The sequence below is a fragment of the Pseudomonas sp. B15(2017) genome (genome assembly GCF_002113215.1).
GTDB lineage: Bacteria > Pseudomonadota > Gammaproteobacteria > Pseudomonadales > Pseudomonadaceae > Aquipseudomonas.
Genome location: NZ_NEJZ01000011.1, coordinates 171,565 through 225,510, shown reverse-complemented (window position 1 = coordinate 225,510; position 53,946 = coordinate 171,565). Strand labels below are relative to the sequence as shown.

The window sequence follows — 53,946 nt, the reverse complement described above, 5'->3', positions numbered from 1 at the left end:
TGAACTCGAACGGCAACAGCCCATCGAGTACACCGTCAGTCAACGTCAGCAGTTCTTCCCCGGTGACCATCGACACCGGACAGCCGTTGGTGCAGGTCAGCGGCGCACAATCGGCGCTGTCACCGTTGGGATTTTTCGCCTGATCCGGCGTGTCGTCGTGCTGCTCGTCTTTTTTCAGGGAAGCATTACGCCGGGCATCCCAGCGCAATTGCATGCGACCCTTTTTCACCCCGGCGGCGATGCCCCTTGCGGCGACGGACTTGTAGTGGTTCACATAACCGATAAAGGTGCTGACGATGCCGAACATCGCCTTCACCAGTCGCGTCACCGCCGACAACAACTGAGCGCCACGCTCCGCCAGACGCAAGGTCAGATAAGCGATCCCTGCCCCGGCGCCAACGAAAGTCAGCACAACGCCGATCAATACATCGATCAGCAGCTGCACCACCACCATCGAGACTGCCTCGGCGGTTTTCCCGGCAATTTCAGTGCCGGGCAACATTTCCAGCCAGAGGCTCGCAGTACGCAGCAACAAACACAGCGCCGCCTCGTCACTGACCAGTAACTGAAGCTTCTCCATCATTTCAGGCGCTGTTTCTGCCAGCGCAATCAGCTGTGCGGCGCCACTGCCCAACCGCTCGGCAAACTTTCCGGGGTCCTTGAGAATTTCCGACAACAACCCGATGCTGTCCCACACCCCCTCGATCGCCGCCCAGCTCCCGGCGAGCATGCCGTTGCCCGCCGCCGTCACCACCGACTGCGACCACTGCGGCTTGAAGCCTTGCCACTCGCTGCGCAGCCAGCCATCCAGCTGCCGACTCAGGCCATCGTAGGACTCGAAAAGTGCATCAATCTGCTGCTCGCTGGCCTCGCTGTGCACCACCACCCGGTAGAACTTGCCTGCTTCACCGGTAAACACCCCCTTGCCTTGAGCATCGAGGGTGACGGAGTTGACCTCGCCACCGTCCATCGCCACCACATCGACTACGATGCCGCCCAATGGAATGTCGTATACCGACTCGAACTTGCTCTCGATCTCCATCGGCCCGGATTCCGGGCATTGCACGAGCGCAGAAGAGAAACGGTTGTCGTCAATCGCGACCGCCGTGCTGTGCTCGCCGAAACGGATGATCCGCTCCATCCCCATCAGAGACGGCAGATCGGCCGCATGACTGACACCATCTGCCGAGCGACTGAGCCAGTGCTTCAGTTGTTCGCGATAGAGATCGAGGGTGCGGGGAAAGCTGTCGAGTTCTTGCTCGATGCGGGTGACGGCATCCATCAGCGCAATCCCATGCGCATGGCGAAACGTAAAACCGGGTCGAACATATGCGTTCACTCGCGCAAAAATCAGGCGAGGGACTTTGCGGGGGATCAAACAGAAAAGAAGTCAGGCGAGTAGGCGGAGGATGTAGGAGAAGTCTGTAACTGATTTTTATCGCACGGCAGACGCAAAAACGGGGCGGGAGGTTTACCTCACGCCCCGTTCACGGAACAGATGATTTGCTTATTTAAAAGCGTCTCGGCCGGCCAGCTCTTTCAACTTGAGCTCGGCCAACGGATGCCCGGCCTTGGCGGCCATGGTCCACCAGCGAGCGGCTTCCGAAGGATCTGGCGCTTTGCTCGGCGTACCTGCAAGACTGATGACACCGACTTGATATGCCGCTTTGCCATCCCCGGCCAGCGCCGCCAGTCGCAACAAACGTACACCTTCCTGACGTGCGCCCAGGCCAACCCCGCGAAACGTCAGGATGTGCCCGTAAAAACTTTGCGCGCCGACATCGCCCAGATTGGCCATGCGCGCAAACTGACCTTCGAGCCAGCGCCAGCCGCGGGGCTGACGGACAAACCACGCCCAGTGAAACAGCCTGCGGGCGAGCCAGTAACTGGCCCGCGCCTTGAGTCGTAAAAACACTCAGGCCTCCGCCGATTCCGGGTACTCGTACTCAAAGACCCGCACCACTTCCGAAGCATGCCAGGAGGCGGCGGCAACACCGTCGGACGGCCCGGAAAAACGCCCCAGGCGCTCGACACATTCAAAGAAACCGGTGCGTGGCAGGCGACTGGCACCCTGGCTGATCACCAGCGAGCTGCGCAACGGCTGTTCGGCTTTCGCGTCCAGTGCCGCGAGATGCTCCAGTGCAGCGGTCAATGTCTGCATGGCCGGCGTGGGCAGTTGCAGGCGTTCGAGCAAGGCTCGATAAGTCAAAAGATGGCGCTGCCTGCGCGCCTGATCCAGTTCCCCCAGCAATCCGTCCCAATGTTGACGACTGATGCGTACGCTCACGATTGTTCCCTCCACCCTGGCACCGTCAACTCCCAGGCCAGGCTGCGGCGAATCGCGGCGTCGGGCAGACGCTCGCCACTTTCAATCATGGCCAGGTAAGACGGGCTGATGCCTACCGTGCGGGCCAGCGCCTCGATGGCGATGCCCTTCCCTTCGCGCAAACTGCGTAACTGATCCAGACCTGGAAGAATCGGGTCCGGGGTTGCCGCAAGCGGCGCTGGAGCCGGTTGCGACGGTGCTTCGTTAATGCCTGCTGCTTTCAGTAGAGCCTGATACTGAGCCCATGGCAGAACCGCATATTCGGGTTCGCCATCGCGTGCAATTATCTGAATATCCATGACTACCCCGTAGGACAACAACACTTAGCGAGTCGGCACTTTTCCCTAGAAGTGTAATCCTAACAGCGGCCAAGGTCGTGGGGGGTATCTATCTGAATAAGAGGCTGTCGCAATTCAGGACTTTTTCGGGCCCTGAAGCTGAAGTTGCTCGGGGGTATCGGGCAGGCGCTCGACCACTCTGAGCTTTTCCGGCGTCTGGCGCTGACGCCACAGGCGGAAAGCATTCAGTTCATCGTCGAGGGTTTTCATCAGCCAGGCGAGGACGGCGATGTCATCAAGCATGCCGAACATGGGAATGAAATCGGGAATTGCATCGACCGGACTGAGGAAATACATCAGACCGGCAACCACCGAAACGATCGCCTTGGCGCTGATTGCGCGGTACTCGCCGCGCCAATAGGCCAGGCACAGTGCCTGCAACAGACGCAAATCGTCCTTCAGCTTGCCGAGGCGATTGCCTTGGGCGGCGCCTTTGCTGGCCACGGCAAACAACAGGGTCGGCAAGCGGCCTCGCGCCAGCAATCGTCCGGCCAGAGGAAGGAATCGGGCGAAATTCCACGGCGCTCTCATTTATTTCTCCCGTTGAAATGTTATCCACACAAATTGTGGATAACCTTGTGAACAGAGCTGCATTTAAGCGCTGAGAGCCCCGTTTCATAAGGGCTGCGCTCAGATCGGGCGTTTTTTACTCACATAAAAAATCCCAATATTTCATTGACTTGGCGGCTTCAGACGTCTAGCGCGGCAACCTTAAAGTCTAGGACTGCCAGGACCGGCATCGGTTCGGTCTGTTTACGCTGACCATCGTCCAGATGCAACAACGCCCCGCATAAGCGAGGCGTTGTTGTTGAAACCGGCGCAGATTACTTGGCGGCGTCTTCTTTGGCTGGATCCTTGATACCCAGCAGTTCCAGGTCGAAAACCAGAACCGAGTTGGCCGGGATTGCCGGGCTTGGCGATTGTGCGCCGTAAGCCAGATCGCTAGGGATGTACAGCTTGTACTTCTCGCCAACGTGCATCAGTTGCAGGCCTTCGACCCAACCCGGGATCACACCGCTGACCGGCAGATCGATCGGGCTGCCGCGTTCGACGGAGCTGTCGAAAACGGTGCCGTTGGTCAGCTTGCCGGTGTAGTGAACGGTCACGACATCGGTAGGCTTAGGCTGTGGGCCGTCGGCCTTCTTGACCACTTCGTACTGCAGACCGGAAGCGGTGGTGGTCACGCCGGCTTTCTTGCCGTTTTCTTCGAGGAATTTCTTGCCGGCGGCTGCCGACTCTTCGCTCATCTTGGCCATACGCTCTTCGGCACGCTTTTGCAGCGCGGCGAAGGCTTCGACCAGTTCTTCATCTTTCAGCTTCTGTTCTTTCTTGCCGACGGCATCTTCGATGCCCTGGGCTACCGCTTTGGAGTCCAGATCATCCATGCCTTCCTGAGCAAGGCTCTTGCCCATGTTCAGGCCGATACCGTAGGAAGCTTTTTGCGCCGGGGTTTTCAGCTCTACGCTGGTCTGCGAATCACAACCCGCGAGTACCAGGCTAACCAAGGCAACCGCCGCCGCCAACCGATGCTGTTTCATGCTATTTCCTTGTTCATGCGCCTAAAGGGCAATCGAGTAAAGCCGCGAGCTTATCAGGCCGCCACGACCAATGGCTACCGGCATGAGAGCAGGAATCTTCCGATAAGTTCAGGGATTAAAAAGCATTTGGCGAAAGGCACGATGAAGCTTCTGTCATCTTTTACCGACAGCGATTGATGCCGCTTCCCACAACACTTGGCGTAATGGCCACTTGCCGCACACGGCCTCGCTCAGGCATAACAGCGCAACAACTCGACAAGGATGTTCATCTTGCGCCTTTTATACCGTGTGCTGACGCTGATCGTGGTGCTGCTGGGACTGATCCTGGCGGTAGTTCTTTACTATGTCGCCAATCCGAGATTGCCCTTCCCCGCGCCTGCAAAACAAGTGCATTACCTGAACCAATGGACTGAGCAAGAGCGCCAGACCTACTACTTCACCCCGCAGGGGACGCAGGTCAAAGGCCTTCGTTACGAATGGTTTCAGGCGCTGGAGCTACCATTCTCGCAGCAACGCTTTGCCTCCCCGGAATACCTTGCACGCTTTGGTTTTCTGATCGATCCGCAGCAGAAAGCCACGCCCGAAAACCCGGGCAATCTGCCGGTAGGTTTCGCCCGGCATCAAAATCCCGGCAGCGCCGAGCAATATCTCGACATCACTTGCGCGGCCTGCCACACCGGCGAGCTGCATTTCAATGGCCAGGCGATACGCATCGACGGGGGCACGGCCCAACACGTGTTGCCTTCCAGTGTTCCTACATTGCGCGGCGGAAGTTTCGGACAGGCATTGGTTGCCAGTCTCACCTCGACTTACTACAACCCGTGGAAATTCGAGCGCTTCGCCCGCAATGTGCTGGGCAACGACTACGACGCACGCAATGAACAACTGCGCAAAGACTTCAAAAGCTCACTGAACACCTTCATCAAAGTGGCGTGGAACGACACCCACCGCGGCCTCTACCCCACCGAAGAAGGCCCGGGCCGCACCGATGCCTTCGGCCGTATCGCCAACGCGACCTTCGGCGATGCGATCTCCCCGAGCAATTACCGCGTGGCCAACGCTCCCGTGGATTACCCGCAGCTGTGGGACATGTGGACCTTCGACTGGGTGCAGTGGAACGGTTCGGCGCAGCAGCCGATGGCACGCAATATCGGCGAGGCACTGGGTGTCGGCGCCACTCTGAATTTCTTCGACGCCAACGGCCAACCGCTGCAGGGCGATGAGCGCTATGCCTCCAGCGTACGTGTGCGTGATCTGCACAAAATCGAAGAAACCCTGCAAAAACTGCAACCGCCGGCATGGCCTGAAGAGGTACTGGGCGTCGTCGACAAACCCTTGGCAGCCAAGGGGCGAACCCTGTTCGCCGAGAATTGCGCCGGATGCCACGTCCCGCGCCAGACCCGGGAAGGCGAGCGCTGGGTACAACACCTGCACATGCTTGCGGTGGATGTCATCGGCACCGACCCGAATGCCGCCAACAACATTGCCAATCACCGCTTCGACCTGACCGCCCTGCAATGGAACCCGGCAGAGCTTGAACAAATGGACGTGAAGTTGCACCCCACCCCCAAGGAACCGCTGGACCTCAGCCAGCTATCAGTGGCCAAGGGACTGGCTTATGTGACCGCCTTCGTGGAAAACCGTGCGTACCGTGAAGCGGGCGTTACCGCTGCCGAGAAGCCACAACTCGATGGCTTCGGCCTGCCGATCGGCGTTCGCGAAAAAGTCGCCTACAAGGCCCGTCCGCTTGCCGGTGTATGGGCCACGGCCCCGTTCCTGCACAACGGCTCGGTCCCGAGCCTTTATCAGTTGCTGTCGCCTCAGGACGAGCGCGCCACGACCTTCTATAAAGGCACGCTTGAATACGATCCACGCCATCTTGGGTACCGCACCGAGGCTTTCACCAACGGTTTCCTGTTCGACACCCGCATCACCGGCAACCACAACAGTGGCCATGAATTCCGCGCCGGCGAACGCGGCAACGGGGTGATCGGCCGACTGTTGCAGCCAGAAGAACGTTGGGCGCTGCTCGAATACCTGAAAGTGCTGGGCGGCCCGCTGGAGGCACAACTGCCATGATCTTCAATTCCTTTAAAAGACCTTCGATGCTGGCGCGTTTCTGGCTCTGGCTGGGACGGTTACTGGGCAAAACCCTGTTGTTCCTGCTGGTGATCGGCCTGATCGGCTGGGCCCTGACCACCGCGTGGTTTGCCTGGCAGCACCGGGGTCCGGTATCGGCGCTGGAGCAGATTCCGGACGGTGAAGCCGCCATGACCCAGGACGTGATCCAGACTGCCGTGCGCATCGTCGATCAGCACCGCGAAAGCACCCGCTACCTGCGCGATGCCCATGCCAAGGCCCATGGCTGCGTGAAAGCCGATGTGCAGGTGTTGCCGGATCTGGCTCAGGAATTGCGCCAGGGCGTATTCAGCGAACCAGGCAAGCTGTGGAAAGCAACGATGCGCCTGTCCAACGGCAACGCCTATCCGCAATTCGACAGCATCCGCGATGCCCGGGGCATGGCGATCAAATTGCTCGATGTGCCGGGCAAATCCTTGCTGGCTGATCGTCAGGAGTTGCACGAACAGGATTTCGTGATGTTCAGTCACCCGAACTTCTTTGTCAGCAATGTCGCCGAGTATCGTCAGAATGTGGCGGCGCAGGCTGACGGCAAGAGGGTCATGGCGTTTTTTCCGGGGTGGGATCCGCGTAGTTGGCAAATCCGGCATCTGTTCATTGCACTGGCAACCTTATCGCCACCGCCGGAAAGCCCGACCCGCACGACATATTTCTCGGTATCGCCCTACAAGTTCGGCGAGGCCAATGCCAAGTTCCGGGTGATGCCGGATCCGGAGCGCTGCCCCGCTTATACCTTGCCGAAACAGAACCAGGATCTGCCGAACTTCCTGCGCAGCGCATTGAACCAGCAACTGTCCACCGACCGGATGCCGGCGTGCTTTGTGTTGCAGATCCAGCGGCAGGACGCGAACAAGTTCATGCCGATCGAAGACACCAGCATCGAATGGCGCGAGCAGGACAGTCCATTCCAGACTGTGGCCAGGATCACTCTGCCCCCGCAGGACTTCGACACCCCGGCGCTGAACCTGCAATGCGACAACCTGTCGTTCAATCCCTGGTTCGGCATCGAAGCCCATCGCCCGATTGGCGGAATCAACCGGCTGCGCAAAGCGGTGTATGAAGCGGTCAGCGATTACCGCCACAGCCGTAACTCGGCGCAATAGCAGCGCCAGAAACGAAAAAAGCGACCGTCAACGGTCGCTTTCTCATGGCCAGACTCAGCGAAAGCCAAATCCCAGGCAGCAAAAAGCCCGCAAAAGGCGGGCTTTCTGAGGTGATCTGGCGTTCAGTGTTCCAGATTACCGAATATGGCGCAGCGGACGGGACTCGAACCCGCGACCCCCGGCGTGACAGGCCGGTATTCTAACCGACTGAACTACCGCTGCGCGAAACGCTTGAAACGAATGGTGGGTGATGACGGGATCGAACCGCCGACATTCTGCTTGTAAGGCAGACGCTCTCCCAGCTGAGCTAATCACCCTTCGCTTCGTTACGGGGCGCATTATGCCACAGATTTTCGTAACGTGTTGATTTAATTGAATTTTTTTTCAAATAAATCCGAAAACCGGTGAAACGATACATCCCGCAGGTACAACTCGAGGCAGAAAAAAACCCGCCTCGGCGGGTTTTTCCGTGGTGACCTGGCGTTCAGTGTTCCAGGTTACCGAATATGGCGCAGCGGACGGGACTCGAACCCGCGACCCCCGGCGTGACAGGCCGGTATTCTAACCGACTGAACTACCGCTGCGCTAAACACTTGAAACGAATGGTGGGTGATGACGGGATCGAACCGCCGACATTCTGCTTGTAAGGCAGACGCTCTCCCAGCTGAGCTAATCACCCTTCGCTTCGGTGTGGCGCGCATTCTACGGAGCGTCCCAACCTCTGGCAAGCACTTTTTTAATTAATTTTCTTAGCCCTTCCAAAGGCTTAGAGAAGGGTTGGCCTATGACCCGGCGAAGACAATAATGCCCCCCTTTGTATAAAGGAGAGACTCACCCCATGTGGTTCAAGAACCTGCTTATCTATCGCCTGACCCAAGACCTGCCTGTCGATGCCGAGGCGCTGGAAACTGCACTGGCCACCAAACTGGCGCGTCCATGTGCAAGCCAGGAGTTGACCACCTACGGTTTCGTGGCGCCGTTCGGCAAGGGCGAAGATGCGCCACTGGTGCACGTCAGCGGTGACTTCCTGCTGATCTGCGCCCGTAAAGAAGAACGCATCCTGCCGGGCAGCGTCGTGCGCGATGCGGTCAAGGAAAAGGTCGAAGAGATCGAAGCCGAGCAGATGCGCAAGGTCTATAAGAAGGAACGCGATCAAATCAAGGATGAAATCATCCAGGCCTTCCTGCCGCGCGCCTTTATCCGCCGCTCGTCGACTTTCGCCGCCATCGCGCCGAAACAGGGTCTGATCCTGGTCAACTCGGCCAGCCCGAAACGCGCCGAAGACCTGCTCTCCACGCTGCGTGAAGTGATCGGCACCCTGCCGGTTCGCCCACTGACCGTGAAAACCGCGCCGACCGCCGTGATGACTGAATGGGTCACCACCCAGCAAGCCGCTCCGGACTTCTTCGTACTGGACGAGTGCGAACTGCGCGACACCCACGAAGACGGCGGCATCGTGCGTTGCAAGCGTCAGGATCTGACCAGCGAAGAAATCCAGCTGCACCTGAGCACCGGCAAGGTTGTGACTCAACTGTCGCTGGCCTGGCAGGACAAACTGTCGTTCATGCTCGACGACAAGATGACCGTCAAGCGCCTGAAATTCGAAGATCTGTTGCAGGATCAGGCAGAACAGGACGGCGGCGACGAAGCCCTCGGCCAACTGGACGCCAGCTTCACCCTGATGATGCTGACGTTCGGCGACTTCCTGCCGGCGCTGGTTGAAGCACTGGGCGGTGAAGAGACTCCGCAGGGGATCTGAGTCTCTGCGCAGTCTTTGGGTTATCTTCAAACGCCACCGCTTCGGTGGCGTTTTCACATAATAAGGAACAGACCATGCGCGCACTGGCTGCACTGAGTCGTTTTGTCGGCAACACCTTCGCTTACTGGGTTCTGATTTTCGCGGTGCTCGCGTTCCTGCAACCCGCCTGGTTCCTCGGCCTCAAAGGCGCGATCGTACCGCTGCTCGGGCTGGTGATGTTCGGCATGGGCCTGACCCTCAAACTCGACGACTTCGCCGCCGTCGCCCGCCATCCGTGGCGTGTGGCCCTAGGCGTGGTCGCGCATTTCGTGATCATGCCGGGGATGGCGTGGTTGCTGTGCCAGATCTTTCATCTGCCGCCGGAAATCGCCGTCGGGGTTATTCTGGTCGGCTGCTGCCCGAGCGGCACCTCATCGAACGTCATGACCTGGCTGGCCCGTGGCGACCTGGCGCTGTCGGTGGCCATCGCCGCCGTCACCACCCTCCTCGCCCCGCTGCTGACACCGGCGCTGATCTGGCTGCTGGCCTCGGCCTGGTTGCCGGTTTCGTTCATGGAATTGTTCTGGTCGATCCTGCAAGTTGTGCTGCTGCCGATCGTCCTCGGCGTGGTGGCGCAACGTGTGCTGGGGGACAAGGTGCGCCACGCGGTGGAAGTATTGCCGCTGGTATCGGTGATCAGCATCGTGATCATCGTCGCCGCCGTGGTGGCCGCCAGTCAGGCGAAAATCGCCGAATCCGGCCTGCTGATCATGGCCGTGGTGATGTTGCACAACAGCTTCGGTTATCTGCTGGGTTATTTCACCGGGCGCCTGTTCGGCCTGCCGCTGCCGCAGCGCAAATCCCTGGCGCTGGAAGTCGGCATGCAGAACTCGGGATTGGGTGCGGCACTGGCCAGTGCGCACTTCTCGCCGCTGGCGGCGGTGCCGAGCGCGTTATTCAGTGTGTGGCACAACATTTCCGGGGCGCTGCTGTCGACGTACTTCCGACGGATGAGCGAAAAACAAGACCGTGAAACGCTGGCGCAACAGGCGGCCGACTGATCCCGGATCAAGGCGCGGCGCACAATTTTCGGTAGTATGTGCGCCACGTGGGGACGACCCTGCGGCTCAATCGAGTTTTCAATCTGGGGACGGCCCCGTCAATCGATGGAGGTCTTTCATGTCCTGGATCATTCTGTTTTTCGCCGGCCTGTTCGAAGTCGGCTGGGCCGTCGGCCTGAAATACACCGATGGGTTCACCCGTCCGCTTCCCACCGTTCTCACCGTTGCCGCCATGGCAGTCAGTTTGGGCTTGCTGGGGCTGGCGATGAAGGAACTACCGCTGGGCACGGCTTACGCGATCTGGACTGGCGTCGGTGCCGTGGGCACGGTGATTGCCGGGATCATTTTGTTTGGCGAATCGATGGCATTGATTCGCCTGGCCAGTGTGGCGTTGATCGTCACCGGGCTGATCGGGCTCAAGGTCAGCGCCTGAGCCGTTGCCGCCACCCGTCAGGGATGGCGGCTTTCCAGACGCCTACCTGACAGTCCCGCGCAATTCCCCGACCATCGCCTGAAGCTCCGCTGGTTGCGCCGCGTCAACGGCGACCGGCTTACCCGCCACCAGCGTCACCCGCGACCACAAGCGCCGGAACACCCCTTTGTTCGGATCGCGACTGAAAAAACTCCCCCATAACCCCTGCAACGCCAGCGGAATCACCGGCACCGGTGTCTCTTCGAGAATCCGCGTCAGCCCGCCCTTGAACTCGTTGATCTCACCATCGGCGGTCAACTTGCCCTCCGGGAAGATGCAAACCAGCTCACCTTCCTTCAGATACCGGGCAATCCGGGTGAAGGCCTTTTCGTAGATCTGGATGTCTTCCTGGCGTCCGGCGATGGGAATCGTCCCCGCTGTGCGAAAGATAAAGTTCAGCACCGGCAGGTTGTAGATCTTGTAGTACATGACAAAGCGAATCGGCCGACGTACCGCACCACCAATCAGCAAGGCATCGACGAACGAAACGTGGTTGCACACCAGCAACGCCGCGCCCTCATCGGGAATCGCCTCAAGGTTGCGATGCTCGACGCGGTACATGGAATGGCTGAGCAGCCAGATCATGAAACGCATGCTGAACTCGGGAACGATCTTGAAGATGTAGGCGTTGACGCCGATGTTCAGGAGCGACACCACCAGGAACAGCTGCGGGATCGATAGCTTGACCACGCTCAACAACACGATGGTGACAATCGCCGAAATCACCATGAACAGCGCGTTGAGAATGTTGTTGGCGGCAATCACCCGCGCCCGCTCGTTCTCGGCGGTGCGCGACTGGATCAGCGCGTACAGCGGCACGATGTAGAACCCACCGAAGATCCCGAGGCCCAGCACATCGAGCAACACCGCCCAGGCATGGCCGAAACTCAGCACTTCGATCCAGCTATGGCCGACGGCGCTTTCCGGAATTCCACCGGAATGCCACCACAGCAACAGACCGAAAACAGTCAGGCCGAACGAGCCAAAAGGCACCAGGCCGATCTCGACCTTGCGCCCTGAAAGCTTCTCGCACAGCATCGAACCCAGTGCGATGCCGACCGAGAAGACAGTCAGAATCAGGGTGACTACGGTTTCGTCGCCGTGCATCCATTCCTTGGCGTAAGCCGGAATCTGCGTCAGATAAATCGCCCCGACAAACCAGAACCACGAGTTGCCGACAATCGAGCGCGAAACTGCTGGTGTCTGCCCCAGCCCCAGTTTCAAGGTTGCCCATGATTGACTGAAGATGTTCCAGTTCAGGCGCATCTGCGGCGAGGCCGCCGCGGCGCGGGGAATGCTGCGACTGGCCAGGTAACCCAACACGGCGATGCCGACAATCGCGGCGGACACCACTGGCGCGTAATTGGCCGATGACATCATCACCCCGGCGCCGATGGTCCCGGCCAGGATCGCCAGGAATGTACCCATCTCCACCAGCCCGTTGCCACCGACCAGTTCGTCCTCGCGCAACGCCTGCGGCAGGATCGAATATTTCACCGGCCCGAACAGTGCCGAGTGCGTGCCCATGGCAAACAGCGCCACCAGCATCAATGACAGGTGATCGAACAGGAAGCCGACAGATCCCACGGCCATGATGACGATTTCAGCCAGTTTGATCAGACGGATCAACGCGTCCTTGGCGAATTTTTCCCCGAACTGCCCGGCCAGCGCCGAAAACAGGAAGAACGGCAGAATAAACAGCAGTGCACACAGGTTGACCCAGATCGAGCGGTCACCTTCGATGGTCAGCCGATAGAGAATGGCGAGGATCAACGACTGCTTGAACACGTTGTCGTTGAACGCGCCCAGCGACTGGGTGATGAAGAACGGCAGGAAGCGCCGGGTACGCAGCAGGTTGAACTGTGAGGGGTGACTCATCTTCCGTGTGTCCCTGATGTTGGGTAACGAGTGGCCTGGATACGCTTATTGGAATGTCAATCCGCGATCCAGGCCACACCTTACCTAAACTTTTCAGGTTATTTCTTCAAACCTGCAATGCACGGAGAAACAAACAGCTCGCCGCGCCATGCGCCTTGCAGCGTGCGTTTACCTACAATCAGCCACATCGCCGCCAGCAACGTCACCAGTACACAACCGGCCACGCTGAAGAACGTCAGGTGCAACGTGCTGCCCAGCTTCAGAGTCGCCAGCGAATACACGCCCAACGGGAAGGTAAAGCCCCACCAGCCGAGATTGAACGGGATGCCATCACGCAGGTAACGCACGGTGATCAGCAGCGCCATCAACATCCACCAGAGACCAAACCCCCAGAGCGTGATCCCCGCTATCAGGCCCAGGCCCGAGGCGATTTCGCCGATGCCTGGCAGACCGTTGGCCGCGAAGATCGCTGGCGCATCGCCGCCCAGCAGCAACATGCCCAGCGCCCCGGTGCCGATCGGCCCCAGCGCCAGCCAGCTCGAAGCCGCCATGTTTTCGTGGGGCAATTTGTGCAAGGCCATACGCAGCAACAGGATGGTCAGGATGCTGAACGCCACCGGCAGAGAAAACGCCCAGAGCACGTAGCTGGTCGTCAGCACTACCAGTTGCGAGTGCGCGTCGGCCAAGTGCGGCGCGAGCAGTCCGCCACTGGCTGCCGCCACTTCCGCCGCCACCACCGGCAGCAACCAGACGGCAGTCATCTGATCGATGCTGTGCGCCTGACGGGTGAACATCATGTAAGGGATCAGCACGCCGCAGGCCAGCGACATCGCCACGTCCAGCCACCACAACACTTCGGCCAGTTGAATGACTCCTTCTCCCCAGCGTGGCAGACCGAACAGCAGAAAGCCGTTGATGATCGTCGCCAGGCCCATGGGAATGGTGCCGAAGAACATCGAAACCGTGGAGTGGCCGAAGATCCGCTGCGCTTCGTCAAAGAACAGAATCCAGCGGGCGGCGTAGGCAGCAGTAAACAGCACGAACAACAGAATGTTGAACAGCCACAGCCCTTCGGCCACGGCGTGCAATCCGGGAACGGACACCGGCAATTGCGCCAGCGCCAACGCCAGCACGCCGGTGCCCATGGTGGCGGCGAACCAGTTCGGGGTGAATTGGCGGATCACTTCGCGCGGGTGCTGAAGCTGGCTGAATGGCTTGATGCCGGGTTTGGCGCTGTTGGGGCAAATCATCATGAACTCCTGTCCTCAGGTGAGGTTGAGCTCATGGTAGAACCGAATCGAATATCTATATAACGGGTAATATCTCTAACTGTTATCTATTTAGTAGATATGCAGTCAGACACTGCCTTCGGTTTCAATGACAAGAATTCGCGCCGCGCCCTGAGGATGAGCGACATGTTCAGTGCCGATGGACGCATAGAAGATGTCGCCAACCTCCAGCAATGCCTGCTTCTCCTCGCCTTCTTCGCGATAGTGCATGAGCACCTGACCGTCGAGCACCACGAACACTTCTTCGCCGTCATTGACGTGCCATTTGTAGGGCTGATCGGTCCAGTGCAGACGCGTGGTGATGCCATTCATGTTGGCGATGTCGAGCGCGCCCCAGGCGCGCTCGGCGGTAAAGGTCTTGCTGCGAATAATCTTCATGCGTCGATCCGTGAAAAAGTTATGGCTGGCCAAGGCTAACCGAATCCGCAGGCTTATGGCGCGCTGCAGGTCTTCGCCGCTTGCGCCCGAAAACTCATCAGCAGCGCTCCGACCGCCAGCACGATCAATACCGCGCCATACACATCGGTGGTGGCCAGCAGGCCCACGCTATGGGTGAAGTGCCCGGCCAGCAAAGCCGGCAGGCAGAACGCCAGGTAACTCAGCACATAGAATGCCGACATCAACCCGGCGCGCTCATGCGGCAATGCCAGCGGCACCAGACTGCGCACCGCTCCCAGAAAACCGGAGCCAAACCCACAACCGGCCACCAGCGTACCGAAGAAGAACAGCGACAGACTGGCGCTGTGCACGCCCAGCAGAACCAACACGAGCCCGGCTGGCAGCAGGCTCGCGCCGAGTTGCAGCGCCCGGGAAGCAGGACGATTGCGCAACGTGAAAATCATCAACGCACCGGTGACGGTCAGTGCCGCCACAGTCGCGCCGCCGATCAGGTTGGAGGTGGAGCCAGTGGCCGTGCGCACCAGCGATGGGGCCAGCGAGGCATAGAAACCACCAAGCGCCCAAGTCGCGGTGTTCAGCGGCAAGACTCGCCACAGCGTCGAACGTGCCTGAACCGGCACATGCAGGGTTGGCCGCAACGAGGCCCATGCCCCGGCTTGCGGCGAGACGCTTTCCGGCAAGCGCCAGACATAAATCCCCTGCAACACAAACAGCGCGAGCAGCAACCAATAGGTCAACTGCAACGGCGCCGGAGCGAACTCGGCCAACAAGCCGCAGCCCATGCCGCCCAACGCCATGCCCAGCAACGGAGCGACACTGTTAATCAGCGGGCCCTGCTGACGGTCGGTGTCCAGCAGCGTCGCGCTCAACACCGCGGTGGCCATGCCGGTGGCGAAGCCTTGCAGCACTCGCGCGCCGATCAGCCAGCCCACGCTGTCGGCGTAGATAAACAGCAGCATCGCCAGCGAATTGAGCGTCACGGCGGTGAAGATCACTGGTTTGCGTCCCAGGTGATCCGACAGCGACCCGACTGTCAGCAACGCGGCCAGCAGACTCAGCGCGTAGACGCCGAAAATCAGGGTCAGCACCGCTGCCGAAAAATGCAGCCGATCCTGATACAGGTGATACAACGGCGTCGGCGCAGTGGAAGCGGCGAGAAAACTCAGTAAGGTGATCGCCAGAAACCACAGGCTGGATCGGTTGGAAGCAAGGCTGGTCATGGGCACACTCCGCAAAAGCTAATTTTTTGCTTTTGCGGAGTGTGCTCTCGGCTTGCGCTTAAAGCAAATTCTTTGTGTTAAGGTCTGGCGCATGGCTATTAAAGAAGGTTTACGCCCCGGCGGTCGCAGTGCCCGGGTGCAAGAGTCGATTCACTCGGCAGTCCGCGCGCTTCTGCAAGAACAGGAGCGCTCAACGGTGACCGTCCCGCAAATCGCGGCGCGTGCAGGCGTGACGCCGTCGACGATTTATCGACGCTGGGGAGATCTGGCGGCCTTGCTCGCGGACGTCGCCCTCGCCCGCATGCGCCCCGACAGCGAGCCGGCAGAAACCGGCAGCCTGCGCAGCGATATCCGCGCATGGGCCGAACAATATCTCGACGAAATGAGTTCTGAACCCGGGCGCAACATGATGCGCGATGTGCAGGCAAGCGCGACGCCGGGGTATTGCGTGACGATCATCGGTGCGCAATTGCAGACCATCATCGAGCGCCACCCAGAGGAAACGGCGCCGAGCGTGGATCGGCTGATCAATCTGGTGGTGTCCCCGGTGGTGTTCCGCATTCTGTTTTCGGCGGCGCCGCTGGAAGTCGATGAACTGCACCGTTTGATCGACCTCGCGCTCAAACCGGATTGACCACAGAACCGCCCGGTTCCGTGACTGCGACACCCCGCCGCGCCACGACCTTGGTCGACACTGACTAACTGTCGCGCCCGTGCGAGACTGTCTGACCGGGCGCAAGTCCGGTCGTTTTCTGTCGGGAGTGTTCCATGTCGTTGTCCACCGGGCTGATCGCCGCCGTCGCCCTGGCCTATATGGCCATCATGTTCGCCATCGCCTTCTACGGCGACCGTCGCAGCACACCGCTGCCGCCACGGGTGCGTGCCTGGGTGTACAGCCTGTCGCTGGCCGTCTACTGCACCAGCTGGACGTTTTTCGGCGCGGTCGGTCAGGCCGCCGAACAACTGTGGTCGTTCCTGCCGATCTACCTCGGGCCGATCCTGCTATTGCTGGGCGCGCCGTGGGTGCTGCAGAAAATGGTGATGATCAGCAAACAGGAGAACATTACCTCCATCGCCGACTTCATCGCCGCCCGCTACGGTAAATCCCAATCGCTGGCGGTGGTGGTCGCGTTGATCTGTCTGGTCGGCGTTCTGCCCTATATCGCCTTGCAACTCAAAGGCATCGTCCTCGGCGTGAACCTGCTGATCGGTGCCGGTGCCGACGCCATGGGCACCCGCGCCCAGGACACGGCCCTGATCGTGTCGCTGGTGCTGGCCCTGTTCACCATTGTTTTCGGTACGCGCAACCTCGATGCCACCGAGCACCACCGCGGCATGGTGCTGGCGATTGCCTTTGAGTCGCTGGTCAAGCTGTTTGCCTTCCTCGCCGTCGGCGCCTTCGTCACCTATGGGCTGTATGACGGCTTCGACGATTTGTTCAATCAGGCAATGCTCGCACCGCGCCTCGAGGAATACTGGAAGGAAACCATCAACTGGCCATCGATGGTGGTGCAGACCGGCGTGGCGATGATGGCAATCATCTGCCTGCCCCGGCAGTTCCACGTGACAGTGGTCGAGAACATCGACCCGCAGGATCTGCGCCTGGCCAAATGGGTGTTCCCGACCTACCTCGCCCTGGCAGCGCTGTTTGTAGTCCCGATCGCCCTGGCCGGTCAGATGATGCTGCCCAGCTCGGTCATCCCCGACTCTTTCGTGATCAGCCTACCGTTGGCCCAGGCCCACCCGGCGCTGGCGATGCTGGCGTTTATCGGCGGTGCATCGGCGGCCACCGGCATGGTGATCGTGGCGAGTGTGGCGCTGTCGACCATGGTCTCCAACGACATGCTGTTGCCGTGGCTGCTGCGCCGCAACAATGCCGAGCGCCCGTTCGAAGTGTTCCGCCAGTGGATGCTCTCGGTGCGCCGGGTCAGCATTGTGGTGATTTTGTTGCTGGCCTACGTCAGCTACCGTTTGCTCGGCTCGACCGCGAGCCTGGCGACCATCGGCCAGATTGCCTTCGCCGCTGTGACCCAACTGGCCCCGGCGATGCTCGGCGCGCTGTACTGGAAACAGGCCAACCGTCGCGGCGTGTTCGCCGGCCTGGCCGCCGGCACGTTCCTGTGGTTCTACACCCTGATCCTGCCGATCGCTGCCCGCAGCCTCGGCTGGTCGCTGGACAGTTTTCCCGGCCTCGCCTGGCTGCACGGCAACCCGCTGAACCTGCCGATCACCCCGCTGACCCAAGGTGTGGTGCTGTCGCTGGCGGGCAACTTCACGTTGTTCGCCTGGGTCTCGGTGCTGTCCCGTACACGGGTCTCGGAGCACTGGCAGGCCGGACGTTTTATCGGCCAGGAAATCAGCGCCCGGCCGAGCGCACGCTCGATGCTGGCGGTGCAGATCGACGACTTGCTGCAACTGGCCGCGCGTTTTGTCGGTGAAGAACGCGCGCGGCAGAGTTTCATCCGCTTCGCCTACCGCCAGGGCAAAGGCTTCAACCCGAATCAGAATGCCGACGGCGAATGGATCGCCCACACCGAGCGCTTGCTGGCAGGTGTCCTCGGTGCCTCTTCGACGCGTGCTGTAGTAAAAGCCGCCATCGAAGGTCGGGAAATGCAGCTGGAGGACGTGGTCCGGATCGCCGACGAAGCGTCGGAAGTGCTGCAGTTCAACCGCGCACTGTTGCAAGGCGCCATCGAGAACATTACCCAGGGCATCAGCGTGGTCGACCAGTCGCTGAAACTGGTGGCCTGGAACCGTCGCTATCTGGAGCTGTTCAACTATCCGGACGGCTTGATCAGCGTTGGCCGCCCGATTGCCGACATCATTCGCCACAACGCCGAACGCGGTTTGTGCGGCCCCGGCGAAGCGGAAGTTCACGTTGCCCGGCGCCTGCACTGGATGCGTCAGGGCCGTGCCCACACCTCCGAGCGACTGTTCCCCAACGGCCGGGTGATCGAGCTGATCGGCAACCCGATGCCCGGCGGCGGTTTCGTCATGAGCTTCACCGACATCACCGCGTTCCGCGAAGCCGAGCAGGCGCTGACCGAGGCCAACGAAGGCCTGGAGCAACGGGTCAGCGAACGGACGCAAGAACTGTCGCAACTCAACGTCGCGCTGACCGAGGCCAAAGGCAATGCCGAGGCGGCCAACCAGTCCAAGACCCGCTTCCTCGCCGCCGTCAGTCACGACCTGATGCAGCCGTTGAACGCCGCGCGGCTGTTCTCCGCCGCCCTCTCCCATCAGAACGACGGCTTGAGCGGCGAGGCGCAGAAACTGGTGCAGCATCTGGACAGTTCGCTGCGTTCGGCCGAAGACCTGATCAGCGACCTGCTGGACATCTCGCGCCTGGAAAACGGCAAGATCAACCCGGATCGCAAGCCGTTCGCGATCAATGAGCTGTTCGATACCCTCGGCGCGGAGTTCAAGGCACTGGCCCAGGAACAGGGCCTGAGTTTCCGGGTACGAGGCAGTCAGTTGCGCATCGACAGTGACATCAAGTTGCTGCGGCGCATTCTGCAGAACTTCCTCACCAATGCGTTCCGCTACGCAAAAGGCCCGGTGCTGCTGGGCGTGCGTCGGCGACAAGGCGAAATCTGTCTGGAAGTGTGGGATCGCGGGCCGGGGATTCCGGAGGACAAACAGCAAGTGATCTTCGAGGAATTCAAACGCCTCGACAGCCACCAGACCCGCGCCGAAAAAGGTCTGGGTCTGGGCCTGGCGATCGCCGACGGCCTGTGCCGAGTGCTCGGTCATACATTGCGCGTACGTTCATGGCCGGGGCGTGGCAGCGTGTTCAGTGTCCGCGTGCCGTTGGCCAAAGCGCAGACCGTGCAGCCGCCAGCGGCGGTGGAAATCAATGGCAAACTGCACAGCGGCGCGCAGGTGCTGTGCATCGACAACGAAGACAGCATTCTGATCGGCATGAACAGCCTGCTCACACGCTGGGGCTGTCAGGTCTGGACCGCGCGCAACCGCGAAGAATGCGCGGCACTGCTCGACGACGGCGTGCGGCCACAATTGGCGCTGGTGGACTATCACCTGGATCACGGCGAAACCGGCACTGATCTGATGGCCTGGTTGCGCACAAGACTGGGCGAGCCAGTGCCGGGAGTGGTGATCAGCGCCGACGGGCATCCGGAAACCGTGGCGCAGGTTCATGCAGCGGGGCTGGATTATCTGGCCAAACCGGTGAAACCGGCGGCGTTGCGGGCGTTGTTGAGTCGCTATTTGCCGCTCTAGAAGAGCAGCTTATTCAGGCAGTTCGACCAACCCGTCGGCATCGGTCATTGCGCGTTCCAGCAAATCGGCCGGCAGGCTCTTGCTGGCCCGCGCACCGAGCAACTTGAGCTGTTCGCTGCGGCTGACCAGGTTGCCCCGTCCTTCCGTCAGCTTGTTGCGCGCCGCGCTGTAGGCTTTGTCCAGTTGCTGCAAGCGATTGCCGACTTCGTCCAGATCCTGAATGAACAACACGAACTTGTCATACAGCCAACCGGCGCGCTCGGCGATTTCCCGGGCGTTCTGGCTCTGGCGCTCTTGCTTCCACAGACTGTCGATGACCCGCAGCGTCGCCAGCAATGTGGTCGGGCTGACAATCACGATGTTGCGATCGAAAGCTTCCTGGAACAGCGCCGGTTCGGCTTGCAACGCGGCGGAAAACGCCGCTTCGATGGGCACGAACAGCAAGACGAAATCGAGGCTGTGCAAGCCTTCCAGACGTTTGTAATCCTTGCCGGCCAGGCCTTTCACGTGGCTGCGCAAGGACAGCACGTGCTGCTTCATGGCGATCTGGCCGAGGGCATCGTCGTCGGCGGCGACGTATTGCTGATAGGCGGTGAGGCTGACCTTGGAGTCGACCACCACCTGCTTGTCGCCCGGCAGGTAAATGATCACGTCCGGCTGGAAACGCTCGCCGTCCGGCCCCTTGAGATTGACCTGAGTCTGGTACTCGCGGCCCTTCTCCAGCCCGGCATGCTCAAGCACGCGCTCAAGAATCAGCTCGCCCCAGTTGCCCTGGGTTTTCTGGCCCTTCAGGGCGCGGGTCAGATTGGTCGCTTCGTCGCTCAGACGCAGGTTCAGTTGCTGCAAGCGCTCCAGCTCCTTGGCCAGCGAGAAACGCTCGCGGGCTTCGGCCTGATAGCTTTCCTCGACGCGTTTTTCAAACGACTGGATGCGTTCCTTCAACGGGTCGAGCAATTGACCGAGGCGTTGCTGGCTGGTTTCGGCGAAGCGTTGCTCGCGCTCATCGAAGATCTTGCCGGCCAGTTCGGCGAACTGGGCGCGCAGCTCGTCGCGGGAACCTTGCAGGTCATCCAGGCGTTGTTGATGGCTTTCCTGTTGCTCGCGCAATTCGGCATTCAGCGAAGCCGCCTGGGCGTCCAGGCGCCGCAATTCGGCTTCCTTGTTGGCGCGTTCAATGTTCCAGGCATGGGCGGCGTCACGGGCGTCATCGCGCTCGATCTGCAACAGCTCGACTTCCCGGCGCACGGCCGCGAGATCCGCTTGTCTGGAGGCGTTGGCCTGGCCGAGGTCGGCGACTTCATCGCGGCAGGCTTCTAATTGAGCAGTGAGACCGTCCTGGGCCATCTGCGCCATGGCCAGCCGCTCCTCGAGCAACGCGACTTCAGACCGGCTCTGACTGGCCCGACGTTGCAGTTGCCACGCCAGTGCCAGCAGCGGCACCGCCGCGCCTGCCAGTCCCAGCAGGATGCTGGTCAAGTCAATCGCCATAGTGATTCTCGCCAATCCGATAAAGCCTGAAGGTTAACCAAGGCGCCAGGTCTTGGACAGCTCAGTCTTCGATCAGGCCGAGTTCCTGTTGCGCACGTCGGTCACCCGCGCGGGCGGCCTGACGCAGCAGGTCCTGGCCGATGCGGCGATCCCGGGCATTGCCGCACTCGCGGCACATCAACTGGCCGAGACGACTTTGCGCCGCGACCACCCCTTCCCGGGCCGGTTGCTTGAGCAGGCGGCCGGCGAGGTGCTTGGCATTCTGGCTGTCGCCCAAACGCGGGCTGTCCAGCAGCCATTCGGCCACGCGTACGGAAAATCGCTTGGGAGCGGTAACACGAGGGGGTTGGGAGGTAACAGATTCTGGAGCTGAACGAAACTTCATAAAGCACTGTGGGACAGATCGGAAGGCGCGCCACTCTACTCTTTTTTTCGCACAGGTAAAGTCGAAAAAAACCCGGCACGCCCGTGCTAGAGCAAGCGCTCGGGACAATCCACAGAAGCTGTGGATAACTCAGTGGACAACCGCCTTCCAGTCGCCGCAAAGCCTTGTGGAACGGGGCTCGCAGTCAAACTGACGATTTTTTCACCAGTTAAAAAAAGCGATGTTTTTCATTGACTTAAACTTTCGATGCAGGCAGCCATCGGGGTCAGGATCGTTATGACAGCGCCGTTACCGTCTGCGCAACTAATGTGCACAAGTAACTGTTACGCGGTTATATCGATGCGCCTTTTCGGGTCGTTTTGGCATTCAGGCTGGGGACAAGCCCCTGCGCCGAGCTTCAGCGCCGGTCACGTCGTGGCGACCGACGGTCATTGAGTGAGCCAGATCGGGGCAGGTTACGGGCCTGGCAATGTCTCCTGATTTATTTTTGATCAGCGGGTTTGCCTTTCGGGGATCGTTCCGTTAGTATCCGCGGCGTTAGTACCAAGCTGAAAGTCAATTCCGGTCGAACACACCCCACGGTCAGCCTTCTTTCACAGAAGCCTCCACCGACAAAAGCGGGATCGACCCCTCGATGGTTTCCAGGTAAATCTTCCGACAACACAGCCTTTGAATCGAATGCAAAGGGTGTTGCGAAGACCCCTTACTCTGACCGAACCAACCTGCAAATTGATCAGGATCTTCACCCCGGGCCCAGAACCTCTGCCCTCGATGTGTTGCCTGTCCTCCTAAGTACCTACCTGCCAGCCCAAGCGCGCCCACTTTTATAGCGCTCGAACTGGCTGCCTTGTTCCAGTCGGGTTCTTCGTTCGACCAATGGTGGTTGACGTTACTGGAACGTTTTAACGTTGCACGGTTCTTATCCGTGTCATTTGTAGGAACACCTAATAACTATGTCGACTCAAATCCAGACTCAGGATGCCATTCGCACCCTAACCAACGCTTTTGCTCCAATGAACTGCCTGATCATGGCCGCTCGCAAAGGCTGCTTCAGCTTCACCGTGGTCAATGAACACGGGATCGCCCGCCACAGCGAGCGTCTGTATCCCGATCAATACTCCAGCGCCGAACCGCTGCAGGCCGTAATTGATCGCACCCGTCAGGCATTGATCGCCTGAGAGGCCGAAATGGCTGCAAAAGCAAAAGCCCCGCTTAAAACGCGGGGCTTTTTATTGCCCGATGTTTCGCTTTTGCGACTTTCCGCTTAAGCACCAACTGATATAACGGTTATAACGCCCCGCCGGAAATATTTTAAAAACAGGCCTTTACGTCGCGAATATGACACTACACTTCAACTCAAGCGGCGTGATCCGCTTCCGGCGGGCCTGATTCGATCCACAGCTGCCAAGCTCCCCTTCAGGTCTCGCCGCCCAATAACAAGATCCGAGGGTTTTATGGGTATCGCTGCCAGCGAACTGTGCCGCCATGTGATCCGTCCCACGCTGATTTATCTGGGACGTCACTGCGCCACCGCCGAATCCCTGTTGCTGGGCATCGCCGCCAGCCAGTCCGCCCTCGGTTCGGCCCTGCATGACCGCCGTGGCCACGGCCTTTACCGGATTGCCGAACACCGTCACCAGGCGCTCTGGGATCATTACCTGGCACTGGATCCCGAACGCGCCAGCCTGGTTCGTGGCCTCGCAAGCCAGCATGCCTTCCTCAGCGGCCCGCACCTCGAACTGACCGTCAACCTGCGTTACGCCACGGCCATTGCCTGGCTGCTGGTCGAAGAACAAAACCCCGTCCTCCCCGAGTCGGATGATCTGCTGGGCATGGCGCGCATCTGGCGTCAGACCTTCCAGCCTCAAGGTCGTCTGCGCGATTTCACCTGCGCCTGGCAAACCTGTGTTTCACCGCTGAATCAGGTCGCTTGCTGATCCGCCGGTTTCGCAACATCGTCCAACGAGTAGCGAATCTGGTCGGATTGTCCTACAAAACCGCTCTAACTCAAGGCATACGGCCTATAGCGCTAGGACGAAAATGTTGGTAATTTTCGCCCCGGTGATCACCAGGAGTTCTAATAATGAAAAAAGTCATGCTCAAAACCACCCTTAGCCTTGCCGTAACCGTGGCATCCACCCAGATCTTCGCAGCTGGCTTTGCCATCAACGAACACAGCATCAGCGGGATGGGGACTGGGTACGCCGGGCGATCTTCTTCTGCCGACGACGCAAGCACTGTTTATGGCAACCCTGCCGGCATGTCGCGCATCACGCGCGAACAAGTCACTGGCGGTGTTGCATTCCTCGACGCAAAAACCGATATCAATGACGCCAGCTCCAGCCCGAACGGCGGCAGCAACAAAGGCGACATGGTGCCCTTCACCTCCGTACCTATGGGCTACTACGTCAAGCCGATCGACGAGCATTGGGCATTCGGCCTGGGTGTGTACGTACCCTTCGGCCTGATCACCGACTATGAAAACGGCTTTGCCGGCCGCTACTTCGGCAGCAAGTCCGAAGTCAAGGTCATTACCTTCCAGCCGACTGTCAGCTACAAATTCAACGACGTGGTGTCGATCGGTTTCGGTCCGACCATCAACCGCATCGACGGCTCGCTGGAATCCAACCTGTCGATCACTCAGGCTGCGCCGGACGGCAAGGTCAAGATCAAGGGTGACGACACCGCACTGGGCTACAACATCGGCGTTCTGGTACAGGCTACCGACACCACTCGCCTGGGTCTGACCTACCACTCGAAAGTCGACTACAAGCTCGAAGGCAACACCAAGGTCAACTACGGTGTGCTGGGCGCGGTCGGCCTGGGTGCGAACCAGAAATACGACGCTTCGCTGAAGATCACCACGCCTGAATCCGTGGACTTCTCGGTCACGCAGGCGATCAACGACCGCTGGAACGTCTACGCCGGTACCACCTGGACCCGCTGGAGCCAGCTGGAAAAGATCACCGTCAAGAACTCCGGTGTACAGCCTCTGCTGGCTGGCCAGTTCGGCGAGATCACCGAAGAGCAGAACTGGCATGACACCTGGGCTTACGCCATCGGTACGTCCTACCAGCTGAACAAGGAATGGGTACTGCGTACCGGTCTGACGTTCGACCAGGCCCCGACCAACAACGTCGACCGTTCGCCACGCATCCCGACCGGCGACCGGACCATCTTCAGCATCGGTGCCGGCTGGAGCCCGACCGAAGACCTGACCATCGACGTTGCCTACTCGTACCTGAAGGAAGAGAAGGTCAACATCCGCAACGAAAACGATCGTGGCCAGAGCTACAACTCGCAGTACGAAAACTCGGCAAACGGCTTCGGTGTCGGCGCAACCTACCGCTTCTGATGCTGTACGGCGAAGCTGATCTCTTTAGCGTTTGAGGCCTCGCCCACTAAAAAGCCCCGCTCTCTTCACAGAGGCGGGGCTTTTTAGTGGGCGTCGATCAGGGTTTCAGCGGCTTGGAGGCAATGGCTTTTTCAATGGCTGCCAGAAATTCCGGATCATCCGGCTTGGTCAGGCTGGAGAAGTTGGCAATGACCTTGCCCTGACGGTCGATGACGTATTTGTAGAAATTCCACTTCGGCGCGCTGCTCTGTCTGGCCAGCACCTGGAACAGGTGGGTGGCATCGTCGCCCCGCACCTTCTGTGGCTCGGTCATGGTGAACGTCACGCCGTAGTTGGCGTAACAGACCTTGGCGGTCTCGGCGCTGTCCTTGGATTCCTGCTTGAAGTCATTGGAAGGCACGCCGAGCATTTCCAGGCCCTGGGCCTTGTAGCGCTGATTGAGCGCTTCGAGCCCCTCGAACTGCGGCGCGAAACCACAGAAGCTGGCCGTGTTGATCACCACCAGCGGTTTGTCGGCGTAACGCTGACACAGGTCGATGGATTCCTTGGCCCGCAACTTGGGCAACGAACCTTGCAACAGATCCGGACAATCCGCGGCCTGGGCCAGTCCGGTCAACGCCATCAGCAAAGCGGGAACAGCACACCAGCGCTTGAGCATGTCGGGCATCCTTGAGCAATCGTCAGACCTCGACGTTACTCGCCCTCCCGCCGGTCTAGCAAGCACCCATGCCCAACTGCATCAGCGCCAGCCCGCCCCGATGCCAGCCCCACCACACCAGCGCCAGCAACGCGGCACCGAGTGCGGTGATGACGATCTGCGGCCAATAACGGTTCATGCAGCGCTCGCACGCGTTTGCAGGCGCTCGACCGGGCGCTCGCGCACCGGCCAGTTCAGCGCCGCCGCCAGCAGGCTCAAGAGAATCGCCACTTGCCAGATCAAGTCATAACTCCCGGTCCGGTCGTACACCACCCCGCCCAGCCAGCCGCCAAGGAACGAACCCAATTGATGGAACAGGAACACGATACCGCCGAGCATGGACAGATTCCGCACACCAAACAAGGTCGCCACCGTACCGTTGGTCAACGGCACCGTCGACAGCCACAGGAAGCCCATGGCCATGCCGAACAGATAGGCCGAGGTCGTCGTCACCGGCAGCCACAGGAACAGCACGATCACCACGGCGCGCAACAGATAAAGTCCGGTCAGCAGACGCGGCTTGGACATGCGCCCGCCGAGCCAACCGGCGGTGTAAGTGCCGAAGATATTGAACAGACCGATCAACGCCAGCACCGTGGTGCCGACACTTGCAGGCAGATGCTGATCGACCAGATACGCCGGCAGGTGGACGCCGATGAACACCACCTGAAACCCGCAGACGAAAAAGCCGAACGCCAGCAGCCAGAAACCGGAATGCGAGCAAGCCTCACGCAGGGCTTCGGACAGGGTTTGTTCATGGCCCAGCACCGGCAGCGGTTTGTCCTTGAGCATGCTCACCAGCGGCACGATCAGCGCCACCAGCAGGCCCAGCACCAGCAATGCCGCCGACCAGCCGAGCCAGCCGATCAGCCCGAGGGTGCCGGGCAGCATGGCGAACTGGCCGAAAGAACCGGCAGCACTGGCGATGCCCATGCCCATGCTGCGTTTTTCCGGCGGCACAGCACGGCCGACCACGCCGAGGATCACCGAGAACGAGGTGCCGGAGAGCCCGATGCCGATCAGCAGACCGGCACTCAGAGACAGGCCCAGCGCGGTTTCCGACAGGCCCATGAACACCAGGCCCAAGGCGTACAGCACACCACCGATCAATACCACTTTTGCCGCGCCGAAGCGGTCGGCCAGTGCGCCGGTAAACGGCTGCGCCAGACCCCAGATCAGGTTCTGCAAGGCGATGGCGAACGCGAACACTTCACGGCCCCAGCCGAACTGCGCGCTCATCGGCGACAGAAACAGCCCGAAACCGTGCCGCACGCCCAATGACAACGCCAGAATCATCGCACTCCCCAGCAACACCCAACCGCACGTACGCCACATCGAACTCATTGTTATTCTCCAGTCGCGGGTATATACCCGCTTAGATTCGGAAAAAACCGGCCCTCAGGCCAGTTCATCCAACAGCCGCAGCAAGGTTTCACGCTTCTCGGCACCCAGTCGGTCGATCAACCGCTGCTGCGCCGCTTCCCAGGCCGGCAAAGCCGCTGCCAGTCGTTGCGCACCGGTTTCGGTGAGCCGGACGATGCGGTTGCGCATGTCTTCGCCCTCGGCCAGCGCCACCAGCCCTTCGCCTTCCAGCACCCGCAGATTGCGCCCGAGGGTGCTGCGATCCAGCCCCATCGCTTCGGCCAGTTCGGAAATACTCGGTTGATCCAGGCGCTGCAGATTGCACAGCAAAGAATACTGGGCAACGTTGATCCCGAAGCCGTCGAGAGCGCCGTCGTAATGCCTGCTGACGCCACGGGCGGCGCGTCGCAGGTTGGTGCACAAACACTGAGAAGGAAGCATGATGCGTGTATATACCCGCAAGTCTGTTAAATCAAGTTACAGATCAAAACAAAGCCAGCCCGACCAGCACCGACATCTCCAATAATTCCAGCAACGCACCCGCCGTATCGCCCGTGGTTCCGCCCAGTCGCCGCACCATCAGATGCCTTAGCCAGATGAACACGACGACCGCCAGCAACAACGCCACGACCGCGTTAAGCCCGGCGATCACCACACATGCCGCTGCACTCAGCGCCAGCACCTGCCAACCCGTCTTGCGCGGCAGATGATCGGCCAGCGCCTGCCCCAATCCACCGGCCCGCACATAGGCAGTGGTGAGGAACAGCCCGAGCAGCACCGCACGCCCGATCATCGGGACGAAGATCAACGTCATACCCTGCTTCTGCTCGATCAAGGCCAGCAACGCGGCGAACTTGAGCAGCAACACCAGCACCAGCGTCACTACGGCGATCGGCCCGCTGCGCGGATCCTTCATGATCGTCAGCGTGCGCTCGCGATCACCGAAACCACCGAGCCACGCATCGGCGCTGTCCGCCAGGCCATCAAGGTGCAACGCGCCGCTGAGCAGCACCCACACCGTCAGCAACAGCGCCGCGTGCAGCAGCAACGGCGCGCCCGCCAGCGCAAGGTTGAGCGCCCAGAGAATCACACCGAACAACAACCCCACCAGCGGATAAAACAGTAGCGAGCGGCCGAGCTGTTCAGGGGTCGGCATGCCCGGCAGACGAATCGGCAGGCTGCTGAGAAATTGCAGGGCGATCCACAGAGGCAGCATGTCAGCACACCTCCTTGAGCGAACCATCAGCCGAGACGATCAGCGAAAACAGTGCGCCATGAGCGACTTCGACATTGAGCAGTTGTTCACGGGGCAAACCACGGGCCCGCGCCAGCAGCAGACGGATGACGCCGCCATGACTGACCAGCAACACCCGCTCGCCGGCGTGTGCCGCGTGCAGTCGCATCACCGCCGCCAGCACCCGCGCAGAGAAATCGCTGACCGGCTCACCCTGCGGCGGGGTAAACCCGTAGGGATCCGCCCAGAACAGACCCAGCGCCTCGGCATCGGTTTCCATCAACGCCGCCGCACTCTGCCCTTCCCAGGCACCGAAATGCAGCTCCTGCAGATTTTTGTCCAGAGATACCGGCAGATCCCGCTGCGCGCTCAATTCCTCAGCGAATCGCGCGCAACGCTGCAACGGCGAGCTGACCAGCCGATCCCACGGCCCTTTTCCGATCACCGCTTCGCGCATTTGCGCCCAGCCTTTTTCGGTCAGCGCATCGTCAAGACTGCCGCGCAGGCCGCCGCCGAGCTCGGTTTCACCGTGGCGCAGGAGGTCCAGACGCAAAGTCATGCCGGGCGATCCGCCACCGCCGCTTCGGCGAAGGTCGCCATCTGGCCGTGCAGGTCGCAGGCCAGGCGCAACAACGGCACCGCCAGCGCCGCACCACTGCCCTCCCCCAGACGCAGAGCCAGTTCGAGCAGCGGTTCAGCGCCAAGGGTTTCCAGCACATGGCGATGGCCCGGCTCCGCACCACGATGACCGAACAGCAACCATTCACGGCAGGCCGGATTCAGGCGTACCGCCACCAACGCGGCGACCGTGCAGATGAAACCGTCCACCAGCACCGCCACACCTTCCTGAGCACACGCCAGATACGCGCCAACCAACGCTGCAATCTCGAAGCCGCCGAGATTGAACAGGGTCTGCAACGCATCACCGCGCCGTGCCGCATGCAGCGCCAGCGCCCGCTCGATCACCTGCGCCTTATGGCTGACGCCTTCGGCATTCAGCCCGGTGCCGGGGCCGGTCAGGTGCGCCACCGGGCAATCCAGCAAAGCACAAGCCAGCGCACTGGCGGCGGTAGTGTTGCCAATGCCCATTTCACCGCCGATGAACAATTGCGCGCCCGCCGCCTTCGCGCGCAGCACGCTGTCGCGGCCGCCCTGCAAGGCGAGTTCGCCCTGGGCCCGAGTCATCGCTGCGCCCTTGGCGAAATTCGCCGTGCCCGGACCGATGTTCAGGTGACGCACACCTGGCAGGTTCAACGACGGGGTCACGGTGCCCAGATCCACCACTTCCAGCTGCGCGCCGAGTTGCCGCGCCAGCACGCTGATCGCCGCGCCGCCGCTGACGAAGTTCAGCAGCATCTGCCCGGTGACTTCCTGCGGAAACGCAGAAACGCCTTCGGCGACAACGCCGTGGTCGCCGGCAAAAATCGTGATCCAGACCTGATCGAGGTTCGGCTTGATCCGGCCCTGCAATCCGGCCAGTTGCACCGCCACCGATTCGAGCTGCCCGAGGGAACCGGCGGGTTTGGTCAATTGCTGCTGACGCGCCGCCGCGCTTTCAACGGCTTGCACATCCACCGGTTTGCACGGATTCAGCCACCAGGCTTGGGTCATAACGCAGGTCCTTTCAAAGTCAGGGGCAGGCCGGCGACCGTCAGGACGACTCGCTGACAACGCTCGGCCAGAGCTTGATGCAGCCAACCGGCTTCATCGACGTAGCGGCGAGTCAATTCGCCCAGCGGCACGACACCCATTCCGGTCTCGTTGCTGACAAAAATGATTTCACCCGGCAGCGACGCCAGGCATTCAAGCAGCGCTTCGCGTTCGGCGGCGAGGCGTTCGACGTCTTCGAGCATCAGCAGATTGGTCAGCCACAGGGTCAGGCAATCCACCAGCAGGCAACGGTCGGGGCTGGCGGTTTCGCGCAGCACCCGAGCCAGCTCCAGCGGCTCTTCGATCAACGCCCACTCGGCTGGACGCCGCGCGCGATGATGGGCGACGCGTTCATTCATCTCGCCATCCAGCGGCTGGCTGGTGGCGATGTAAGTGACGGCCAGCGCGCTCTCAGTGGCGAGTTTTTCGGCCAGGCGACTTTTGCCGGAGCGGGCGCCGCCGAGGATCAGTTGGAGCATGGATAAATCCTATAAATATCAGTGCTACAGCTACCGTCTTCGCGAGCAAGCTCGCTCCCACAATGGAACGCATTTCAATGTGGGAGCGAGCTCGCTCGCGAAGGGGCCGGCATGGGCAAATCACATTCCACAGAGTTGACGCAACAAATCAGTGTCCAGATGTTTTTCCACCAGATCCGCCAGCCGCTCGATATCGCGTTCGCGCAGGCCGTGATAATCCACCTCCTGCACATCGTTCAGTCCGGCCCAGCGCAACAGGGCCGCACTGGCCGCCGGCGATTCGAACAGGCCGTGCAGGTAAGTGCCGAAAATCTGCCCGTCGAGACTTTGCGCGCCGTCGCAGCGACCGTCGTCCAGACGCACAGACGCATTTTCCAGCGCCGCTCCCGTCGTCACGCCCGCATGAATTTCATAGCCACTGACCTCGGCATCTTCCAGCGCCAGACGCCCGCGCACATTGCGCAACTGTTTTTCGGCTTCGAGCTGCGTTTCAAACGCCAGCAACCCCAGACCGGCGCTGGAACCCGGCGCGCCTTCCAGGCCCAACGGATCGTGCACCTGCTCGCCGAGCATTTGCAGACCGCCGCAAATCCCCAGCAACTTGCCGCCATAGCGCAGATGCCGGCTGATGGCGGTCTCCCAGCCATTGGCGCGCAGATAGGCCAAATCGCTGCGTACGCTTTTCGAGCCCGGCAGAATGATCAGGTCGGCCGGCGGAATCGCCTGCCCCGGGCCGATGAATTGCAGATCCACCTGAGGATGCAGACGCAGCGGATCGAAATCGGTGTGGTTGCTGATGCGCGGCAGCACCGGCACCACCACTTTCAGGACTTGCTCGACCTTGTCAGTCTGACGCTGATCAATGCCGTCCTCGGCCTCCAGATGCAGATCCATCACATACGGCAGTACGCCCACCACCGGTTTTCCGGTGCGCTGCTCCAGCCAGTCGAGGCCCGGTTGCAGCAAGGCGATGTCGCCGCGAAAACGGTTGATGATGAAGCCCTTGACTCGCGCCTGCTCGCTCGGCGACAGCAGTTCCAGCGTGCCCACCAGATGGGCAAACACGCCGCCACGATTAATGTCGGCGATCAACAGCACCGGGCAGTCCACCGCTTCGGCGAAGCCCATGTTGGCGATGTCGCCGGCGCGCAGATTGATCTCTGCCGGCGAGCCTGCGCCTTCGACCATCACCAGCGGATACGCGGTGCTCAAGCGCTCATGGGAAGCGAGCACGGCCTGCATGGCGATGGCTTTGTAGTCGTGATAGGCGACGGCGTTCATGCTGGTGACCGCACGGCCGTGGATGATGACCTGGGCACCAGTGTCGCTGTTGGGCTTGAGCAGCACCGGGTTCATGTCGGTGTGCGGTTCGAGAAACGCCGCCTGGGCCTGCACCGCTTGCGCGCGGCCGATCTCGCCGCCGTCGGCAGTCACCGCGCTGTTGAGCGCCATGTTCTGCGGTTTGAACGGCACCACGGCAACGCCCTGACGGGTCGCCCAGCGGCACAGTGCCGTCACCAGCGTGCTTTTACCGGCATCGGAGGTGGTGCCCTGCACCATCAATGTGGTCATGCGGTTTTTTCCTTGGAACAATGCTTGGCGAATGCTTGCAGGGCTTGCTCAAGGCGCGCCTCGTCCGCGGCATCGGCGGGCAACCCGAATCGCAGGCTGCTGTTGTGCGCGAACAGGCGCAGAAGAATGCCGCGTCGAGCCATGAATTCATGCAGCGCGGCGGCCTGTTCGGTGATCAACCACTGAAACAGCGCGCAGCCGCCTTGCGGTTTGAAGCCATAACGTTCGAGCAGCGCAGCCAGCCGCTCGCTGGCCTCGTCGCTGCGAATCCGCTGACGCGTGTGGCCTTCGGTGTCGCGCAGACAGGCCTGCCCCAGCACACGAGTCGGCCCGCTGACTGCCCAGGGCCCGACCTGTTCGGCCAGCAACCGGAGCAACTTGCGCTCGGCCAGCACGAACCCCAGCCGCACACCGGCCAGACCAAAAAACTTGCCGAACGAGCGCAGCACGATCAACCCCACTTGATGCGCATGGGGGGCGAGACTCAACTGCGGTGTGTTGTCCATGAACGCTTCGTCGACCACCAGCCAGCCACCGCGCTGGGCCAGCCGCGCATGCCAGTCGAGCAAACGCGCCGGGGTCAGATTCAGGCCTGTCGGATTGTTCGGATTGACGACTACCAGGACGTCGAGACTGTCGAGAAAGAAATCGACTTCCTGCTCCAGCACCTCACGCACGATGTAGCCACTGCGCCGCCAGGCTTCGGCATGCTCGGCATAACATGGCGACAGCACGCCGACCTTGCCGGCCCGGCGCAATCGCGGCAACAACTGAATGGCCATCTGTGAACCGGCCACCGGTAGCAAACTGTTGGCCCCATAGTAATCGCAGGCAGCCTGCTCCAGACCGTCATCGTTCTCCGGCAAACGTGCCCAGGCTCGCAGCGGAATCTCCGGGACCGGAAACGGCCACGGCGCCAGGCCTGTGGACAGGTCGAGCCAGTCTTCTTCCGCGATACCGTATTCGAGCGCCGCCCTGCGCAACCGGCCACCGTGCTCAAGCATAGAATTCAGCCCCCACGCAGAGAATCAGCAGCCATAACCATACCCCGCGCCGGACCAATTGCCAGCCGCGATCAATGGAATCGGCATCCGCCGGCGCGCCCTCGCCCAGTTGCGGACGCTCGTGCAGCTCGCCGTGGTAGATCGCCGGGCCACCCAGTTCGACGCCCAAGGCACCTGCGCCGGCAGCCATCACCGGGCCGGCGTTCGGGCTGTCCCATTTCGGCGCCTGAGTGCGCCAGCATTTCAACGCGAGTCGGGTATTGCCCAGCAGCGCGTAGGTCAACGCCACCAGCCGCGCAGGAATGTAGTTGAGGATGTCGTCGATTTTTGCCGCCGCCCAGCCGAATCGCTCGAAGCGCTCGTTGCGATAGCCCCACATCGCATCAAGCGTATTGCTCAGACGATAAAGCACCACGCCCGGCGCACCGGCCACGACAAACCAGAACAGCGCGGCGAACACCGCATCGCTACCGTTTTCCAGTACCGATTCGGTGGCGGCTCGGGCGACGGCGGTGCTGTCCAGCTCATCGGTCTGTCGACTGACCAGATAACCCACACGCTTGCGCGCCTCCTCCAGATCATCGCTGCGCAGGGCCTTGGCGACCGGCTCGACGTGCTCACCCAGGCTGCGCATGCCGAGGGCGCAATACAGCGCAAGAATCTCGACGATCCAGCCCACATACGGCGCCCAGGACAACGCGGTGGCCAGCAGGGTCAGCGGCAACACCGCGATCACCCACGCGGTGACGCCATGGCTGCGCCAACCACGACCGGCGCTGTTGAAACGTTGCTCGATGCGCCCGGCGAAATTGCCGAACGCCACCAGCGGATGCCAGCGCTTCGGCTCACCCAGCAGCGCATCCAGCGCAACTGCGGCGACACTCAACAACGCCACACTCATTGACTCACTCCCCAGAAATTTTCATACAGCAACTCATTGAGCGGACGCTCCTGCGCCCAACCTTCGAGTACCAGCATCGGCGCCGGATAGAATTCCTTGACCGGCCCCAGGCAAAGCACCGCCAGCGGCTTGGCCCCGGCCGGCAGTTTCAGCAGATCGGCCAGTGCCTGCGGCTCGAACAGCGACACCCAGCCCATGCCCAGGCCTTCGGCACGTGCGGCCAGCCACAGGTTCTGGATCGCGCAGGACAGCGACGCCATGTCCATTTCCGGCAGCGTACGGCGGCCAAAAATGTGTCGTTCGCGATCGTCCATCAACGCAGCCACCAGCACTTCGGCGCAGTCGCTGATGCCTTCGACCTTGAGCTTCATGAACTCGTCGCTGCGCTCGCCGAGGGCTTCGGCGGTGCGCACGCGTTCTTCTTCAACAAGGTTCTGGATCTGGCCACGCAAGGCGCGGTCGCTGATGCGGATGAAGCGCCACGGCTGCATCAGGCCGACGCTCGGTGCCTGATGTGCCGCCTCAAGCAATCGGCGCAACAGTTCCGGCTCGACCGTGCCACCGCTGAAGTGGCGCATGTCGCGGCGTTCGGCGATGGCGCGGTAGACCGCTTGGCGCTCGGCGTCAGTGAAGGCGTTGTCGGTCATGGCCCCATCGCTGGCAAGCCAGCTCCCACAACGGATTGCGTTTCTTCAGACATCACACCGCCCACTGTGGGAGCTGGCTTGCCAGCGATGGGAGCCTTATGGTCCGGCGCAAATAATATTGCGATAGCTGCAGGATTGGACGGGAAATAGAAATGCACGTACGAGGCGGTCATCCGCCCTTGCCTGTACACCGCTTCGGCGCCGCGCCCGCCATTGGGGCTGTGGCCACGGGCGATTGGCGTCAGTTCGGTGGTGGTCAGGGAATGGTGATAGGTGTGGCCGCGCAACTGGCCTTCCGGCAAGTCGACTTCTTGCAGCGCCAGCGCGGCGAGGCGCTTTTGCATCACGGCGTCGCCACTCAACAGGCCGACCAGATCAGCGCGGGTGCCTTCGACATCAGTCAGCGAGTCGAGCAGGTACAGCATGCCGCCACATTCGGCGAGCAGCGGTTTGCCGGCCGCATGGTGCGCGCGGATCGCTTTGAGCATGTCGGCGTTCTGCGACAAGGCAACGTGGTGCAATTCCGGATAGCCGCCGGGCAGGTACAAGCTGTCGGCGTCGGGTAATTGCCTGTCGCGGATCGGCGAGAAGAAACTCAATTCGGCGCCCATCGCCCGAAGCAAGTCGAGACTGGCGCCGTAGGTAAAGGCGAAAGCTTCGTCGCGGGCGACAGCGATTCGCACGCCTTCGAGCAGCCTTTCAGTCTTGCCGATTTCAGGCGCGGCGAATTCCACGGCCGGTGGCAGCGCTACCTCGCAAGTGCCGGCCAGCGCTTCGGCGGCAGCGTCGAGGCGCACGTCCAGGTCATTGAGTTCGCTGGCCTGCACCAGACCGAGATGGCGGCTCGGCAGTTCGATCCCGGTTTCCCGGGACAACGCGCCGTACCAGCGCAGGCCTTCGGTGAGGCTGCCTTCGAGCAACTGCGCATGACGCACGGTGCCGACACGGTTGGCCAGCACGCCGGCGAACGGCAAGTCCGGCTGATAGCGCGCCAGCCCCAGGGCCAATGCGCCGAAGGTCTGGGCCATCGCGGTGCCGTCGATCACGCCGAGTACCGGCACGCCGAAATGCCGGGCCAGATCGGCGCTCGACGGCGTGCCGTCGAACAAGCCCATCACGCCCTCAATCAGAATCAGATCGGCTTCGGCGGCGGCTTCCCACAACAGGCGTCGACTTTCCTGCTCGCCGACCATCCACATGTCCAGTTGATAGACCGGCGCACCGCTGGCGCGCTCGAGGATCATCGGGTCGAGAAAGTCCGGGCCGCATTTGAACACGCGAACCTTGCGCCCCTGATTGCGATGCAAACGGGCCAGCGCGGCGGTGACGGTGGTCTTGCCCTGACCGGAAGCCGGCGCGGCGATCAGGACCGCCGGGCAGTGACGTGGTTGATTCAAAGTTCGACGCCTTTCTGCGCTTTGATGCCGGCCTGGAAGGCGTGCTTGATCATGCCCATTTCGGTGACAGTGTCGCCCATCTCGAGCATTTCCGGTTTGGCGGCGCGACCGGTGACGATCACATGCTGCATCGGCGGACGGGCCTGCAGATCGCTGAGCACCTGATCCAGATCGAGGTAACCGTGCTTGAGGGCGATGTTCAGTTCATCGAGCACCACCAGACCGATCGACGGATCACGCAGCAGCTCGCGGGAGACTGCCCAGGCCGCTTCGGCGGCGGCGATGTCACGCTGACGGTCCTGGGTTTCCCAGGTGAAGCCCTCGCCCATTACATGGAAGCGCACTTGCTCGGGGAAACGACGAAAGAAAAGCTCTTCGCCAGTACTGTTGCGGCCCTTGATGAACTGCACCACACCACACTGCATGCCGTGGCCCATGGCGCGGGCGAGCATGCCGAACGCCGAGCTGCTTTTGCCTTTGCCATTGCCGGTCAGCACCAGCACCAGGCCGCATTCGTCCGGCGAATTGGCGATGCGCTCGTCGATCACGGCTTTTTTGCGCTGCATGCGCGCCAGGTGGCGCTCGTCGCGTTCGGGGGAATCAGTCATGGGGGAGCTCTCCGTTGAGGCTGGATAACGGCGGGCAGGCACAAGAATAGACGGCAACAAGCCTGGCATCGCCCACCGTGATGCCGCTGGATGGATCAGGCCGGTCTCCGGGCTCATGAGCGGCTTGCGCCTGGCTGCGCGCCTTCCCGCTTTTACGCAGTGGCATCAGACGCAGCTTTTACTCATTTACCGTTGCGGGGGCAGCGCCGGGATCGTGAGGGTTCATCACTTGGAGACCCGCCTCACCGGCTTCCCTGTTTCACTCTGTCGACATGCGCCACAGAGCACCTGAAACAAGCCGCGAAGGTTAGAGGGTTGGGGGTGGAGCGTCAATTGAAGAGGGTCTCGTGCGGCGAATAACTGCCGCTGATCAATTAACTGACGCCAATCTTGTGCCACACTGTCAGCAGTGATATCAAAGAGCCATGCTTTTTGACTGCAGAGAGCACATCACAATAACAAGGGAGAGCACCATGCAAGGCATGATCATCAGCAATCCGCGGCTGGAATTCCTGCGCCCGGTGCTGGAACGCTGGTTTGACTGTATCGACCGCTACAACGCCGTGCGCGGCGACAATGACACTCCTTATTGGCACGACGAAAAAGCCAACCTCGGCCTGCTGTCCGCCGCTGCCTGGATGGCCGAATTGGTGACCTTGAGCGACACCGCCACCCGCAAACAAAACGAAGAAGGCGAGCGCAATGCCCGCGCCGACCTGTTCATTGCTGGCGCCGAAGATCGCGCCTTCATCCAGGCCACCCAACGCTGGCCGCGCGTCACCAACCTGAATCTGACGCAGGCTTTGGTGGATATCACCAGCGACGCCAGGTGCATCAGCTACGCCAGCGACCTGAAACTCGGCTGCCTGTTCGTCGCCCCGCAAAAAGCCCAGCACAGCGCCAGCCCGGAAGAGTTGCAGGACATGGTCGACGACCTGCAAAAGGAACACACCTGCGCCGTCGCCTGGTACTTTCCCTACGCCTACCGCAAATTGCGCAGCGAAGCCGGCAACTATCACCCCGGCATTGCCGTGCTTTTCAAGGAAGCCCGCGGCTAAGGGTTGAACCATCGGGCTTGTGCGCTTCTCTATGACTAAGAATGCATTCATAGGGAAGATCAGCAATGCGCAAGCCCCAGCTCGTTTTCGTCATCGTGCTCGCCGGAGGGCTCGCCGCCTGTGGTGAATCCTCCAGCCTGCAAGTCTCCGACGGCACTGGCCCGTCACCGAAACTGCCCGAACCGAACAAGACCCTGATTCCGACGGTGAACATCGCCCCGGCCATCGGCTGGCCGGCCGGCGCGAAACCGACGGCAGCGGCAGGTACTCAGGTGGCAGCCTTCGCCGAAAATCTCGATCATCCGCGTTGGCTGTATGTACTGCCCAATGGCGATGTGCTGGTGGCGGAAACCAACGCTCCGCCGAAACCGGACGACAGCAAGGGCATTCGCGGCTGGGTGATGAAAAAAGTCATGGGCCGCGCGGGTGCCGGCGTCCCCAGCCCGAACCGCATCACCCTGCTGCGCGATGCCGATCATGATGGCGTGGCCGAGACCCGCACGGTGTTCCTGCAGAACCTCAACTCGCCGTTCGGCATGACTCTGGTCGGCAACGATCTGTACGTGGCCGACACCGATCGCCTGTTGCGCTTCAACTACGAGCCCGGCGCGACCGAAATCAAGAGCCAGCCGATCAAGGTCGTGGACTTGCCGGGCGGCACACTCAACCACCACTGGACCAAGAACGTCATCGCCAGCAAGGATGGCAGCAAGCTGTACGTCACCGTCGGCTCGAACAGCAACGTCGGTGAAAACGGCCTCGATCAGGAAGAAGGTCGTGCGGCGATCTGGGAAGTGGACCGCGCCACTGGCAATCACCGGATCTTTGCCTCGGGCATCCGTAATCCCAACGGCCTGGCCTGGGAGCCACAAACCGGCGCGCTGTGGACAGCCGTCAACGAGCGCGACGAAATCGGCAGCGATCTGGTGCCGGACTACATCACTTCGGTCAAGGACGGTGGTTTCTATGGGTGGCCGTTCAGCTACTACGGCCAGCACATCGACGTGCGCGTGGAACCACAGCGGCCGGACATGGTGGCCAAGGCCATCGCCCCCGACTACGCCGTCGGCCCGCACACCGCGTCACTGGGCCTGACCTTCGCCGAAGGCAATCGCCTGCCGGCGCAGTTCAAGGAAGGCGCATTCATCGGCCAGCACGGCTCGTGGAACCGCAAACCGCACAGTGGCTACAAGGTGATCTTCGTACCGTTCGCCGCTGGCAAGCCGAGCGGCACGCCAGTGGATGTGCTGACCGGTTTCCTGGACAAGGACGAGAACGCTTTGGGTCGCCCGGTCGGCGTGGTGATCGACCAGCAAGGTGGATTGCTGGTCGCCGATGACGTGGGGAACAAGGTGTGGCGGGTGTCAGCGACCCGCTAACGTATTGCAGGCATTAAAAAACCCGTGGGAGTCGTTCGACTCCCACGGGTTTTTATGTATCTGGGCTACGGGTTATGTGCCAGGTGCTCCGGCTGCAGAACGCGCTTGGCGCTCAGATAGGCTTTCTGCCAATACGCTTTCGACAGGCTGTCCAGCTTCACCGTACCGCCGGTGGCCGGGGCATGCACGAAGCGCCCTTCCCCGACGTAGATCCCCGCATGACTGACCTGAGAGCCACCATTGGTGGCGAAGAAGATCAGGTCGCCGGTTTGCAGCCCTTCCTTGCCGACATTCGGCGCCTGCATGACGATCATCTCGCGGGTCGAACGCGGCAGGCTGATGCCGGCGGCATCACGGTAGACGAAACCGATCAGACCGCTGCAATCGAAGCCCGAATCCGGCGTGTTGCCACCCCAGCGATAAGGCGTGCCCACCAGCCCGAGCGCGCGAAACAGCACGTCTTCGGCAGCGGGCGAAAAGGCCTGGGAGGATCCGAACACGATCGGAGCGCGAACCACCGGTGCAGGCGGCGGAGTGCGGCTGGCGCAGGCGCTGAGCAGCGCAGCGAAGAACATCAAGGCAAAGCGGGCCGACATCGTCATATGCAGAACATCCTGATCTGGCTGAGGCTTTGACTGCCGATTCGACAGAAAACAAAACCGCCTGCGGTGGAACGCAGGCGGTTTGCCATCAATATAGATCAGGATTCTAGCGGCTACGCGGTAAACTTCAAGTAAGACTTTAACTTCACCTTGTAAAGTTTAGGTCTATTGCCTCTGAAAGGCCTTTTTGTCGCCACGAGCGTGGCGACAAATGCGTGGTTACTTGCGAGCGGTAACCACGGTTGGAGCGTTCGCCAAAGCGCGCTTGGCTTCGATGAAGGTCTTGCTCCAGTAGCTGTCGCCCAGGCTGTCGATGCGAACACCGCCGCTGCGACGAGAGCTGGAGTGGATGAACTGGTTGTCGCCCAGGTAGATCCCGGCGTGGCTTACACGACCGCGACGACCATTGGTGGCGAAGAACAGCAGGTCGCCCGGCTCGAGGTTGCTGCGCGAAACCAGTGGCGCATCAACGTTGATCATTTCGCGGGTGGAGCGCGGCAGGTTCATGCCGGCTTCTTCGCGGAACAGGTAGCCGATGAAACCGCTGCAATCAAAACCGGCTTCAGAGGTACCGCCGAAACGGTAACGGGTACCGATCAGGGACATGCCGCGTTCGAGGATGCTGTCGGCCAGAACCGGAAGCTGGTAAGGCTTCTTGCCGTTGAAGTCGGCGAGTTCTTTTTCGGTGTCCAGCTCTTCCTGGTAAATAACGGAAGACTGGGCGGTGGCGGAATTTTTAGCCTGTTGTTGCTGCTCTTGATTAACAGGTGAATGAGCAGCGCAACCGAACAACAGGGTGACGAGTGCGAGAGGCACGAGGGGTGCGAAGCGCTTTAGCATGGGCACGACCGTGGCTGATAGTTGTAAAGAAGCCGAGACTATGCCCGCTATCAGCCTCATTTGCAAATTCAATCGATCTTTTTGTGACTTCCCGGTTTCTCGTTAACATCTAAGCGCTTAAGCCTATTTGAATCGAGACGCAGCCTGCGCAACGCACTGGAAAGCGGGTTTTCTGGCGCCTGAAATATGCCGAAACCGGCTGAAAGCCCCGGTTTTACCAGCCCAGGGTTTCTTTCAGGAAGGGAATGGTCAGCTTGCGCTGAGCCTGCAAAGAGGCCTGATCGAGCTGTTCCAGCAGATCGAAAAGCGCGCTCATGCTGCGGGTACCGCGAGTCAGAATAAAATGCCCGACCTCGTCGGTCAGGTGCAGACCACGACGGGATGCGCGCAATTGCAGGGCACGCAATTTGTCTTCATCGGAGAGAGGACGCATCTGGAAAATCAGCGCCAGGGTCAGGCGCGATTTCAGGTCGGCAAGCTTGATCGGCAGTTCACGCGGCGAGGTCGAGGCGGCGATCAGCAAGCGGCGACCGCTGTCACGCAGACGGTTGAACAGATGAAACATCGCCTCTTCCCAGTCCGCCTTGCCGGCAATCACCTGCAAGTCGTCCAGGCAGACCAGTTCGTACTGTTCGAGGTTGTCGAGAATTTCGATGCCGCGATCCATCAACTCGGCCAGCGGCAGGTACACCGCCGGCTCGCCCATCTGTTCGAAGCGCAGGCACGCGGCCTGCAACAGATGCGTACGCCCCACCCCGTGCTTGCCCCACAGATAGATCAGGCTTTCGGTCCAGCCGGCGTCGGCTTCGCATAGACGCTCGACATAGCCGAGTGCAGCGGCATTGGCGCCTGGGTAGTAGTTGATGAAGGTGGCGTCGTCACGCAGACGCACACCTAGGGGCAGCTGAATCGGTTTCATGCTGACTGAACAGTTCCCAAGGAACCGTTAGTGGCCTCTGTGTAAAGTGAGCGAAGTTTATACCCGTGAAGCGGAGCGCACAATGCGACAGACCCCAAGCAAAATCAAAGGTTTGCGTTAACGTGCTGGTTTTATGACAGTTTCTTTGGCGCCATGGCCTGCATGAGACGGGCCAACCCGGTAATCCACCGGGCGGCCCGCACGTCACGATTACAACTCCGGCTCATCCGCCCCGCTATAGATGTCCGAATCCTTGTACAGATCGTGGACATGCCGCACCAGCACCATGATCACCGCCGCCACCGGCAATGCCAGCAGCACACCAGTGAAGCCGAACAGCTCGCCACCGGCCAGAATCGCAAAGATCACCGCAACCGGGTGCAGGCCGATCCGGTCCCCCACCAGCAAGGGCGTCAGCACCATGCCTTCCAGGGCCTGACCGACCATGAACACCGCCACGATGCCGATCATTGGATACAGATCGCCACCGAACTGGAACAACCCGGCAATCAACGCCGCACCGATACCGATCACGAACCCCATGTACGGCACAATCGCCGCCAGCCCCGCGATCAGACCGATCAACAGACCCAGCTCCAGCCCGACAATCATCAAGCCCGCCGCATAAATCACGCCCAGCGCCAGCATCACCAGCAACTGCCCGCGCACGAACGCGCCCAGCACTTCATGGCACTCACCCGCCAGCGCCACCACACGCTCTTCGCGATCACGGGGCAGCAGACCACGGATCTTGGCCATCATCACGTCCCAGTCACGCAGCAGGTAAAAGCTCACCACCGGGATCAGCACCAGATTTGCCAGCCAGCCGATCAGCGCCAGACTCGACGCCGTCGCCTGACTCAGCACCACACCGACGATGTCGGTGGTCTGACCCATGTGTTCGCTGATCGCGGCCTTGACCTTGTCGAACTTCCAGAAGCCGTCCGACAACCCCAGTTTCGATTGCGCCCATGGCACAGCAGTGTGCTGCAACCAGTCGAGCATTTGTGGCGCCAGTTCGTACAGCCGCAGCAATTGCCTGGCGAGCATCGGCACCAGCACCAGCAACAACGCGGTGACGATCAGGGTGAACAGGGCGAACACCGCAATCACACCCCAGGTTCGCGACAGCCCCAGACGCTCCAGACGATCAACGAGCGGATCGAACAGATAGGCAAGCAACAGCGCCACCAGGAACGGCGTGAGAATCGGATGCAGCAACCAGACAAACGCGCAAAGCAGGAGCACCCCACCGAGCCAGAACCAACGCCGCGTATCGGCCATGTAACACTCCATTGCTTATATATAAGAAAGAAACCTACCAGCGGAACCGCAACGACGGCGCCGCCGGTGTCGGCGTCGGCGCAACGACTGGCGGCGTCCCGGCGACCGCAGGTTGCGGCGCAGCCACCGGAGCGGGCGCCTCGGCCGGCAGTTCCTGCAACTTCGCCAGCGACAACTGCGCTCGCAACTGATCGGCGCTGCCATTGACCCGATACAGAATGCGATCGGCATCGACACTCTGCAGACGCACGCCAAACGGTTCGAGTAACCGCAGCAGCGCCGCGTAGTGCTCCAGATTCATGCCCTGCACTTCCAGGGTCTGCTGGCCGGACGCACCCGGCTTGGCTACAAAGCGTGGCGCCAAGCGTTCAGTCACCGCCAGCATCACTGCATCGGCCACGGCGGCCTGATCCGCGCCCTGCACATTGCCCGCCTCTTTTTTGTCGCCGAGCCACAACTGCCATTTGGCTTGCCATTGCCCGCCTTCTTCGCGGGCATGCACGGCGAGCAAAGCGTCTGCGTTGTAGCGTTCGGAAGCGTTGCGCAATGGCGCCGGGTCAGCCCCCTCAAGCGCGGGTGCCGTGGCAACCAATTGCTCGCTCAAGTCCGCCAGCGGCAGGCGCAACGGCAACCCACGGTGCTGAGCGGCGCGACGCAAAGGCGCGGCACTGGCCTGACCGTCGCCGACCAGGCTCGAGCCCTCGGTCGAATCATTCAGCCACCAGCTCAGGATCGAGGGCCGGTTGGCACCCCACAGCGCCAGTCCGGCACGGCGCAACGCCTGCTCGGTGGTTCCCGGATCGAAATCGACTTTCAGCACTTCCGGCGGCCCGGCATCGAAACCGAACTGGCTCATGATCTGCTGTGGATCCTTGCGAACCGGCGCCAGCCCCGGGTTCTGCGGGGCCTTCGGGTCGCCGGTCAGGCGCAGCACCAGCGTATCCAGCGCGGCCTGGGTGGCACGATCACGTTCCTCTGGCGACTGGCCAGTGACCGGTTCGCGCACCTGATAAAGACTTTTGAGATTTTCGGCCTGACTCGCCAGGCTGATCAGAGACAAGCCACCCACTAACAGCAATTTACAAAAACGCATGGAGAATTCCCGTCGACAAGAGCGGCTGGAACAGGCCGCGTGAACCGTTCTGCAAGCCTGTGACCACAGGCCGTCGCAAAACATTCACAAGCGGTCGGTAAGTTTTCGCACAGTCCTAACGATAGACGGTTCCTTATACAGGCACCCGTGATGTCACCCACAGTGTCAATTGCAAAATTTTTCCACCGATATGCCCCTGCCCGTCGGCGTGAGGATGGCCGCTGCCCCTCAAGCCTGATAAAATCGCGCGCCTTCGCAGACCGGCAACAGCCGGGCACCCCGAACTTCGCGTGAGGCAATCGCCCCTGTCGGATTCGGCGTTCCCGCTGAACTCGGTCGTTACCCCTGAATCCCCTCCCCTAAAGGCCTGGATCATGAGCAAGCAACCCTCCCTGAGCTACAAGGACGCCGGTGTAGACATCGACGCCGGTGAAGCATTGGTCGAACGCATCAAGAGCGTCGCCAAGCGCACTGCGCGCCCGGAAGTCATGGGCGGCCTGGGCGGTTTCGGCGCCCTCTGCGAGATCCCGGCCGGTTACAAACAACCGGTGCTGGTTTCCGGTACTGACGGCGTCGGCACCAAGCTGCGCCTGGCGCTGAACCTGAACAAGCACGACAGCATCGGCCAGGATCTGGTCGCCATGTGCGTCAACGATCTGGTGGTGTGCGGCGCCGAGCCGCTGTTCTTCCTCGACTACTACGCCACCGGCAAGCTGAACGTCGACGTGGCCGCCACCGTGGTTACCGGTATCGGTGCAGGCTGCGAACTGGCTGGCTGCTCGCTGGTTGGCGGCGAAACCGCTGAAATGCCTGGCATGTACGAAGGCGAAGACTACGATCTGGCCGGCTTCTGCGTCGGCGTCGTGGAAAAAGCCGAAATCATCGACGGCTCGAAAGTCGCCACCGGTGATGCCCTGATCGCCCTGCCATCGTCCGGCCCGCACTCCAACGGCTACTCGCTGATCCGCAAGATCATCGAAGTGTCCGGTGCCGACATCGAAAGCGTTCAGCTCGACGGCAAGCCGCTCACCGAACTGCTGATGGCCCCGACCCGCATCTACGTGAAGCCGCTGCTCAAGCTGATCAAGGAAACCGGCGCGGTCAAAGCCATGGCCCACATCACCGGTGGCGGTCTGCTCGACAACATCCCGCGCGTCCTGCCAAAAGGCGCTCAGGCCGTGGTTGACGTGGCCAGCTGGAACCGCCCGGCTGTCTTCGACTGGCTGCAAGAGAAAGGCAACGTCGACGAAACCGAAATGCACCGCGTGCTGAACTGCGGCGTGGGCATGGTGATCTGCGTGGCTCAAGAACACGTTGAAGTTGCCCTGAACACCCTGCGTGACGCCGGCGAGCAGCCTTGGGTCATCGGTCAGATCGCCGACGCTGCCGAAGGCGCGGCTCAGGTCGAACTGAAGAACCTCAAGGCTCACTGATGCCAAACACCTGTGATGTCGTGGTGCTGTTGTCCGGCACCGGCAGTAACTTGCAGGCCCTGATCGACAGCACGCGGACCGGCGACAGCCCGGTCCGCATCGCTGCGGTGATTTCCAACCGCGCCGACGCCTACGGCCTGCAACGCGCCAGTGACGCGGGTATCGCCACCCGCTCGCTGGATCACAAGGGATTCGAGGGCCGCGAGGCCTTCGATACCGCTCTGATCGAACTGATCGACGAATTCAACCCCAAACTCGTGGTACTGGCCGGCTTCATGCGCATTCTCAGCGCTGACTTCGTCCGTCACTACCAGGGTCGCCTGCTCAACATCCACCCGTCGCTGCTCCCCAAATACAAAGGGTTACACACGCATCAGCGCGCGCTGGAGGCCGGCGATGCCGAACACGGCTGCTCCGTGCACTTCGTCACCGAGGAACTCGATGGCGGACCACTGGTCGTACAGGCAGTAATACCGGTAGAGTTGCACGATTCGCCGCAAAGTCTGGCGCAACGGGTTCACATTCAGGAACACCTGATCTACCCGATGGCCGTACGCTGGTTCGCCGAAGGACGGCTGAGCCTCGGCGAGCAAGGTGCTTTACTGGATGGCCAGTTACTCGGGGCCAGCGGTCACTTGATTCGAAACTAGGAGATTTTATGCGTCGCGCCCTGCTCTTCGCTTGCGCTCTGCTCGCCCTGCCTTTCGCCCAGGCGGCAGACCTTCAACCGTTCTCCGCCAGCTACACCGCCGACTGGAAGCAACTGCCCATGAGCGGCACCGCTTCACGCAGCCTGACCAAGGAAGCCAACGGCGTCTGGAAGCTCAGCTTCAAGGCGTCGATGATGATTGCCAGCCTGTCCGAGGAAAGCACGCTGACCCTGGACAAGGACACTCTGCTGCCACAGTCCTACCACTTCGAACGCGGTGGCCTGGGCAAAGCGAAAAAAGCTGACCTGGACTTCGACTGGGCCAACAAGCTGGTGACCGGCACCGACCGCGGCGATGCGGTGAAAATCCCGCTCAACCGCGGCATGGTCGACAAATCCACCTATCAGCTGGCGCTGCAGCATGATGTGGCTGCCGGCAAGAAAAGCATGAGCTATCAGGTCGTCGATGATGGCGAAGTCGATACCTACGACTTCCGCGTGCTGGGCTCGGAAAAAGTCGAAACCAAGGCCGGCCAGATCGATGCGATCAAGGTCGAACGCGTCCGCGATCCGACACAAAGCAAGCGCATCACTGTCCTGTGGTTCGCCAAGGACTGGGATTACCTGCTGGTTCGCCTGCAACAGGTCGAAACCGACGGCAAGGAGTACAACATCATGCTCCTCGACGGCACGGTCAACGGCAAGACGGTCAAAGGCAGTTGATCCGACGCAACATCAAAAAGCCCCGCAAACGCGGGGCTTTTTTTCGCCTGTCGAACGGTGATCAGACCGAGAACCTGGCGACCATGCTGTTCAGGTCCACCGCCAGCCGCGACAGCTCCTGACTCGCGGCACTGGTCTGATTGGCCCCCGCAGACGTCTGCATCGCCAGATCACGAATATTCATCAGGTTGCGATCGACCTCCCGCGCCACGGCAGCCTGCTCCTCCGACGCACTGGCGATCACCAGATTGCGCTCGTTGATCAAGGTGAATGCCGAAGCGATTTCCTCCAGCGCCACGCCAGCAGCCTTTGCCAGCTCCAGGGTCGAGCGCGCCCGGACGTTGCTCTGCTGCATCGAGCTGACCGCCGAATCGGTGCCCTGCTGGATGCCGCCAATCATCTGCTCGATCTCCTGCGTCGATTGCTGAGTGCGATGGGCCAGCGCCCGCACTTCGTCCGCCACCACCGCAAAACCCCGTCCGGCATCCCCCGCCCGCGCGGCTTCGATTGCCGCGTTCAGGGCCAACAGATTGGTTTGCTCGGCAATCGAGCGGATCACATCCAGCACCTTGCTGATGCTGTAGACCTTCTGCGCCAGATCTTCCACCTGCGCGGCATTGGCAGTGACATCGTCCGCCAGCAGCTCGATGGACGACACTGTCTGCTGCACCTGCTCGCGGCCATGCTGGGCTATGCGATCAGACTCACGGGAAGCCTCTGAAGTGGCGACGGCATTGCTCGCCACCTCTTCCACGGCGGCGGTCATCTGATTGACTGCCGTGGCGGCTTGTTCAATTTCCAGACTCTGCTGGTGCAGTCCTCGCGTCGCGTCCTCGGTGACGCAACTCAACTCTTCCGAGGCCGAAGCCAGTTGACTGGAGGACTCCGAGATGCGGCGGATGGTGTCGCGCAGGTTGTGCTGCATGCTCTTGAGCGCGTGGAGCAGCCGCGCCGGTTCGTCCTTGCCGCAAATGCTGATATCGCCAGTCAGATCGCCACTGGCCACCACTTGCGCGACGTCGAGCGATTGCGACAGCGGCAGCACGATGCTGCGGGTCAGCAACAACGCCAGCGCGATGGTAATCAGCGCGGTGATGCCGATCATCACCCCAACCCACACCCGCGAGTTGGTGAACACCAGCCGTGCGGCCTCAGTGGCGAGATTGGCGTTGTGTTTATTCAGCTCCACCAGCTCCCGCAGGGTCACTGCAATATCATCCGCCAGCGGGCTCATCTGCCCGTTGAGAATGGCGGCCGCCTCCTCCACTCGTCCCTGAGCGGATAACGTCATCACCTGCGCCTGAAGCTCCAGGTATTTGTGTTCGGCGACCTTGAAGCGCTCGAACAGCTCGCGCTCTTTGGGCAGCACGATCAGGATGTCGTAACGCTGCTGGGCTTCGCTCAGCACACCGCGCAAATCGTTGAGCTTGGCCACATTCTGATCCAGCGCCTGCGGATCGCGATTGAGCAACAGGCGCATGGTCAGCGCGCGCAGGCGCAGCATGTCCTGGCTCATCTCGCCCACCGCCATCACGCTGGGCAACCAGTTATTGTCGACCTCGTCGGATTGCGCGCGCATGTTCGACATCTGCAGCAGGGCGAACGCGCCAAGGGCAAACACCATCAGCGCCAGCACCCCAAAACCCAGGCCGGCCCGGGGCGCAATATTGAGACTACGGATACTCATTGCTCTGGTTCCTTCCAAAAGCGCTGCATCAACCCTGCAGCTGGTTGCTCTAGAAGGTATCGGCCCTTTGAAAAAAAGCGTAAGACCAAAACGTGATATCAAATAGCCTTGATACTCCGAACCATCGGCATTAACGATTCAGCGCGGATTTGCCGGACTTGAGCGCTGTTCGCGGCAAGATCGCCAGGAAGTTGTCTCGCGCGACTTTTTTTGCCACCGCCTCCGGCAAGGCGTCGAGAAACGGCTTGAAGCCGTGGATTTCCTTGCCGAGTTTGTTGAATCGCCCGACCACGTCCGAACCGATCATGAAGCGATCCGGATAACGCTCCACCAGTTGCACCCATTCCGCTCGCGGCTGACCCTTTTCGTCCAGCAGATAAGGCGTCAGCAGGCTCCACGACAAATCGATGAACAGGTTCGGGTACGCCTCCAGCATTCGCGCAAGGGTCGGCAGCAAAAAATCCAGCTGCGTCTGATGACGATGGATTTCGGCACTGGTACCGGCATGCGCCCAGATGAACCGGGTGTGCGGATGATTGCGTAGCGGCTCTTCGATTTCCTTCAGGTACAGCGGATTTTTCTCACGCTTGGAGGTGATGTTGGAATGCAGCATCACCGGCAGATCGTTTTCGGCGGCCAGGTGATAGACGCGGGTCATGGCTTCGTTGTTGGCACGTGGCGTGTCGCCGGAGGTCAGCGCCGTAAGGTCGTCGTGACGGGTGAAGACTTCGCCGATGCCCTGCCACAAGCCGGGATACAGATCGAGCATGCGCTGGATGTGCGCGGCGGAGTTCTTGTCGTTGGGGTTGAAGCCTGAAAGAAACGGGTGAAAGTACTGGCGCTGCTCCGGCGTGAGCTTCTGCACGGCGTCGGCGACGATCACGTCAGTCGCGCTGTACCAATAGGCATCGGCGTCATCGCCTGCGTAATAACGCGGGCGTTTCGGCTCGTCTTCGTGCCATTTCTTCGCCACGGGAATGCCGGAAATCATCACGTGCTCGATGGAGTTTTCCTTCATGGCGGTCAGCAATTTCGGCATGCCGGCGGTTTCCTGGAAAAAATCCACGTAATGCAGGTGCGCATCACTGTAGGTGTAATCCCGGGCACTGGCGGCGCCGGTGAAAACTATCAGGCAGGCAAGGCTCAAACGAAACACGGACACAAGCATTCTCCGGCAGACAGGCATAGCCTAGACCCTTGTCGGGCGACGAGGGTTCACCCGGCAAGAAAGTGGAACGCGCCTGTGTGGGAATGCTCTATACCTGCAAAGGTCTTTTTTGATCGAATCCCTTTTTCCTACCGCATGCGAGGTTCACATGACCGTTACCGTCAATACCGTGTCCGCCGATGGTTTTCGCCACACCGTACAGATCGATGAGCATGAGCTGTTTGCCGATGTCCCGACGACCGCCGGCGGCGAAGGCTCGGCTCCGGAGCCGCACGATTACTTCGACGCCGCCCTCGGCGCCTGCAAGGCCCTGACCTTGAAGCTGTACGCGAAGAAAAAGGACATCCCGCTGACCGGCGTCGGCGTTGAGGTCAAACGCGACAACAGCCAGGAACAGAAAGGCAAATACGCCCTGCACGTAACCCTCACCCTGAAGGGCGTGCTCACCGATGCCCAGCGCGAAGAACTGCTGCGCGTGGCCGATCGCTGCCCGATCCACAAGCTGATGACCACCAGCGAAGTCACTATCGAGACTCACGCACCCGTCGGCTTCGACAGCCAGTAATCACCCGACGACACCGGCGGGTTATGCTCCACGCATCACCCGCTCAGCCTGGAATGGACCATGGACACCCAACCCCTGATCATCCGCCCGCGCGCCGAAGACGTCGAAGGCCAGCCGATTCTGCGCCCGCTGCCGTCAGCCAAATGCCGCAGCGTCGGGCCTTTCGTGTTTTTCGACCACATGCTCGAAACGGTTTATCCGGCGGGCAAAGGCATGAATATCCGACAGCACCCGCACATCGGTCTCTCGACCCTCACGTACCTGTTCGAAGGACAGATTCAGCACAAGGACAGCCTGGGTTCGGATCAGGTGGTCAGCGCCGGCGATGTCAGCTGGATGACGGCCGGCACGGCGATCGCTCACGTCGAGCGCACGCCCGAACCGCTATGGGATCAGAGCTTCAAGATGCACGGCCTGCAAATCTGGCTCGCCTCACCCAAAGATCACGAACAAGGCCCGGGACATTACAGCCATCACCCGGCCTCGACATTGCCGGTCAGCGATAACCTTGGCGTGCAGATCCGCATGATTGCCGGGTCAGGCTTTTGCCTGGAATCGCCGGTGCCGGTGCTTTCTCCTACGCTCTATGCCGAACTGAAGATGCAGACCGCAACCACGCTGCTGATTCCGACTGAGCATGAGGAACGGGCTTTGTATGTGTTGAGTGGTGATGTGCAGTTGAACGGCGAAGCGGTCGAACCCCACGCGCTTGTGGTATTGCCTACCGGGGAAGAAATGAGTCTGTTCGCCGAGAGCGACAGCCACGCGGTGCTGTTCGGCGGCGCACCACTGGATGGGCCACGGCGGATCAACTGGAACTTTGTTGCGAGCGATCCGGCGGCAATCGATGAGGCGCGGCGCAAGTGGGCGGCCGGTGACTGGCCGACAGTGCCGGGAGAAGTCGAGCGGATAGAGCTGCCGAAATCACGCAGCGAGCCGACACCGCTTTAAACCAGCACTCCCACGCCAGGCGTGGGAGTGTTTTCAACCGAATCAGCCTTTGAACACTTCATCCAGCAAGTCATGCATCGACTTGAACGCCCGCGCTGCGGTCTTCGCGTCGTACATCATCTTGCCCGGCACGTTGGCGTGCGGATCGGTGAACGAGTGCACCGCGCCGCCGTAGCTCAGCAGCTGCCAGTCGACACCGGCGGCGTTCATCTCGTCTTCGAATGCCGGCAACTGCTCTTTCGGCACCAGCGGGTCCGAAGCACCGTGCAGCACCAGCACCGAGCCCTTGATGTTCTTCGCGTCCGCAGGGTTCGGCGAATCCAGCGTGCCGTGGAACGACACCGCCGCTTTCACTGCCGCACCGGTGCGCGCCAGATCCAGCGCACAGCAGCCGCCGAAGCAGAAACCGAACACAGCCAGTTTCGAGGTATCAACCGCCGCCTCGCCCTGTTTCTGCAATTGTTCGAACGCGGCCTGCATACGCTTGCGCAACTGCGCACGGTCATTCTTCAGCGGCATCATTGCCGCACCGGCCTGATCGGCATTCTGCGGACGCACGGCCTGGCCGTAAACGTCAGCGATCAGTACCACATAACCCTTGGCCGCCACCGATTTGGCGATCTCTTCAGCGCCAGCGCTGACACCCATCCAGTTCGGCGCCATCAACAGGCCCGGGCGTGCGCCTGTGTGCTCGGCGTCGAACGCCAGACGACCTTCATATGGCTGGCCGTCAATCTGATAGACCACGGAACGTACAGTGACTTGGCTCATTTCTGACTCCAGAGTGGTTGAACACCAGAATGAAAAAACCCGCCGAAGCGGGTTTTTCTAAAGCTTGATCAAGCAGACAGTTCGACCAGCAGCTTGTTCAGGCGGCTCACGTAAGCGGCCGGGTCTTTCAAGCTGTCGCCAGCCGCCAGGGCGGCCTGGTCGAAGAGGATGTGCGACAAGTCGCTGAAGCGATCGTCGCTGGCCTCGTTGTCGAGCTTCTCGATCAGCGGGTGGCTCGGGTTGAATTCGAAGATCGGCTTCGAATCCGGCACCTTCTGCCCGCTGGCCTCGAGGATCTGACGCATTTGCAGACCCAGGTCCTGCTCACCGATGGCCAGAATGGCCGGCGAGTCGGTCAGGCGATGGGAAACCCGGACTTCGGCAACGGAGTCGCCCAGTGCGGTTTTCAGACGCTCGACCAGACCTTCTTTCGACTTGGCGACTTCTTCTGCGGCCTTCTTGTCCTCTTCCGAGTCCAGGTTGCCCAGGTCCAGGTCACCGCGCGCGACGTCGACAAAGTTCTTGCCGTCGAACTCGCTGAGGTAGCTCATCAGCCACTCGTCGATGCGGTCGGTCAACAGCAGCACTTCGATGCCTTTCTTGCGGAAGACTTCCAGGTGCGGGCTGTTCTTGACCTGCGCGTAGGTTTCGCCGGTGAGGTAGTAGATCTTGTCCTGACCTTCCTTGGCACGCGCCAGGTACTCGGCCAGACCGACGATCTGCTCGCCATCGGTGCCATTGGTCGATGCGAAACGCAGCAGACCGGCAATTTTTTCCTTGTTGGCGAAATCTTCTGCCGGGCCTTCTTTCATGACCTGACCGAAGTTTTTCCAGAAGCCCTTGTATTGCTCAGGCTCGTTCTTCGCCAGTTTTTCCAGCATGTCCAGCACGCGCTTGGTCAGCGCCGACTTCATCGAGTCGATGATCGGGTCTTTCTGCAGGATTTCCCGCGACACGTTCAGCGACAGGTCGTTAGAGTCGACCACACCCTTGATGAAGCGCAGGTACAGCGGCAGGAACGACTCGGCCTGATCCATCACGAACACGCGCTGTACGTACAGCTTCAGGCCTTTCGGCGCTTCACGCTGGTACAGATCGAACGGTGCGCGGGCCGGCACGTACAGCAGCGAGCTGTATTCGAGCTTGCCTTCGACCTTGTTGTGGCTCCACGACAGCGGATTTTCGAAGTCGTGGGCGATGTGTTTGTAGAACTCCTGGTATTCCTCATCCTTCACTTCAGTGCGAGGACGGGTCCACAGGGCGCTGGCGCGGTTGACGGTTTCCCATTCGGCTTCAGGCTTTTCTTCGCCTTCGGCAGCGGCCACTTCTTTCGGCAGCTCGATCGGCAGCGCGATGTGGTCGGAGTATTTCTTGATGATGTTGCGCAGACGCCAGCCATCGGCGAATTCGTCTTCACCTTTTTTCAGATGCAGGACGATGCGGGTGCCGCGTTCTGGCTTGTCGATGGTGGCGACTTCGAATTCGCCCTCACCTTTCGACGACCAGTGCACGCCTTCGCTGGCGGCGGTGCCGGCGCGACGGCTGTACACGTCAACTTTGTCAGCGACGATGAAGGCCGAGTAGAAGCCCACACCGAACTGACCGATCAGGTGCGAATCCTTCTTCTGATCGCCGGACAGGTTTTTCATGAAATCGGCGGTGCCGGATTTGGCGATGGTACCCAGGTGGGTGATCACATCGTCGCGGTTCATGCCGATGCCGTTGTCTTCGAGGGTGACGGTCTTGGCGTCCTTGTCGAAGCTCACACGGATTTTCAGTTCAGCGCCATCTTCGAGCAACTCTGGCTTGGCCAGGGCTTCGAAGCGCAATTTGTCGACGGCGTCAGAGGCGTTCGAGATCAATTCGCGAAGGAAGATTTCCTTGTTGGAATACAGCGAATGGATCATGAGGTGCAGCAGCTGCTTCACCTCGGTCTGGAAGCCCAGGGTTTCCTTTTGAGTTTCCACACTCATGGTCATCAAACTCCAATCAGATGGCATTGGCCGCGACCTTGCTGGTCGGCGGCGGGTTGATCTGTGAATTGGGGGCGTGCTTCAGGATTTCAAGGGCTCATCGATTTTGAAGTGCGCGCGGGCAGTGGCAATCGGTTCGCTTTCAGTGCTTTGCCAGGCCGTGACCGCGACGTTGGCCACCCGCCGGCCCTGACGGCAGACCTGACACCGGGCCCAGGTATCGCGAAACTGCCCGGCTCGCAGGTAATCAAGGGAGAAATCGATAATCTTCGGCACACCGGGCGCACCGGTGAAAATCAACAGATGCAGGGCCGCAGACAGCTCCATGAACC

At 60.9% G+C, this 53,946-nt stretch carries 52 protein-coding genes, 4 tRNA genes, 1 pseudogene and 1 riboswitch (1 of these 58 only partly in view); of the genes and pseudogenes, 17 read left to right on the top strand and 40 right to left on the bottom strand.

Annotated features, from left to right (window positions below; genetic code table 11):
• The 6 genes and pseudogenes from CAF73_RS17985 to CAF73_RS17960 all read right to left on the bottom strand — a co-directional run.
• Positions 1 to 1,282, bottom strand: a pseudogene (locus tag CAF73_RS17985) (type IV secretion protein Rhs); the annotation flags it as partial.
• 225 nt (positions 1,283 to 1,507) lie between these two features.
• The gene (locus CAF73_RS17980; RefSeq protein ID WP_085703391.1) at positions 1,508 to 1,915 is read right to left on the bottom strand and encodes an SEL1-like repeat protein; all 408 of its coding nucleotides are present in this window, start codon (positions 1,913 to 1,915) and stop codon (positions 1,508 to 1,510) included.
• Positions 1,916 to 2,287, bottom strand: coding sequence for a hypothetical protein (locus CAF73_RS17975; protein WP_003223109.1), 372 nt, complete (start codon positions 2,285 to 2,287; stop codon positions 1,916 to 1,918).
• A complete protein-coding gene (locus CAF73_RS17970; RefSeq protein WP_007950435.1) occupies positions 2,284 to 2,625 on the bottom strand; it encodes a helix-turn-helix transcriptional regulator in 342 nt (113 codons plus the stop codon). The genes CAF73_RS17975 and CAF73_RS17970 overlap by 4 nt, the downstream gene beginning before the upstream one ends.
• 114 nt (positions 2,626 to 2,739) lie before the next feature.
• A complete protein-coding gene (locus tag CAF73_RS17965) occupies positions 2,740 to 3,195 on the bottom strand; it encodes a YkvA family protein (RefSeq protein ID WP_085703390.1) in 456 nt (151 codons plus the stop codon).
• A 293-nt stretch (positions 3,196 to 3,488) separates the two neighbouring features.
• The gene (locus CAF73_RS17960; protein ID WP_085699285.1) at positions 3,489 to 4,202 is read right to left on the bottom strand and encodes an FKBP-type peptidyl-prolyl cis-trans isomerase; all 714 of its coding nucleotides are present in this window, start codon (positions 4,200 to 4,202) and stop codon (positions 3,489 to 3,491) included.
• 270 nt (positions 4,203 to 4,472) lie between these two features.
• Between CAF73_RS17960 and CAF73_RS17955 the strand changes: the two genes are divergently transcribed.
• Together CAF73_RS17955 and CAF73_RS17950 are read left to right on the top strand one after the other, a co-directional pair.
• Positions 4,473 to 6,281, top strand: a complete 1,809-nt coding sequence (locus CAF73_RS17955) for a di-heme-cytochrome C peroxidase (protein WP_085699287.1) — start codon at positions 4,473 to 4,475, stop codon at positions 6,279 to 6,281.
• Between the two features lie 26 nt (positions 6,282 to 6,307).
• Positions 6,308 to 7,444: a catalase family protein gene (locus CAF73_RS17950; RefSeq protein WP_139834850.1), complete on the top strand. Its 1,137-nt coding sequence runs from the start codon at positions 6,308 to 6,310 to the stop codon at positions 7,442 to 7,444.
• 145 nt (positions 7,445 to 7,589) lie between these two features.
• Here the strand turns inward: CAF73_RS17950 and CAF73_RS17945 are convergent.
• The 4 genes from CAF73_RS17945 to CAF73_RS17930 form a co-directional block, all read right to left on the bottom strand.
• Positions 7,590 to 7,666: transfer RNA gene (locus tag CAF73_RS17945), tRNA-Asp, on the bottom strand.
• A gap of 19 nt (positions 7,667 to 7,685) precedes the next feature.
• A tRNA-Val gene (locus CAF73_RS17940) sits at positions 7,686 to 7,761 on the bottom strand.
• Positions 7,762 to 7,951: 190 nt separating this feature from the next.
• Positions 7,952 to 8,028 (bottom strand) — tRNA-Asp (locus CAF73_RS17935).
• Between the two features lie 19 nt (positions 8,029 to 8,047).
• A tRNA-Val gene (locus CAF73_RS17930) sits at positions 8,048 to 8,123 on the bottom strand.
• Positions 8,124 to 8,282: 159 nt separating this feature from the next.
• On the opposite strand from CAF73_RS17930, the gene rdgC reads away from it, so the two are divergent.
• The 3 genes from rdgC (at position 8,283) to sugE (ending at position 10,676) form a co-directional block, all read left to right on the top strand.
• Positions 8,283 to 9,203, top strand: a complete 921-nt coding sequence (gene rdgC / locus CAF73_RS17925) for a recombination-associated protein RdgC (protein WP_085703388.1) — start codon at positions 8,283 to 8,285, stop codon at positions 9,201 to 9,203.
• Between the two features lie 74 nt (positions 9,204 to 9,277).
• On the top strand, positions 9,278 to 10,243 hold the full coding sequence (locus tag CAF73_RS17920; RefSeq protein WP_085703387.1) for a bile acid:sodium symporter family protein: 966 nt from the start codon (positions 9,278 to 9,280) through the stop codon (positions 10,241 to 10,243).
• Between the two features lie 118 nt (positions 10,244 to 10,361).
• Positions 10,362 to 10,676, top strand: a complete 315-nt coding sequence (sugE, locus tag CAF73_RS17915; RefSeq protein WP_039769847.1) for a quaternary ammonium compound efflux SMR transporter SugE — start codon at positions 10,362 to 10,364, stop codon at positions 10,674 to 10,676.
• A 42-nt stretch (positions 10,677 to 10,718) separates the two neighbouring features.
• Here the strand turns inward: sugE and CAF73_RS17910 are convergent, their stop codons facing one another.
• The 4 genes from CAF73_RS17910 to CAF73_RS17895 form a co-directional block, all read right to left on the bottom strand.
• A complete protein-coding gene (locus tag CAF73_RS17910; RefSeq protein WP_085699293.1) occupies positions 10,719 to 12,593 on the bottom strand; it encodes an MFS transporter in 1,875 nt (624 codons plus the stop codon).
• A 98-nt stretch (positions 12,594 to 12,691) separates the two neighbouring features.
• Positions 12,692 to 13,843 (bottom strand): TDT family transporter, encoded by a 1,152-nt coding sequence (locus CAF73_RS17905; protein ID WP_085703386.1) that lies wholly within the window; start codon positions 13,841 to 13,843, stop codon positions 12,692 to 12,694.
• 105 nt (positions 13,844 to 13,948) lie between these two features.
• Positions 13,949 to 14,260, bottom strand: a complete 312-nt coding sequence (locus CAF73_RS17900) for a cupin domain-containing protein (protein WP_085699297.1) — start codon at positions 14,258 to 14,260, stop codon at positions 13,949 to 13,951.
• A gap of 53 nt (positions 14,261 to 14,313) precedes the next feature.
• Positions 14,314 to 15,501: an MFS transporter gene (locus tag CAF73_RS17895; RefSeq protein WP_085703385.1), complete on the bottom strand. Its 1,188-nt coding sequence runs from the start codon at positions 15,499 to 15,501 to the stop codon at positions 14,314 to 14,316.
• Positions 15,502 to 15,592: 91 nt separating this feature from the next.
• Here CAF73_RS17895 and CAF73_RS17890 point away from each other — a divergent pair, with 91 nt between their 5' ends.
• Entirely contained in the window at positions 15,593 to 16,135 is a 543-nt protein-coding gene (locus tag CAF73_RS17890; protein ID WP_085699301.1) for a TetR/AcrR family transcriptional regulator, read from the top strand.
• Positions 16,136 to 16,269: 134 nt separating this feature from the next.
• Positions 16,270 to 19,740, top strand: a complete 3,471-nt coding sequence (locus CAF73_RS17885) for a hybrid sensor histidine kinase/response regulator (protein ID WP_085703384.1) — start codon at positions 16,270 to 16,272, stop codon at positions 19,738 to 19,740.
• 9 nt (positions 19,741 to 19,749) lie between these two features.
• Here CAF73_RS17885 and rmuC read toward each other — a convergent pair whose 3' ends face one another.
• Positions 19,750 to 21,114: a DNA recombination protein RmuC gene (rmuC, locus tag CAF73_RS17880; protein WP_176247747.1), complete on the bottom strand. Its 1,365-nt coding sequence runs from the start codon at positions 21,112 to 21,114 to the stop codon at positions 19,750 to 19,752.
• Positions 21,115 to 21,289: 175 nt separating this feature from the next.
• Positions 21,290 to 21,613 (bottom strand): hypothetical protein, encoded by a 324-nt coding sequence (locus tag CAF73_RS17875; RefSeq protein ID WP_081493545.1) that lies wholly within the window; start codon positions 21,611 to 21,613, stop codon positions 21,290 to 21,292.
• 953 nt (positions 21,614 to 22,566) lie between these two features.
• On the opposite strand from CAF73_RS17875, the gene CAF73_RS17865 reads away from it, so the two are divergent.
• The 3 genes from CAF73_RS17865 to CAF73_RS17855 all read left to right on the top strand — a co-directional run bounded on the left by CAF73_RS17865 (position 22,567) and on the right by CAF73_RS17855 (position 24,968).
• Entirely contained in the window at positions 22,567 to 22,791 is a 225-nt protein-coding gene (locus CAF73_RS17865) for a hypothetical protein (protein WP_007950419.1), read from the top strand.
• 276 nt (positions 22,792 to 23,067) lie between these two features.
• Positions 23,068 to 23,550, top strand: a complete 483-nt coding sequence (locus CAF73_RS17860; RefSeq protein ID WP_085699307.1) for a hypothetical protein — start codon at positions 23,068 to 23,070, stop codon at positions 23,548 to 23,550.
• 146 nt (positions 23,551 to 23,696) lie between these two features.
• Complete coding sequence (locus CAF73_RS17855; protein WP_085703382.1) at positions 23,697 to 24,968, top strand: OmpP1/FadL family transporter; 1,272 nt, start codon at positions 23,697 to 23,699, stop codon at positions 24,966 to 24,968.
• Between the two features lie 97 nt (positions 24,969 to 25,065).
• Here the strand turns inward: CAF73_RS17855 and CAF73_RS17850 are convergent, their stop codons facing one another.
• From CAF73_RS17850 to cobO, 14 genes are all read right to left on the bottom strand, one after another.
• Complete coding sequence (locus CAF73_RS17850; RefSeq protein WP_085699310.1) at positions 25,066 to 25,626, bottom strand: glutathione peroxidase; 561 nt, start codon at positions 25,624 to 25,626, stop codon at positions 25,066 to 25,068.
• A 55-nt stretch (positions 25,627 to 25,681) separates the two neighbouring features.
• Positions 25,682 to 25,804, bottom strand: a complete 123-nt coding sequence (locus tag CAF73_RS30495) for a hypothetical protein (RefSeq protein ID WP_256574712.1) — start codon at positions 25,802 to 25,804, stop codon at positions 25,682 to 25,684.
• Positions 25,801 to 27,009, bottom strand: coding sequence for an MFS transporter (locus tag CAF73_RS17845; RefSeq protein ID WP_085703381.1), 1,209 nt, complete (start codon positions 27,007 to 27,009; stop codon positions 25,801 to 25,803). Before CAF73_RS17845 ends, CAF73_RS30495 begins: the two co-directional genes overlap by 4 nt.
• 54 nt (positions 27,010 to 27,063) lie before the next feature.
• The gene (locus CAF73_RS17840) at positions 27,064 to 27,468 is read right to left on the bottom strand and encodes a MarR family winged helix-turn-helix transcriptional regulator (RefSeq protein WP_007950413.1); all 405 of its coding nucleotides are present in this window, start codon (positions 27,466 to 27,468) and stop codon (positions 27,064 to 27,066) included.
• A 43-nt stretch (positions 27,469 to 27,511) separates the two neighbouring features.
• A complete protein-coding gene (locus CAF73_RS17835; RefSeq protein WP_085703380.1) occupies positions 27,512 to 28,243 on the bottom strand; it encodes an adenosylcobinamide-GDP ribazoletransferase in 732 nt (243 codons plus the stop codon).
• A 1-nt stretch (position 28,244) separates the two neighbouring features.
• Positions 28,245 to 28,820 carry an alpha-ribazole phosphatase family protein gene (gene cobC / locus CAF73_RS17830; protein WP_085703379.1) on the bottom strand — a complete coding sequence of 192 codons (576 nt, stop codon included), beginning with the start codon at positions 28,818 to 28,820 and terminating at the stop codon, positions 28,245 to 28,247.
• Positions 28,817 to 29,872 (bottom strand): nicotinate-nucleotide--dimethylbenzimidazole phosphoribosyltransferase, encoded by a 1,056-nt coding sequence (cobT, locus tag CAF73_RS17825; RefSeq protein ID WP_085703378.1) that lies wholly within the window; start codon positions 29,870 to 29,872, stop codon positions 28,817 to 28,819. The genes cobC and cobT overlap by 4 nt, the downstream gene beginning before the upstream one ends.
• Positions 29,869 to 30,390, bottom strand: coding sequence for a bifunctional adenosylcobinamide kinase/adenosylcobinamide-phosphate guanylyltransferase (gene cobU, locus CAF73_RS17820; RefSeq protein WP_085699320.1), 522 nt, complete (start codon positions 30,388 to 30,390; stop codon positions 29,869 to 29,871). Before cobU ends, cobT begins: the two co-directional genes overlap by 4 nt.
• A gap of 120 nt (positions 30,391 to 30,510) precedes the next feature.
• Complete coding sequence (locus tag CAF73_RS17815) at positions 30,511 to 31,962, bottom strand: cobyric acid synthase (RefSeq protein WP_085703377.1); 1,452 nt, start codon at positions 31,960 to 31,962, stop codon at positions 30,511 to 30,513.
• Complete coding sequence (gene cobD / locus CAF73_RS17810) at positions 31,959 to 32,966, bottom strand: threonine-phosphate decarboxylase CobD (protein ID WP_085699324.1); 1,008 nt, start codon at positions 32,964 to 32,966, stop codon at positions 31,959 to 31,961. Before cobD ends, CAF73_RS17815 begins: the two co-directional genes overlap by 4 nt.
• Positions 32,959 to 33,867 carry an adenosylcobinamide-phosphate synthase CbiB gene (gene cbiB, locus CAF73_RS17805; protein ID WP_085703376.1) on the bottom strand — a complete coding sequence of 303 codons (909 nt, stop codon included), beginning with the start codon at positions 33,865 to 33,867 and terminating at the stop codon, positions 32,959 to 32,961. Before cbiB ends, cobD begins: the two co-directional genes overlap by 8 nt.
• Entirely contained in the window at positions 33,864 to 34,514 is a 651-nt protein-coding gene (bluB, locus tag CAF73_RS17800) for a 5,6-dimethylbenzimidazole synthase (protein ID WP_085699328.1), read from the bottom strand. The genes cbiB and bluB overlap by 4 nt, the downstream gene beginning before the upstream one ends.
• Positions 34,511 to 35,911 carry a cobyrinate a,c-diamide synthase gene (locus CAF73_RS17795; protein ID WP_085699330.1) on the bottom strand — a complete coding sequence of 467 codons (1,401 nt, stop codon included), beginning with the start codon at positions 35,909 to 35,911 and terminating at the stop codon, positions 34,511 to 34,513. Before CAF73_RS17795 ends, bluB begins: the two co-directional genes overlap by 4 nt.
• Positions 35,908 to 36,519, bottom strand: coding sequence for a cob(I)yrinic acid a,c-diamide adenosyltransferase (gene cobO / locus CAF73_RS17790; RefSeq protein WP_085699332.1), 612 nt, complete (start codon positions 36,517 to 36,519; stop codon positions 35,908 to 35,910). The genes CAF73_RS17795 and cobO overlap by 4 nt, the downstream gene beginning before the upstream one ends.
• An 80-nt stretch (positions 36,520 to 36,599) precedes the next feature.
• Positions 36,600 to 36,826: riboswitch (cobalamin riboswitch) on the bottom strand.
• Between the two features lie 166 nt (positions 36,827 to 36,992).
• Between cobO and CAF73_RS17785 the strand changes: the two genes are divergently transcribed.
• On the top strand, positions 36,993 to 37,577 hold the full coding sequence (locus CAF73_RS17785; RefSeq protein ID WP_085703375.1) for a hypothetical protein: 585 nt from the start codon (positions 36,993 to 36,995) through the stop codon (positions 37,575 to 37,577).
• A 65-nt stretch (positions 37,578 to 37,642) separates the two neighbouring features.
• Positions 37,643 to 38,956 carry a sorbosone dehydrogenase family protein gene (locus CAF73_RS17780; protein ID WP_085699336.1) on the top strand — a complete coding sequence of 438 codons (1,314 nt, stop codon included), beginning with the start codon at positions 37,643 to 37,645 and terminating at the stop codon, positions 38,954 to 38,956.
• A 65-nt stretch (positions 38,957 to 39,021) separates the two neighbouring features.
• Here CAF73_RS17780 and CAF73_RS17775 read toward each other — a convergent pair whose 3' ends face one another.
• From CAF73_RS17775 to CAF73_RS17755, 5 genes are all read right to left on the bottom strand, one after another.
• Positions 39,022 to 39,558 (bottom strand): C40 family peptidase, encoded by a 537-nt coding sequence (locus tag CAF73_RS17775; protein ID WP_011333136.1) that lies wholly within the window; start codon positions 39,556 to 39,558, stop codon positions 39,022 to 39,024.
• A gap of 219 nt (positions 39,559 to 39,777) precedes the next feature.
• On the bottom strand, positions 39,778 to 40,398 hold the full coding sequence (locus tag CAF73_RS17770) for a C40 family peptidase (RefSeq protein ID WP_007950397.1): 621 nt from the start codon (positions 40,396 to 40,398) through the stop codon (positions 39,778 to 39,780).
• Positions 40,399 to 40,612: 214 nt separating this feature from the next.
• Positions 40,613 to 41,317 carry a DnaA regulatory inactivator Hda gene (hda, locus tag CAF73_RS17765; RefSeq protein ID WP_007950396.1) on the bottom strand — a complete coding sequence of 235 codons (705 nt, stop codon included), beginning with the start codon at positions 41,315 to 41,317 and terminating at the stop codon, positions 40,613 to 40,615.
• 210 nt (positions 41,318 to 41,527) lie between these two features.
• Positions 41,528 to 42,601, bottom strand: a complete 1,074-nt coding sequence (locus CAF73_RS17760; protein ID WP_085699340.1) for an AI-2E family transporter — start codon at positions 42,599 to 42,601, stop codon at positions 41,528 to 41,530.
• A gap of 34 nt (positions 42,602 to 42,635) precedes the next feature.
• Entirely contained in the window at positions 42,636 to 43,694 is a 1,059-nt protein-coding gene (locus tag CAF73_RS17755) for a DUF2066 domain-containing protein (RefSeq protein WP_085699342.1), read from the bottom strand.
• 374 nt (positions 43,695 to 44,068) lie between these two features.
• Here CAF73_RS17755 and purM point away from each other — a divergent pair, with 374 nt between their 5' ends.
• The 3 genes from purM to CAF73_RS17740 are packed head-to-tail and all read left to right on the top strand — an operon-like array spanning position 44,069 to position 46,499.
• A complete protein-coding gene (gene purM, locus CAF73_RS17750; RefSeq protein WP_085703374.1) occupies positions 44,069 to 45,127 on the top strand; it encodes a phosphoribosylformylglycinamidine cyclo-ligase in 1,059 nt (352 codons plus the stop codon).
• Entirely contained in the window at positions 45,127 to 45,777 is a 651-nt protein-coding gene (purN, locus tag CAF73_RS17745) for a phosphoribosylglycinamide formyltransferase (protein WP_085703373.1), read from the top strand. Before purM ends, purN begins: the two co-directional genes overlap by 1 nt.
• 8 nt (positions 45,778 to 45,785) lie before the next feature.
• Positions 45,786 to 46,499, top strand: coding sequence for a DUF3108 domain-containing protein (locus tag CAF73_RS17740; RefSeq protein ID WP_085699349.1), 714 nt, complete (start codon positions 45,786 to 45,788; stop codon positions 46,497 to 46,499).
• Between the two features lie 61 nt (positions 46,500 to 46,560).
• On the opposite strand, the gene CAF73_RS17735 is transcribed toward CAF73_RS17740, so the two are convergent.
• Both CAF73_RS17735 and CAF73_RS17730 read right to left on the bottom strand, forming a co-directional pair.
• Positions 46,561 to 48,186 carry a methyl-accepting chemotaxis protein gene (locus CAF73_RS17735; RefSeq protein ID WP_085699351.1) on the bottom strand — a complete coding sequence of 542 codons (1,626 nt, stop codon included), beginning with the start codon at positions 48,184 to 48,186 and terminating at the stop codon, positions 46,561 to 46,563.
• A 130-nt stretch (positions 48,187 to 48,316) separates the two neighbouring features.
• Entirely contained in the window at positions 48,317 to 49,354 is a 1,038-nt protein-coding gene (locus tag CAF73_RS17730; protein WP_371918975.1) for an amidohydrolase family protein, read from the bottom strand.
• 148 nt (positions 49,355 to 49,502) lie between these two features.
• On the opposite strand from CAF73_RS17730, the gene CAF73_RS17725 reads away from it, so the two are divergent.
• Complete coding sequence (locus tag CAF73_RS17725) at positions 49,503 to 49,919, top strand: OsmC family protein (RefSeq protein WP_085703371.1); 417 nt, start codon at positions 49,503 to 49,505, stop codon at positions 49,917 to 49,919.
• A gap of 60 nt (positions 49,920 to 49,979) precedes the next feature.
• The gene (locus tag CAF73_RS17720; protein WP_085703370.1) at positions 49,980 to 50,870 is read left to right on the top strand and encodes a pirin family protein; all 891 of its coding nucleotides are present in this window, start codon (positions 49,980 to 49,982) and stop codon (positions 50,868 to 50,870) included.
• A 42-nt stretch (positions 50,871 to 50,912) separates the two neighbouring features.
• On the opposite strand, the gene CAF73_RS17715 is transcribed toward CAF73_RS17720, so the two are convergent.
• The 3 genes from CAF73_RS17715 to CAF73_RS17705 all read right to left on the bottom strand — a co-directional run.
• Positions 50,913 to 51,641, bottom strand: a complete 729-nt coding sequence (locus CAF73_RS17715) for a dienelactone hydrolase family protein (protein WP_085703369.1) — start codon at positions 51,639 to 51,641, stop codon at positions 50,913 to 50,915.
• Positions 51,642 to 51,709: 68 nt separating this feature from the next.
• Complete coding sequence (gene htpG, locus CAF73_RS17710; RefSeq protein ID WP_085703395.1) at positions 51,710 to 53,614, bottom strand: molecular chaperone HtpG; 1,905 nt, start codon at positions 53,612 to 53,614, stop codon at positions 51,710 to 51,712.
• A gap of 81 nt (positions 53,615 to 53,695) precedes the next feature.
• A protein-coding gene (locus CAF73_RS17705; protein ID WP_007959014.1) for a PaaI family thioesterase crosses the window boundary here: on the bottom strand, positions 53,696 to 53,946 show its 3' portion. The gene runs 202 nt beyond the window's last position; only the last 251 of its 453 coding nucleotides appear in the window; the start codon falls outside the window, past its right edge — the gene reads right to left on this strand; it ends in the stop codon at positions 53,696 to 53,698.

Bases quoted from the DNA above. Each gene is read 5' to 3' on its own strand.
- CAF73_RS17970 (WP_007950435.1), bottom strand. From the start codon at position 2,625: ATGGATATTCAGATAATTGCACGCGATGGCGAACCCGAATATGCGGTT.
- CAF73_RS17965 (WP_085703390.1), bottom strand. From the start codon at position 3,195: ATGAGAGCGCCGTGGAATTTCGCCCGATTCCTTCCTCTGGCCGGACGA.
- CAF73_RS17960 (WP_085699285.1), bottom strand. From the start codon at position 4,202: ATGAAACAGCATCGGTTGGCGGCGGCGGTTGCCTTGGTTAGCCTGGTA.
- CAF73_RS17950 (WP_139834850.1), top strand. From the start codon at position 6,308: ATGCTGGCGCGTTTCTGGCTCTGGCTGGGACGGTTACTGGGCAAAACC.
- rdgC (WP_085703388.1), top strand. From the start codon at position 8,283: ATGTGGTTCAAGAACCTGCTTATCTATCGCCTGACCCAAGACCTGCCT.
- CAF73_RS17920 (WP_085703387.1), top strand. From the start codon at position 9,278: ATGCGCGCACTGGCTGCACTGAGTCGTTTTGTCGGCAACACCTTCGCT.
- sugE (WP_039769847.1), top strand. From the start codon at position 10,362: ATGTCCTGGATCATTCTGTTTTTCGCCGGCCTGTTCGAAGTCGGCTGG.
- CAF73_RS17910 (WP_085699293.1), bottom strand. From the start codon at position 12,593: ATGAGTCACCCCTCACAGTTCAACCTGCTGCGTACCCGGCGCTTCCTG.
- CAF73_RS17905 (WP_085703386.1), bottom strand. From the start codon at position 13,843: ATGATTTGCCCCAACAGCGCCAAACCCGGCATCAAGCCATTCAGCCAG.
- CAF73_RS17900 (WP_085699297.1), bottom strand. From the start codon at position 14,260: ATGAAGATTATTCGCAGCAAGACCTTTACCGCCGAGCGCGCCTGGGGC.
- CAF73_RS17895 (WP_085703385.1), bottom strand. From the start codon at position 15,501: ATGACCAGCCTTGCTTCCAACCGATCCAGCCTGTGGTTTCTGGCGATC.
- CAF73_RS17890 (WP_085699301.1), top strand. From the start codon at position 15,593: ATGGCTATTAAAGAAGGTTTACGCCCCGGCGGTCGCAGTGCCCGGGTG.
- CAF73_RS17885 (WP_085703384.1), top strand. From the start codon at position 16,270: ATGTCGTTGTCCACCGGGCTGATCGCCGCCGTCGCCCTGGCCTATATG.
- CAF73_RS17875 (WP_081493545.1), bottom strand. From the start codon at position 21,613: ATGAAGTTTCGTTCAGCTCCAGAATCTGTTACCTCCCAACCCCCTCGT.
- CAF73_RS17865 (WP_007950419.1), top strand. From the start codon at position 22,567: ATGTCGACTCAAATCCAGACTCAGGATGCCATTCGCACCCTAACCAAC.
- CAF73_RS17860 (WP_085699307.1), top strand. From the start codon at position 23,068: ATGGGTATCGCTGCCAGCGAACTGTGCCGCCATGTGATCCGTCCCACG.
- CAF73_RS17855 (WP_085703382.1), top strand. From the start codon at position 23,697: ATGAAAAAAGTCATGCTCAAAACCACCCTTAGCCTTGCCGTAACCGTG.
- CAF73_RS17850 (WP_085699310.1), bottom strand. From the start codon at position 25,626: ATGCTCAAGCGCTGGTGTGCTGTTCCCGCTTTGCTGATGGCGTTGACC.
- CAF73_RS30495 (WP_256574712.1), bottom strand. From the start codon at position 25,804: ATGAACCGTTATTGGCCGCAGATCGTCATCACCGCACTCGGTGCCGCG.
- CAF73_RS17845 (WP_085703381.1), bottom strand. From the start codon at position 27,009: ATGAGTTCGATGTGGCGTACGTGCGGTTGGGTGTTGCTGGGGAGTGCG.
- CAF73_RS17840 (WP_007950413.1), bottom strand. From the start codon at position 27,468: ATGCTTCCTTCTCAGTGTTTGTGCACCAACCTGCGACGCGCCGCCCGT.
- CAF73_RS17835 (WP_085703380.1), bottom strand. From the start codon at position 28,243: ATGCTGCCTCTGTGGATCGCCCTGCAATTTCTCAGCAGCCTGCCGATT.
- cobC (WP_085703379.1), bottom strand. From the start codon at position 28,820: ATGACTTTGCGTCTGGACCTCCTGCGCCACGGTGAAACCGAGCTCGGC.
- cobT (WP_085703378.1), bottom strand. From the start codon at position 29,872: ATGACCCAAGCCTGGTGGCTGAATCCGTGCAAACCGGTGGATGTGCAA.
- cobU (WP_085699320.1), bottom strand. From the start codon at position 30,390: ATGCTCCAACTGATCCTCGGCGGCGCCCGCTCCGGCAAAAGTCGCCTG.
- CAF73_RS17815 (WP_085703377.1), bottom strand. From the start codon at position 31,962: ATGACCACATTGATGGTGCAGGGCACCACCTCCGATGCCGGTAAAAGC.
- cobD (WP_085699324.1), bottom strand. From the start codon at position 32,966: ATGCTTGAGCACGGTGGCCGGTTGCGCAGGGCGGCGCTCGAATACGGT.
- cbiB (WP_085703376.1), bottom strand. From the start codon at position 33,867: ATGAGTGTGGCGTTGTTGAGTGTCGCCGCAGTTGCGCTGGATGCGCTG.
- bluB (WP_085699328.1), bottom strand. From the start codon at position 34,514: ATGACCGACAACGCCTTCACTGACGCCGAGCGCCAAGCGGTCTACCGC.
- cobO (WP_085699332.1), bottom strand. From the start codon at position 36,519: ATGACTGATTCCCCCGAACGCGACGAGCGCCACCTGGCGCGCATGCAG.
- CAF73_RS17785 (WP_085703375.1), top strand. From the start codon at position 36,993: ATGCAAGGCATGATCATCAGCAATCCGCGGCTGGAATTCCTGCGCCCG.
- CAF73_RS17780 (WP_085699336.1), top strand. From the start codon at position 37,643: ATGCGCAAGCCCCAGCTCGTTTTCGTCATCGTGCTCGCCGGAGGGCTC.
- CAF73_RS17775 (WP_011333136.1), bottom strand. From the start codon at position 39,558: ATGACGATGTCGGCCCGCTTTGCCTTGATGTTCTTCGCTGCGCTGCTC.
- CAF73_RS17770 (WP_007950397.1), bottom strand. From the start codon at position 40,398: ATGCTAAAGCGCTTCGCACCCCTCGTGCCTCTCGCACTCGTCACCCTG.
- hda (WP_007950396.1), bottom strand. From the start codon at position 41,317: ATGAAACCGATTCAGCTGCCCCTAGGTGTGCGTCTGCGTGACGACGCC.
- CAF73_RS17760 (WP_085699340.1), bottom strand. From the start codon at position 42,601: ATGGCCGATACGCGGCGTTGGTTCTGGCTCGGTGGGGTGCTCCTGCTT.
- CAF73_RS17755 (WP_085699342.1), bottom strand. From the start codon at position 43,694: ATGCGTTTTTGTAAATTGCTGTTAGTGGGTGGCTTGTCTCTGATCAGC.
- purM (WP_085703374.1), top strand. From the start codon at position 44,069: ATGAGCAAGCAACCCTCCCTGAGCTACAAGGACGCCGGTGTAGACATC.
- purN (WP_085703373.1), top strand. From the start codon at position 45,127: ATGCCAAACACCTGTGATGTCGTGGTGCTGTTGTCCGGCACCGGCAGT.
- CAF73_RS17740 (WP_085699349.1), top strand. From the start codon at position 45,786: ATGCGTCGCGCCCTGCTCTTCGCTTGCGCTCTGCTCGCCCTGCCTTTC.
- CAF73_RS17735 (WP_085699351.1), bottom strand. From the start codon at position 48,186: ATGAGTATCCGTAGTCTCAATATTGCGCCCCGGGCCGGCCTGGGTTTT.
- CAF73_RS17730 (WP_371918975.1), bottom strand. From the start codon at position 49,354: ATGCTTGTGTCCGTGTTTCGTTTGAGCCTTGCCTGCCTGATAGTTTTC.
- CAF73_RS17725 (WP_085703371.1), top strand. From the start codon at position 49,503: ATGACCGTTACCGTCAATACCGTGTCCGCCGATGGTTTTCGCCACACC.
- CAF73_RS17720 (WP_085703370.1), top strand. From the start codon at position 49,980: ATGGACACCCAACCCCTGATCATCCGCCCGCGCGCCGAAGACGTCGAA.
- CAF73_RS17715 (WP_085703369.1), bottom strand. From the start codon at position 51,641: ATGAGCCAAGTCACTGTACGTTCCGTGGTCTATCAGATTGACGGCCAG.
- htpG (WP_085703395.1), bottom strand. From the start codon at position 53,614: ATGAGTGTGGAAACTCAAAAGGAAACCCTGGGCTTCCAGACCGAGGTG.